The following is a 57,671-nucleotide window of genomic DNA, read 5'->3' as shown; positions in this document are numbered from 1 at the left end:
AATACTAAATGATTCAATGGAGTCGTATTTTTTCGATATCTGGGGAACCTCTTTTATTGAGAATGCACAGTCCTGGTTAAAGGATTATATTTCAAATGGATTAAGCGAATTAAAACTAAAAAGAACACATGTCTGGAATCCAGGTCAACATCAATTCGAACTGAATAATCAACGCTCCATTTTTAAACTATTGAATCCGGAAGATATCGGCATCCAACTTTCACCAAGCATGAAAATGACACCGATCAAGTCAATCTCAGGGATCATGGGAGTCATCAAGCACGATGAAATAAATGATTTAAATCCCTGTGACTTTTGCTCACTTCATAAAACCTGTCGGGTCTCAAAATCCACCTGTTCATAACCCATTTTTTAGCATCATCCTCAATACTTCAAAAAAATATAAAGCCCCACTGTCGATGGATCTAATCTCCATCAACGGTGGGGCTTTGATTATTAATAGCTAATTTTTGCTAAAGCCGGTAGCCGTGAATTTGGCAACCAGCACCGCATTGTCTTCATCAAAAATATCCACAGTGTAGTTGCAAAGACTTCGGCCGGAAGAGGTTTCGGTGGCTTTGGCCAGCAGCGTTTTTCCCTTAGCCGGTTTGAAATAGTTAATATTGGCATTAATGCCGACCGTTACTTTTCCGCCAGCGTTGGCTGCCGCCGCAAAGGCAAAATCAGCCAGAGTAAAGATGGCCCCGCCCTGGACAATCCCAACCCCATTGAGGTGCTTTTCCTGGATCGCCATTCTTACTTCGGCATAGCCCAGATCTACCTTGACCAGTTCCAGCCCGACCAGTTTGGCAAACTGGTCGTTTTCGATGATCACAATTTTCTCTTTATCCATCGTTTTCCCTTTCTGATGTCTTAACTGTCTGGTAATTGCATAACTGCCGTGAGTATTGTGTTCATTTCACAATTACCTGGTCTTAACTGTTTTTCACCATAACCAGGCCATAGAAATTTTCAGTGAAAGCCTGAGTTTTCTGGCAATAAAAACCAATTTCTTCCAGTATCGCAATGACGTCATCTTTTGCAATGCGGTGATCAATCGGTGGTCCCATTTCGGTTTGGGCTTTTTCCCAATCAACAATCGCCAGTTTACCTCCGGGTTTTAAAATCCGGCTGGTTTCTTCCAGAAACTGGTTCTTATCAACAATTTCGTGGATCACATTGACCAGTAGTGCAAAAGAAACCGCTTCATCAGGAATCAGCAGATCCAGTTCTTCGGTTTTTACGGTTTTTATATTGTTCAAACCCGCTGCCTCGCTACGCTGTACAACCTCTGCCAGCATTTCTGGGGAGGTATCCAGGGCATAGGCGCTGTTATCACCAATCATCTTGGCGGCCGGAATCGTAAAATAGCCAATCCCACAGCCGATGTCTGCAAAAACATCAGCGGCCTGCAAGCCCAGTTTTTCCAGGGTTTCAACTGGCGGCAGATTTTCCCTGCGCCACTCATTATCCAGTTTGTTTTTATTGATCGGATTGAATTTATGTGCCATGATTTTCTCCTGCATTTTAATTTTGAGACAACTATTGTAATTCGAGCCATTATATCATAAAATTCAGTAGAGTTCACTGAAAATAAGTCCGTTAATTTCGTAAAAAACCGATCATCCTTCAGGACAATCGGTTTTTAAAATCTTCATAGCCAAATTGTTTCACCATCTGAATGGTTTTTTCCTGGCTTAAGATGGCAATGGCCGGGAGATTCATGCCGTTAAAGGTATTGTTTTTAACCATCGAATAAATGGCCATATCACAGAACACCAGGCGGTCGCCAATTTTTAGCGGTTGCTCAAAGCTGTAATCACCGATAATATCCCCGGCCAGGCAGGTCGGTCCGCCCAGCCGATAGGTAAATGGTTTTTGATCTGGTTGGGCGGCCCCGATAATGTTGGGCCGGTAGGGCATTTCCAGTACATCCGGCATGTGACAGGCGGCCGAGGTATCGAGGATGGCATTGTGAAGGCTGTTATCAACGAGATCCAATACCGTCGCCACCAGAAACCCGGTGTTCAGGGCCACTGCTTCGCCGGGCTCCAGATAAACTTTCAATCCATATCTTTCCTGAATCCGCTTGATACAAGCAATCAGTTTTTCGAGATCATAATCATCCCGGGTGATGTGATGACCGCCCCCGAAGTTGAGCCATCTCAGCTGCGGCAAAAATTCACCAAAGTTTTCTTCCACCGCTTTCAGAGTCTCCTCCAGTGCATCGGCGTTCTGCTCACAGAGGGTATGAAAATGCAGACCGCTGATGCCTTCCAGCAATTCTGGTTTAAACTGATCCCGGGTGACCCCCATCCGGGATCCTGGTGAACAGGGATCATAGATGGCGTGATCCTGGGTGGAGCATTCCGGATTAATCCGGATCCCACATTCTCGGCCGGCAGCAAGGGCTTTCGCCTTAAATTTCTGCCACTGATTGAAGGAATTAAAAACGATATGGTCGCTGTATTTGATAATTTCGTCAAACTCATCGTCACGATAGGCGGTGGCAAAGACATGGGTTTCCCCCCCCATTTCCTGATGGCCCAGCCGGGCTTCAAAGAGCCCGCTGGCGGTGGTGCCAGCCAGATAGCGGCCGATCAGGGGGTAGAGCGCAAACATCGAAAAAGCCTTTTGGGCCAGCAGAATCCGACACCCGGTGGCTTGCTGGACCCGATCCAGAATTTTTAAGTTTTTAATCAGCAGGCTTTCATCGACCAGATAACAGGGCGTCGGCAGTTCCTTGAAAGCATCCGTCAATTCCATTTCTGCCATGCTTAATCAACCAACTCCGGTTCAAAACTTTCCTGCCAGGGCAGGCCCCATTTGTTCAGGGCTTCCATAAAGGGATCGGGATCGAACTCTTCAATGTTGTAAACCCCGGGTTTTTGCCACTGGCCGGTCATTACCAGCATTGCGCCGATCATCGCCGGTACGCCGGTAGTATAGGAGATCGCCTGGGAACCGACTTCTTTGTAGCATTCTTCGTGATCACAGACGTTGTAGAGGTAGTAGGTTTTATCCTGGCCGTCTTTTTTGCCCTGGAAGATGCAACCGATATTTGTTTTTCCTTTGGTGCGGGGGCCGAGGGTTGACGGATCGGGTAAGACAGCAGCTAAAAACTGTAGCGGAACGATCATTTTGCCCTCATATTCAATCGGCTCAATCGACGTCATGCCGACGTTTTCCAGACATTTCAGGTGGGTCAGATAGCTTTGTCCAAAGGTCATAAAGAAACGAATCCGTTTGATCCCCTTGATATTTTGACCCAGTGATTCCAGTTCTTCATGATGGAGCAGATACATATCTTTAGGGCCAATTTCCGGGAAATTATAAACCCGCTTGATTTCCATCGGCTCGGTTTCAATCCACTGTCCGTCTTCCCAGTAGCTACCGTTAGCGGTAACTTCGCGAATATTGATTTCGGGATTGAAGTTGGTGGCAAAGGGATAGCCGTGATCACCGGCGTTGGCATCGAGAATATCGATATAATTGATCTCATCAAACTGGTGCTTCATGGCATAGGCTGAAAAAACACCGGTCACACCGGGGTCAAAGCCACTGCCCAGCAGGGCGGTAATCCCGGCTTTTTCAAACCGTTCCCGATATTCCCACTGCCATTTGTATTCAAATTTAGCAGTATCTTCCGGCTCATAATTGGCCGTATCAACATAATGGGTTTTCGTGGCCAGACAGGCATCCATAATGGTCAGATCCTGATACGGCAGGGCCAGGTTCAAAACCACATCCGGCTTTTCCTTTTCAATCAGCGCAATCAGCTCATCAACATTGTCGGCGTCAACCTGGGCGGTGGTGATTTTGGTGGCTCCGCCATCCAGTTTCTCTTTTAAGGCATCGCACTTGCTTTTGGTTCGGCTGGCAATGCAGATTTCGGTAAACACGTCGCTGTTTTGACAGCATTTATGAATGGCCACACTGGCAACACCGCCGCAACCGATAATTAATGCTTTTCCCATAATTTGTTCCTCCTTAATATTTTCTCTAATACTTTAGGTTATCTCTCAACTACCGTACCGACTCTATTTTTAAAATTTCTAACTCTATTATGCCATCGCCAATAAGAGTTCCCGCAGCACCTTGCAGGCGACAGCGGTGGAAGCGCCGCTCTGGTCATAGACTGGCGAAAGTTCGTTGATGTCACAGCCGACCAGATTCAGCTGGCTGACTTTCCGGATCGCTTCAAGCAGCTCCATAAAGCTGACGCCGCCGGATTCCGGAGTCCCGGTACCGGGGAAGACGGATGGGTCTAATACATCCAGATCCAGGGTGAAATAGACCGGCTGGCCCTGGAGTTTTTCGACCACTTCAGCCAGGCCCTCAAAATTAAATTTCTGAGTGCTGACGTGCTCTTTCGCCCACTGAAACTCACTGCGTTCGCCGGAGCGGATCCCGAATTGATAGATCCGGCCATCCCCTATGATATCCCAAACCCGGTGCAGCACCGTGGCATGGGACAAGGGGGCCCCCAGATAGTCATCCCGCAAATCGGCATGGGCGTCAAAATGGATCACCTTGAGTTCCGGATATTTCCGGGCCACCGCCCGGACTGCCCCCAGGGTCACCAGATGCTCGCCGCCAATCATCACCGGCCGCTTATTATCTCTTAATACCCGGGTGGTATAGCTTTCAATCGCTGCCAGCGCCTTTTCGGTATCGCCAAAACAAAGTTCCAGATCACCGCCATCAAAAATGGAATACTCTTCCAGGTCTTTATCCTGGTAGGGGCTGTAGGTTTCCAGTCCGTAGGATTCGCCCCGCATCGTGCGGCTGGCAAAGCGGGTGCCGGGACGAAAGGAGGTGGTGGAGTCAAAGGGTGCGCCAAAGACGACGATGTCCGATTCCCCATATTCGTTATCACAGCCTAAAAAGGTCTCAATATTTTTATTCAACATCTTTTAACAGTTCCTCCACATAGTTTGGCAGCGCAAAGGCGCCAACATGCAATTGGGTATTATAGTAGCGGGTTTTAAAACCCATGGCATTCCACTTCACCGCCTTTAAATCCTCAAGCGGATGGTATTTCTTCGAGGCAAAGCCAAACAACCAGTGTCCCGAGGGATAGGTGGGGATATGGGCCTGATAGACCCGACTGATTGGGAAGGACTCGACAATCCGCTTATGGGCCCGTTGCATCGCCACGGCATCATCCAGATAAAAAGCACTTTCATGCTGATTGACCATGATCCCGTCTTCTTTTAAGGCCTTATAGCAATTGCCATAGAACTCTTTGGTAAACAGGCCTTCGCCAGGGCCAAAGGGATCGGTGGAATCAACAATGATCAGATCGTATTCATTTTCGCAACGGCGAATAAATTTCAGACCATCCTGATAGTGGACGGTGACCCGCTCATCGGCAAAACAGCAGGCCGTTTGGGGCAGATGCTTTTTACAGACTTCCACCACCAACTCATCAATTTCGACCAGATCAATCTGTTCAACCAGCGGATAGCGCACCAGCTCACGGATGGCACCGCCATCACCACCGCCGATAATCAGCACTTTTTTGGCGGCTGGATGAACGGCCATGGGAATATGGACCATCATCTCATGATAGATGAACTCGTCTTTTTCAGTCAGCATCATGTAACCATCCAGAGTTAAAAAACGGCCAAATTCTTTGGAATCAAAGATATCGATCCGCTGAAATTCACTTTGTCCGCAGTAAAGCTGACGATCCACCTGAATGGAAAATTTGACGCTGGGGGTATGTTTTTCGGAAAACCATAATTCCATTTAATCAATCCTCCTTCAGCACGTTAAGCTTTTTGATTTCCATGTCTTCGGGGCCAGTTAAAAAACAGCCCTTGTCTTTGACATATTCAATCGAATCAAGAATTTCTTTGGTAATCATTTCACCGGGAGCCAGAATCGGAATCCCCGGCGGATAGCACATCACAAATTCGCTGCAGATCCGGCCGCCGCTTTTTTCCAGGGGCAGGGCTTCCTTCTCAGCATAAAAAGCTTCCTGCGGGGCCACCGCCACTGCCGGGTTGATATATTCATATTGCAGCATCCCGGCCTTGTCTTTTTTATAGATCCGGCGGATTTCGGCCAGTGCTGAAACCAGCCGCTCCAGATTACGCTGGCTGTCGCCCACTGAAATGTAGGCCAGAATATTACCCACATCGCCGAACTCCACCTGAATGTCGTATTCGTCCCGGAGAATATTGTAAACTTCAATCCCCGCCAACCCGACGTTTAAGGTATTAATCGACAGCTTGGTGGCATCAAAATCGTAAATCGTATCGCCGTTGATCAGTTCTTTGGAATAAGCGTAATAGTCCCCGATCTGATTGATTTCATCCCGAGCATACTGGGCCATGGCGGTTACCTTGGCAAAGATTTCCTTGCCATTGACGGCCAGATTTTTGCGGGAAATATCGAGACTGGAAAGCAGCAGATAAGAGCCGCTGGTGGTCTGGGTCAGATTGATAATCTGGCGGACATAGCCGGGGTTCATCCCGGCCCCCACCAATAAAAAAGAGCTTTGCGTCAACGATCCGCCAGATTTATGCATACTGACCGAAGACATATCGGCACCGGCAGCCATGCCGCTGATCGGCATGTTTTCACCAAAATAGAAATGGGTGCCATGGGCCTCATCGGCCAGCACCAGCATCCCTGCCGCATGGGCCATTTCGGTAATCGCCTTGAGATTGGAACAAACCCCATAATAGGTCGGGTTATTGACCAGAATCGCTTTGGCATCCGGGTTTTCCCGGATCGCTTCGGCGACAGCAGACAGCGTCATTCCCAAGGAAATACCAATCTCATGGTTGGTTTCGGGATTGACATAAACCGGGATGGCCCCGCCCAGGATCATCGCATTGATGACACTACGGTGGACATTCCGGGGCAGAATAATCTTCTCCCCTTTTTTACAGGCTGACAATACCATGGTTTGAACCGCCGAAGTCGTGCCGTTGACCATAAAAAAGGCCTGTTTGGCACCAAAGGCATCCGCCGCCAGTTCCTCGGCTTCTTTGATCACTGAAACCGGATGGCAAAGATTATCCAACGGCTTCATCGAATTGACGTCCAGGGTCATACATCGTTCCCCTAAAAATTCCGTTAATTCCGGATTCCCCTTGCCCCGTTTATGGCCGGGCACATCAAAGGGTACCAGCCGATTCCGCTTAAATTCGTTGAGTGCCTCCATAATCGGCATTCGTTGTTGATTTAATTTTGGCACGTTTTTTTCCTTCCCAAATTAATACACGTCATTAATAGACATTACTGCCGCTGAAAATTTCGATCATTTCGCGGCGCAGGTTTTCAGTGATCTGCAGCCGGGTTCGTGGTGGCAACTCATAGGCATCGGTATTAAACAGATAATTCTGGAGGGTAATTTCTTTTAACAACATCTTGGTATGAAAAAGATTGGATTGATAAACATTAATATCAATGGCATCATATTCCTTGAGGGTTTTGTCATCGATATAATCCTGAATCGAGGTGATTTTATGATCCATAAACAGTTTTTTGCCACTGACATCCCGGGTAAAGCCCCGAACCCGATAATCCATGGTTATAATGTCCGAGTCAAAGCTGCCAATCAGAAAATCCAGGGTGCTCAGCGGCGTAATTTCGCCGCAGGTGGCCACATCGATGTCGACCCGAAAGGTGGCAATGGAGGTGTCCGGGTGGTATTCCGGGTAGGTGTGCACCGTCACATGGCTCTTATCCAGATGAGCCACCACCGTATCGCCCTGAAAATTATTTTTTTCAATATTTTCTTCCCGGTATTCCCGCAAAAACGTTTCTTCGGCAATTAAAAAGGTGACACTGGCCCCCTGAGGATCGTAATCCTGCTTGGACACATTGAGTACCCGGGCGCCGATCATCTCGGTGACATGATATAAGATGTTGGTTAAGCGATCCGAGTTATACTGCTCATCAATATAGGCAATATAGTCCCGCTGCTCCCGTTCACTCTTGGCATAGCATACATCATAAATGTTAAAACTTAACGATTTTGTTAGATTGTTAAAGCCATTCAACTTTAATTTATTATCCATAATCCACCCCGTTTCCAATTTTATCGTGATTGTGCTCTACTTCTAAAAAACAAAAAACTCAAGTGATCCTTCAGCATCTGCTGTTCATCCACTTGAGTTTATTTCTACTGATTCGCTATTGACACGGGCAGCATACGTGCACCGTCTATCCATGATCCCAAACGTAGAAATTAGAGTCTATATAGCAAGAACTTACTTTTACTACTCTTATTGATTGTTTCACAAGTGTGATGTGCAAAACTGCACACGGTTTTAAGTAACCAACTTATAAAATTTGAGCTGCTGCTCAATCAATAAGGCAACGAAAGTTGCCAATCGGCATTTGACCTAGCTGTCCGTATGGCATTCAATTTCTTTTCCCGGGTTAAACCGATCAAGAAATGGTCAAAAGAATTCTTTGCTGCATCCATAAATCCTGCTTATGAACGCACTAAATAGACATCAATCTATTTCTATCATTCGTTTCGAATTGTACTATAAATGATTCTGAAAATCAAGAAATATTTGTAAATATAAACAGTTTCCAGCATAATCACCAGAACCTTTAAGAAGTTTACCAGAAAGCTCGATTGTAGTTGGCAGTATCTTATAGAATCGGGGTTTTTAATCCCATGATCATATTGATAAAAGCCAGGATTAAAATCCCAATACCACAGAGCACAAATGCCCCCGCCAATTTTTTACCGTCCAGACCGGCCACCTCTTTTAAAAACACCACATAAAGAATTGTTTTCCAGATTAGAATTCCCACCAACACGATGTTAAGCATAAATCCCCAAATCGAATTGTTCCAGAATAGTGTGAAATATACTTCCACCAACACCACTGTTATTCCACATATTATCGTTGGAATGTAGGTCAATCCCCATGTTCTGAGATAAACCTCAATCCCGGTCTGACTGCCCAGTAGTTTGCAAACTCCCCATAGTATCCCGCAGATACCCAGATATGTCAATACGCCCAGACCAGCCAGCAATGCGAGCTTAAGTAAGTTGATCTCCACCGGGTAATCATTTCCGTTGACCAGATAACGCATCAATACATCAAAAACGGTCACCACTGCAATGGAAATCCCCACCAGACTCCAGGCCAGCTTTTGATCGCCTCGATTGAATGCATCTGCCGGTCGATTAAGCATTTCTAAAAACATCTCCATTTTTACCTCCCCAGCAATTGTAATACAAAATTGGTATAGTTTGAGCCGAACATCAGGGTAAACAAAACCGCCTGGATCGCCGAGATCCCAAACCCGAACCGCCAGGGATAAACCGTGACCATATTTCCAAAACGGCTCAATCCAGACCTTTCTTTGCCAGACCCTTCCCCGGTTTGCATCTGGGACAGCAGATTTCCCAGCATAATCTGCTTTTGTTTTGGATTGGGTTTTGCTTCTTCCTCGAGCGATTTTAGGGCCTTTTTGATAAAATCATCGCCATTACTTTTCATTGCATCTCCTCCGCTTGCTGGGTTTGATAGGCTTTAATAAATCCAGCCTTGGCCCGCAATAAAATATTTTCAATGGCCTTTGGAGATTTATCAGTGATCGTTGCAATCTCCTTGACACTTCGGGCATCGATGTATTTTAACAACAGAACCAATTTATAGTGTTCCGGTAGCTGATTCAGACAATCGATAATACACGCACTCTCAAATGTTTTTTCCACTAAATCATCCAGATCCTGTTTCGGGTCACCTATTTCCGCCGTTCGATCATCCTCAAGGTGGGTCGACTCCAGACATTGGCGATAGTGTTTCCGATAAAAATCATTAACCTTGTTTCTGGTGATTTTGTAAACCCAGGTTCGCTCTGAAGACAAACCTTTAAACCGACTCAGTCCTTTAAACACGTCCAAAAAGATATCCTGAGTAAGATCCTCAGCAATTCCAGCGTTTAAGCCAGTTCGCAAAAATACATATTGATAAATTTCATCAACGTATTGGGTATATATTCTTTTGAATTGCTTTTCGCTGTTTTCTTTACTCACTTAGCCACCTCAATGCCCACCAAACTTAATAATCAAACCTACTCAACCAGAACTTCTTTTTCGGCCAACACCTCATCCTTATACAGGATTTGCAGCTTTAACATCCCAACTGCCACTTTGTCTGCTTCCAACGGAAAGATGAGCACACCTCTTTGATCGGTTTCCATAGCTTTTTCATCAACCATAATTTCTTTGCTGTCCAACAGCCATTTGGCCTGGTATTTCATTCCCTTTGGTGATTCAATCAAACTGATGCTGCCATAAATCGTGTCGCCCACACTTAGTTTTGCTGGCTGCTCAACACTCCCGATTTCGGTAGCACTTTCATAGAAATCATCAGAAATAACCAAGGCTTCCACAGGGGTTGATTCACCGCAAGCTGTCAGCATAAAAAGCATGCTTATACTTAAAACCAAACCCATCAATGACTGTATTACTTTTTTTGACTTGCTATTAATCATATTGTTCAACTTATGTTCCCCTTTCATCACTTATCAATTTGATGGCAAATTTAAAATGATGCTCCCCGTTAACCGGTTTTCGAAGGATTCATCTTTTCTTAATTCTAACAAAACATTCACGTTATTGCCATCTTGTTGATCTAATAAGGTAGTCGTAAAAAAATAGAAAATCCCTCGCAGACCATCTTTTTTTCTGCGAGGGTATTCCCTTTATTTAAAAACGCCATTCGAACTGATTGCCTAAACTTTCTCTTGCTTTGTAAAACTCACCCTTAACGTCTCCAGGGCTTCCCGATAATCAAATTCATGAATCTGTCGTTCCAGTTCAAAGCCAGCATTTCCCAGAGCAGGAATCAGTTGGTCTTTGTGTTCTTCAAATAAGTCATAGGCCTCTGTATCGTTATTTTCAAGCAAAACCGCCAACTGGCTCAGAATCCCATTGACCTGATCCCTATTATCAACACCTTCTTTAATCCTTTCAGGCGCATAACCTGCTTTTGGCAGAGCCTCGACAAAACTGCTTAACGCATTAACAAAGTTATCAATTTGTTTTTCGAACTGCGCTTTTCCTGATCCAATCCGGACTGCCTGCTCCAGATCAGCGGCCAGCTCCTGAATTTTGATGGCGCCCAGATTTCCGGCCACCCCCTTGATTGAGTGAACCGTCTGCAAAATACTCGGGTAGTTTTCGGCGGCATTCTGACTTACAATATAATCGGTATCGGCCTGACACTTCTGCGCAAACTGTTGGATCAGTCGCAAATAAACGGAGGCATCACCGCCAAGAATTCGCAATCCGGTTTCCACATTCAATCCATCTACCTGCCGCAGAATTTTTAACTGATTTTGTATATCCGGCGACACAATTGCTTGCCTGACCAGGTCTTTTTCCGTATGACTTCGGGGTTTATCTTTATGCTCCGATTGAACGCTTCGAACTGGTAACCACTTGATCAGACTCTTGTATAAAATCTCCGGTTCCACTGGTTTGACCAGGTGATCATTCATCCCTGCTTTGATGCATTTTTTCCGGTCTTCTTCAAAGGCATTGGCGGTCATCGCCAAAATGGGGACCGCTTCCCAACCCGGCAAACTTCTGATCTTTGTTGTTGCCGACAAACCATCCATAACCGGCATCTGAACATCCATCAGGATTAAATCAAACTTTTTCTGAGTAATCCGATCAATTGCCTCCTGGCCATTTTCAGCCAGTTCGATTTTGAAGTTAAAGGGCTCAAAAAGCTGCCTGACAATTTCCTGATTAATCTGGTTGTCTTCAACAATCAGGATATGTGCGGGTTGATAGTGCTTTAAACGCGTCTCCAGATCATTGAGGGATGAAGGTATTTGAGCATCCAGATTGTCATCCAGCAATTCCATTAATGCGTCATTGAGCGTTGAGGGTGTCATTGGTTTGACAAGAATCCGGCTGATTCCGGCCCGCCGAGCTTCTTCAGCAGAAATCTGGTTGCCATATCCGGTGATCAGATAGACCTCTGGGCGGGTCTTCAGTTCCAGTGATTGCAGCATCAGCGCCGTGTCAATCCCATCCATCTCCGGCATTTTCAAATCCATCAATACCAGACGATAGGGCACCGTCATCTGGTCAGCTTTCTTCACCGCTGCCAGCCCTTCATTTCCCGAATTAACCGCATCACACTGAATTCCAAAATCAGCAAGCATACTAATCACCAACTCCCGGGCCTCCTGCATATCATCAATTACCAGAACCCGCATTGTTTCTGAAGACGCGATATTGATTCTATTTTTAGGAAGTGCCGTTGTTTTTTCAAATGGCAACTCAAACCAAAACCGGCTTCCCAACCCCAGTTCACTATGAACCCCAATGTCACCACCTAAAAAGTTCACCAACCGGGAACTGATTGCCAGTCCCAGGCCAGTTCCCCCATAGAGACGGGTCATCGATTCATCTGCCTGGACAAAATCCTGAAAAAGTTTATTGATCTGATTTTTTGACATCCCGATTCCGGTATCACAAACCTCAAAGCGCAAGCGAATTTGTTTGTGATCCTGATTAATGATTCGAGCCACAATTTTGATGCTTCCTTTTTCGGTAAACTTCACGGCATTGCTCATTAAATTAAGTAGTATTTGGCCAAAACGAACTGAATCGCCTTGTAAAACCGTCGGAATATGATCCACATCCACCAGTATATTCAGATTTTTTTTTGCCGCTTCATCCGCTAAAAGATTACAAACCCGGTCAATTTCCCGGGTGGGTTCAAAATCATGGGCGTCCAGCTGCATCTTTCCGGCTTCTATTTTCGAAAGATCCAGCACATCATTTATGATATGAAGCAAGTGATTCGCCGCTTCTGTCAGCTTATCAAGCTGTTCCTCCTGGCGCATGGTCAGTGGATCCCGTCGGATCAGATGGGAAAGACCAATGATCGCATTCATGGGGGTTCGAATTTCATGGCTCATATTGGACAAGAATGCGCTTTTGGCCTGGTTAGCGGCTTCTGCATCGAGCTTTGCTTTTTCCAAATCAGTGGTTCTGGAAATAACCATTTCCTCAAGATGCTTTTGGTAATTCTCAAGTTCTTTTAGGTAGTTCATCTTTTCAGTCACATCTGCAACGGTACCCCAACTGGCAACCGGATTTCCCTGCTGATCATGCTCAAATTCCGATCGTTCTTCCACCCAACGAATTTGATCACCAGCAACAATCCGATGAAGCACAGTAAATGGTTGACCCTCCACCGATTTTTTCGTCCAGTTCTCAATAATATTTTTGCGATCATCCGGATAAACAAACCCCATATATGATTCGAACGTTTGTGGTGTTCCTATTTCGACACCAAAAATTCGATAGGTTTCATCAGACCAGGTCAGACAATTTGTTTCAATATCAAAATGCCAATGACCTGTTTTTGAAACCTGCTGAGCCCGATTTAAAAACGCTTCATTTTTCCGCAATGCTTGGGTTATCGCCATTCGCTCCCGGTTTAAAAAGGCCGTTCCGATTTGATCGGCGATATGACAGCCGAATGTGATTTCATCACTTCCCCACTCGTGTTTTCGATTGACATACATAAATCCAATGGAGCCAATCGCCTTTCCATTACATAAAATACTGCAAACCAGTAGTGTCGTTCCCCCCAAGGGTTTCATATACGCCTGCCAATAATCCTTCTCCTGGGGTTCAACCGACTTGTTATCAATAATCATGTATCTGTTTTTAATCAGATACTCAAAGGTCAGGGGTTGATCGGCTCGATTCATGGTCATTTTTTTGCTGTGGGTTTGCTCTTTTTTTACATAAAGATCGAGACATTCCATCATTGTCATTTCATTATTATATTGCCAGATTGACACCCGATCCGCTTCCAGTCGATTGCCCAAAAGTTCCGTTATTTCTTCTGAAAAACCTTCAATATCGCCATTGATCCCTGACTCCATCTGGCTGATTTCCCTAATCAGTTCCGTATGGAGATACAATTGATCAATAATTTTCTCTCGTTGATCCAACCCGGTATTTGCTTGATCTGCCATCTGACTCCCCCCTTCTGGTTCCGCCGTACTTCTATTATTCTCTCGGCTGTCCCTGGCTCATAACCTGTATAAAAGACCCAACTTCGGCTTCAAAAGCTTCTACCACATCCGGATCAAACTGCAACCCTTTCTGTTCCAGAATATAGTCAACCACCGCATCCACACGCCAGGCTTTTTTGTATGGCCGTACCGTGGTAAGGGCATCAAAAACATCAGCCAAAGCCATAATCCGGGCAGACAGCGGGATTTCATCACCATACAATTCTTCCGGATAACCTTTGCCATCCCATCGTTCATGATGATAATTCATAATTTTTTCAGCCTCTTCCAAAAATGATAAGGCGGTTACTTCACCCATTTTGTTTTCTGCCTGGTTACCCGACAGGGTTTTATTGATTGCCAGTCGAATGGCATTGCCGCCGATTTTACAGTGATTTTTCATCACCTCATATTCCTCATTGTTAAGCTTCCCCGGCTTTAATAAAATGGCGTCAGGAATCCCGATCTTGCCAATATCGTGGAGGGGTGCTGCCTTAACAATCCGTTCGATGACTTCTGCATTTAAGTGATTTTCAAACCGCTTATGCTTCTGCAAACGCTCAGCGATAATCCTAACGTAATTCTGGGTTCGCATAACATGATTGGCTGTATCATTGTCCCGGGTTTCAACCAATTCCGCAAAGACATTCAAGGTCGTATCCTGGATCAGCTGATTTTCCACCATCCGTCGCTTAACCTCGGCCTCCAGCCATTCATTCTGGTTTTTTAGCCGATCTCTGGCATGTTTGAGTTCCAGATGCGCATTGACTCTGGCTAACACAATCCCCGGACGAAAGGGCTTGGTGATGTAATCAACCGCACCCAAATAAAACCCCTTTTCTTCGTCAATCAGACTATCCAGGGCAGTAATATAAATGACCGGAATTCCCTGATTATCTGGGTCTTTGCGTAATTCCGAAAGGGTCTCGTAGCCGTCCATTCCTGGCATAATGATATCCATCAGAATTAAATCTGGCTGAATTCCCTTTTTAACCGAATCAAGCAACTCCGCTCCAGATTTATAAGCCCGAATCAAAAAAGAGGGACTCAGTAGTTTTTTTAAGATCATTAAATTGATGGGTTCATCATCGACAATTGCGATTTCATCCTTTTTCATACTTCCCTCTCAAAATTTATCATTAACCAATCGGTTTTTGTATGTTTGTACCCCCAATGATCAAAATAAATCAAAAAAACCTGATACAACACCCGAATAAATCACCCAACCTCAATGTGCTACCAAAAGGACGTCACCGTTTTAGTGGTCTGGTCCTAAAATTTTGGCCAGATCCTGAAGATCCGCCGCATGAATGATTGCCAACACCTCATCAGCAGGCAATAGCCGGGTATCCCCATGAGGAATCAGCAACTGACCGTTTCTGATAATGGCCACCAACACCGATTCGGTGGGCAAACCAAGCTCCCTAACCATCTTTCCCACTGCCCGGGATGACGGATGAACCTTTTCTTCAACCAACGAAAACTGTCCCTGGTTGAGTTTAAGTAAGGTCATCATATCCCCCACTGACATTTCTTCAGCCACCAGCGTCGCCATCAACTCAGCCTGGTTCAACGCCACATCCACGCCCATTTCCGGAGTGAACAGCCAGGCATTTTTGGGATTTTTGATCCGGGCCAGAATCCTTGGCACCTGATATTCCAGTCGGGCAATTGTGGCCGCCACCAGATTGATCTCATCGGCACCGGTTACCACTGCCAGCACATCCGCCGAACGAATTCCAGCGGCTTCCAGCACCTCGGGGTCGGTGCCACTTCCTGATATCAGCACTTCTTTGGGCAGATCACATGCCAGCCGTTCCAATTGATGGGTTCTGATTTCGATCAGCTTAACCTGATGACCGCCGCCTTGCAACAGTGAAGTCAGATAAGCCCCCACCTTTCCACCACCTACGATTATTACGTTCATGATCGGCTCCTCTTTTCTATCCTAATCCCAACAGCGATTTTAGCCGTTCGCCGGATGCCGTAGCCACTGCCAGATGGACCAGATCCCGGTCTTCAAACACCGTACTAATCACCGGAATAATCGAGCGATTGCCGCGACTGATTGAAACCACGCTGACTTCGCCAGGAATTGTCAGCTCACCAACCCGACGTCCGACCAACAAGGCCGGGATCTCGATTTCCATTATATCCACATCTCCATTGCCGATGCTCATCGCCACATTAACCGGGGCGAAGCTCAGCAGATCCGCCACCCGATTGACGCCCCAGGACATCGGATCGAAGACCTGCAGTCCCAAACGCCGATAAATTTCGGCTTTCCGGGGTTCATGAAGCGCTGAAACCACTCGCGGAACCCCAAAAATCTGACTGGCGATTCGGGCGGTGAGCGCATTAGCCTCGTCGTTGGAAGTGACAGCAGCCAGCGAGTCCGTCCGCTTTATCCCGGCGGTAAGCAGCACCTCCCGATCAAACCCCACGCCAGCGATAGTTTTTCCTTTGAATCCGGTGCTCAGATGTTTAAACGTCAGCGGCTCCTGATCGATCACAATGATCTCATTGTCACCTTGACTTAACTTCATGGCTAAACCGGAACCGATTCGGCCGCAGCCGACGATAATGATTTTCATTTAGCTCTCCCCTTTCATAACTTCTGTTTTTTTCTGTAACCGGCGCCGATCCCAATATCTCAGGAATGCTTTGCGAAGTTCATCAATCAGAATCACTATCGGTACCCACATAAACAAATATGCCCACTCAATCAGACCGATTGGAGCGGTATTAAAGATCGCATGCAAAAATGGGGTATAGACCAGAATCGAAAAGACCGTCAGTTCACAAACAATCCCAATTAAAATCATATGGTTACTGAACAGCCCTACCTTAAAGACCGAAGCCCGTTCGGTTCGGCAATTAAAGACAATTCCGATTTGCGTTACCACAATGGCTCCCAAGGTCATGGTGGTGGCCATCCGGTAAATCTCCCCTGAATCTGCCATTGGTACCCCCGGCCAACCATTTTGCCAATACAGAAAGAAAAAGGCTGACATCGCAATGGCTCCTTCCATAATTCCATAGAATAAAAATGCCCGAATCAGTAGGGGGCGATTGAGCAAATGTTCTTTTCGGGAGCGTGGTGGCCGCTGCATGATGCCTTCCTCGGGGAGTTCAACCCCCAGAGCGATCGCCGGAATCATATCGGTACCCAGATCCACCGCCAGAATCTGCATCACCGTCAGTGGCAGCGGGATCTGACCTTTGGCGAATAAAAATACAATAAACGGTACCGCCTCGGGCACATTACTGTTTAAAATATAGGTCGCAAATTTGCGGATATTGTTATAGACCCCCCGGCCTTCTTCCACTGCATTGACAATCGAGGCGAAATTATCGTCGGTGAGAATCATATCAGCGGCTTCCTTGGCTACATCGGTTCCGGAAATCCCCATGGCAATACCAATGTCGGCTTTTTTAAGGGCTGGTGAATCATTGACCCCATCCCCGGTGACTGCCACCACATTGCCCATTTCCTGAAGGGCGGAAACAACCCGCAGTTTTTGTTCCGGGGCCACCCGGGCAAAAATAATTTCCTCGGACAAGGCCTTTTTAAGATCGGCGTCATTGATTTCATCCAACTCGACGCCGGTGACAATCCGGGGCTGTGTGCCATGAATAATGCCAATCCGCCGGGCAATGCTTTCGGCCGTCAAGCCATAATCCCCGGTAATCATAATAATTTTTATCCCGGCCTGATGACATTTTTTTACTGCTGCTGCCACTTCCACCCGAGGTGGATCAGCCATCACAGTCAGGCCTAAAAAAGTCATATTATTTTCAATCAGCTCCGGAGTATAATCACTAAGGCGCTCCGGCAAACCCATGTCCATGGTTAACCTTCGCATTGCCACCGCCAAGACCCGGAGTCCTTTGCGGGCATAGTCGTCATTGGCTGCCATGATTTTTTTGCGGATCTCCCCATCCATTGCCACCGCTTCGCCATCGTTAAGATAGTGGCTGCACAAATCCAGCACTTCTTTGGGTGCCCCCTTGATATAGGCCAGCTTTTCCAGACCTGAACGATCTCCAGCAACCTTGTGGATCGTCGTCATCCGCTTGCGCTGGGATTCAAAGGGCAGCTCCCGGAGCCGAGGGCTAAATTTCAGTTCCTGATCCAGATCAATTTTCCCCTTCCGGGCGGCCACCACCAGTGCCGCCTCGGTGGGATCCCCCAGAATATTCCAATGATTGATTTCCGGGGATGGCGGTAATAAGCGGGAATTATTACAAAAACTGGCCGCTACCAATAAGGTGCGCATGTCGCTGTTTTCGGCCAGCGAAATCGGAACATCGCCTGAGAGCATTTCACCTTCCGGGGCATAGCCAACCCCGGTTACCTTCATCTGTTGATTGATCATCCAGCAGTCGCTGACCGTCATTTCATTCTGGGTCAGGGTTCCGGTTTTATCGGTGCAGATCACTGTGGTGCAGCCCAGCGTTTCAACAGCCGATAGGCGCTTGATCAGGGCATTGCGTTTGGCCATCCGTTTGACGCCCATGGCCAGGGATAAGGTCACGGTTGGCAGCAGTCCCTCGGGGATAAAGGCGACAATCATCCCCATGGCAAAAATAAAGCTTTCGGTCACATTGACATGGGCCAACAACACTGCCAGCACAAAAAAGATGACCCCCATACTGATCGCCATGGCTGAAACCAGTCGGGTAATCCGTCCCATTTCAATCTGTAGCGGACTGGGTACCTCAACCATGTTCTGGGTCAAATCGGCAATTTTACCAAACTCGGTAGTCATACCAGTAGCAAAAACCACTGCCTTACAAGCCCCTGAAGCGGCATTGGTTCCGGCAAAAATCAGGTTGGGCTGCTCCGCACGCCCCAGATCGGTACGATGTCCAACATCCCTGGTTTTGTGGGCCGGATGCGATTCCCCGGTCAGAATCGATTGATCGGCTCTAAAGTCATTGTCCTCCACCAGACGACTGTCGGCTGAAATCCGGTCACCCTCAGCCAGAATAATCAGATCCCCGGGAACCAGCTCCTCCGCCAGAATTTTGACTTCTTTGCCGTCCCGGATTACCCGGGCATAGGTCGGCAACAGTTGACCCAGCGCTTCCACCGCTTTTTCGGCCTGAAACTCCTGCCAGAAGCTGAACAGTCCATTAATCAGATTGACCAGCCAAATCGCAATGGCCAATTGGGGCAACTGGGCAACCAGAGCAACCACGCCGCCAATCCATAAAAGAATGGCCATCAGGTGCGTAAAATTGGCCAGAAATTTCCAGATCAGCGGCTTGCCCTTCTTTTTTTGAATGCTGTTCTCACCATAATGGGCCAGTCGTGCGGCCGCTTCGTCAGAGCTCAAGCCTTGTCCACTTGTTTTTAGTGCAACGTACACATCCGCAACGGATAAGCTCTCAATGGGTTTTTCTGGAACCGCTCCCATCGATTCGTAATCAGTCTGCTGCATCGTCAATCACCCTCTTTTTAATTATATTCGACAATTTCTCTCGGGAAAAATCGGTCTTTATTTTTGTATACCCATGCCTCCGGCTATCCAATCAATTTTTCGCATTTTCATGCTGGCTCTATCCTAATTATATTTTTGGTACTTTCTATCCCATCAGTTATATATTGCAATGAGATTACCGACGTGAAAGCCATAAAAAGTAAATGAGAAGATAAAACAGAATGAACAATCGTAATTAATAATAACCAGAAAAATTTTTAATCTTAACACCTTGACGAAATTGTGCTGATCTCATATACTGATACTAATTGATACTAATTTGTATCAGTAGAAAGGTGGCTAACCGATGGACGCAACCATTTTTACTACAATGCTTACGGATCGCAGCATGACCGATTTAAAAAAAATGCAACACAAATATTCCCCAGAACAGGTTGCCGAATTTATTTCGATCGTAAAGACGTTTTTTTATAAAAAAATTCCCCTTTCGGATTTTAACCAAAATCCACTGGTTTATCTTGAAAGCCACACCCAGATCAGCCTCAATACGCCCAAAACGCTGCTGGCGAAACGACCAGAAGGTGAGCCTTACAGTTATCAGGCGATGGCCGATGAAATTCAGTCATCCCTAATGATAGAAAACATTCAAACTTCCCGGGAAAGCATCCGTCATATTTTAAACGGCTATGCTCCCCAGACTAAAACCGACAGCCAGCTCTTTGGGATGAAGAAAGGCCTGGATTTTATCAGCGATCCGACCAATCGGATTTCCGAAGTGTCCATTCACCAGCTTTATCAGATGGCGATCGGCGATTATCTGGAAGATGAAGATAAACTACTGCCCGGCTCTTACTATCGTCATGACGCTGTCTATCTGGTTGGCGATAAGATCGAACATCAAGGCCTTTCTGCCGAGCAGCTGCCGAAATACATGACAGAACTGGTCAAATTTATTAACAGCGATCCCATGAATGATCTGCTCAAAGCCATTGTCATCCATTTTTATCTGGCCTATTTACACCCTTATTTCGATGGAAACGGCCGAATGGCCAGACTGATGCAGTTGTGGTATCTCGTTAGCTGCGGGTATGCTGCGACAATGTTTACTCCCTTTTCGAACCATATTGAAGCCAGTAAAAATAAGTATTATCGGGCTTTTTCTCTGGTCGAGGCGAATGCCAAAATCAGTGGACTACTCGATATCACACCGTTTTTTGACTATTTTATTGAGAATGTTTATGCCCACCTGTCCTCTAATGAACCAGTGCAAGGGCGGTATCTGGAAACCTATGAAAAATTATTGTCGGAAGGCCGCATCACGGAAAAGGAAAACGATCTGTTTCGCTTTGTGCTGACTGCCTATGGACAAGATGAATTTTCAACCAAACAGCTGGAAAAAGATTTCCGGAAGGCCGCCTATGCGACCATCCGCAGTTTTGTTCTGAAATTCAGCGCTCTGGGGCTCTTAAAAAGCCAAAAATATGGCAACCGCAACCGCTACCGTTTACCATGAGCAAGCCTAAAGGCTCATTTGGGACACATATGATTTTTTCCAATCTGCCCACAGGTATTTTTTCGCAAGCTTTCCGCACATCATCTTACTGATTTCGCAACTCAAACAGCCCAATGCTCTGTTTCAGCAGCTCGGCCTGACCGGACAATTCCTCACTAGCTGCCGCACTTTCCTCGGCGGTGGCGGAGTTCTGCGAAACAACCTGGGCGACCTGACCGATACCCTGGTTGATCTGGGCAATCCCGGTTGCCTGTTCATTGGTGGCCAGCGCAATATTGCCTGTCAAATCGGTGACTTTTTCAATACCGGCGACAATCTCATTCAGGGCTTCGGCGGTAGCGTTGGCAATCTTTGTCCCTTCCCGGACTTTGGTAATGGAACCTTCAATCAGCCCCGTTGTCTGTTTGGCCGCTTCGGCACTGCGGGCCGCCAGGGTGCGCACTTCTTCGGCCACCACGGCAAAGCCTTTCACATGCTGCAACCACTTCGTTGGGCTTACGGCGCATATCCAACGAAAGTCCTTTAAACCCCCGTAGATAATCAAAGATATAATCAAGTGGGGGATAAGCAAAACCACCGACCATAATCGGCATTTGAAATTCGGTTTTGAGTTTTTCAGTCAATTGACCCTGAACCATTCCTTTTACCTTCCAGTGATCGACCAGCGATTTAATGGCGGCATATTTCTCTTCAGTTGTTCCGGCCAGTTTTTTCGCTTTTCTGGGCAGCATTTTGTTAAAAATATAGCCTTCCGGATCGGCAATCAATTCCGGATATTCATCCGCCTCCATAGGGCTGATCTCTTTGTGCTGAATGGTTACCCCATCTTCCGAAATAAAATGACTTTCACTGCCAATGCACTTCGCACTTTTGGCATCAAAAGCATTGCCAGCAGTAAAAATGATATCCGAATAAAGATCTTTGTGAATGCTGCTGTAATATTCAATTTCTTTTTCAGGTTGATCTTCCATCTCCTGAATAGTTCCTCCGGCGTAATGTACTGCATAGGTTCCAATCATTGAGAGAATTGGCACCTTATCCGGCTCCTGATGATTGACCGTCGTTCTGACCCGATCAATTCTTTCCTGATAGCTATCGCCCATTTGTTTCCTCCATTTAGTTAGATTTCATTTGTCTGATTCTTTTCTTGAATCGAAATGATGACGCTGTAAACTTCCAACAATTCCTCATGAATGCTCGTCGTTTTCATTTATATCGGTATATTAACAAATTTCGAGGAAATCAAACTACCTTTTAAAACGTGTTCACTGTATTTTTTTGTAAATACTAATTAATTTATGATTAGACATGTGATCAACTAAAAAACGGCCGCTAATGAGATCACCACTCACCAGCAGCCGTTTTATTTATGCTAAAACATTATCAAATTATTCGAGTTTAACTCAAAATGACCGCACATCTACCGCTTTATTCTTCTTTAGCTTCCCCATCCATTCTGGCAGCAGCAACGACAGCACCAGAAAAAGCAGGGTTCCAATGACCGATAGGCTTATCGATCGTCAAGCAGGGGGCTCGGTTGACCTTCCCACAGCAGATACAACCGATGCAGGGCCCGGGTACAGCTGATATAAAGCAGCCGCTGGTCTGCCTCACTCTGATAATTGGCCTGGTTGACATCACAAATAAACACCGCATCAAACTCCAACCCTTTGGACAGATACACCGGCATGATCGAGACCCCCTCAATCTCCGCCACCGTTTCATGGCGAATCAGATTGACTTGCATTTTTTTTGATAAGGCATCAAAAAGCACAGTGGTGTTTTTCTGGGTTTTTAAAATCAGCCCGATTGATTGGTAGCCTTCTTGTTTGCACTGATCGATCGCTTCCGTAAGCCGGTCAACCAGCTCCACAAAATTGGGCACCCCCAGCAACACCGGTTCTGCGCCACTACGGTTAAAACTCTCCACCGGAATCTCATCATCAATAAATTTCTTACTAAAACGCAAAATTTCGCTGGTACAGCGATAACTTTTGTTCATTGTCACCAGGGCATTTTTCTTGCGGTTTAAACGCTTTGTGATCTGCTGATAAAAGCTGAGATCTTCACTTTTTTGCAGAGTCTGGTTGATATCTCCCAAAATAGTGAGCTTGGATTTTAAAAACAAGCGGTTAATAATTTCATAATGAAGGGGATAATAATCCTGGCCTTCATCGATGATCACCTGTTTGATGGTGCTGTATTCTTTGGCCCCAAATAACCGTAAGCTTAAGTAACCCAAGGCTAAGGCATCATCATAGTTCAGGTTTTTATGAGCCAGATTGCGTTTGGTTCCTGCCAGAATTTTATTGATGCCGTCCGGCAGCTTAATCCCGGTAGCCAGTTTAAAAAAGTTGCGCTCGCTTTCATAAAGCTGTTGATACAGATAAAATGTGTCAATTTCGGTAAAGCGCATCATTTCACTGCGCAGCGAACTTTTAAGGGGACGGCGCCATTTTTGATAGACTTTTTCATTAATGGCTTCTTCCAGATAACCCAGTTTGATTTTTAAGGGCGTATCCGGATTGATTTGCAGGCGGCTGATTATTTCAGTTCGGGTAAAAATCGTTTCACCTTTATAGCTTATATCCCGGATGTTCATAAAACGCTCGGGGATTTCGGCAATAAATCGATCAAAAATTGTGATAAAATCGGCTGAGCCTTTAAAGGTCATCGCATCCCTTTTTAACGCACTCTGCGAACCATTTGATAAGACCCGTTCCAGAAAGATGTTTTTGGTCTCAAATTTTCTGTCGATCAAATCTTTAAGAACTTCGTCAAAGATAACCGTTCGAACATTTTCTTCACCCAGCTCGGGAATCACGTTCGCGATGTACTGCTCAAAGAGTTTATGGGGCGAAATGATCAAAATTTCCCGACCCTCCAGCCGGTTTGATAAGCCCTGATACATCAGATAGGCCGCCCGATGCAGGGCAATCGACGTTTTACCACTGCCCGCCACGCCTTGAACAATCAACAGGTCATTTTCCATATCCCGAATAACCAGATCCTGATCCCGCTGGATCGATTCCACAATGGTTTTCATTTTGGGCGAGGTATTGTGCGACAACAGTTTTCGGAGAAAATCATCAAAAACCTGCAGATCCGCATCAAAAAAGTACTCCAGTTGGCCATCCTTTATTTCAAATTGTCGTTTTAACAGCAGTTTGCCCTCAATCCGGCCAACCGGTGCATCATAATAGGCATTCCCCGGCGCAAAACGGTAAAAAACGCTGGCAACCGGTGACCGCCAATCATGAATAAGCAGTTTATAGACATTTTCTTTTTTAAGCGAATGGTGGCCAATATAGATTTGCTCGGTATGATCCCCCTCACTGAAGCAAAAGTCAATGCGGGCAAAATAGGGTGATTCCAGAATATTTTGGAGTTTTTTAATCTTGACTTCAGTAAATTCATAAATGGCCGTTCGTTCGGTCACCGGATTCATCGCCTGACTTAGCTCAACCAGTGCTTCAAAGCCATCAGAGCCCCAGAGATTACCAATACTATGGGAGGTGTTTTCACGTATTTCTTTTTTTGCCGCCTGAATCATTTCCCGGTTTTTATCATTCGCATTGATCGCATCATCCAACTGAAGTCTGGCCTCTGCCATGGTTTCCTCCAGTTTTTCTTCTTCAATAGACCAATCTTTTTGTTTTTCGTTCATCTCAATACCCCTTTTTATGAATCGGCAATGCTCATGCAGCAGCTTCGATTGGTAGTTTACCATAATTGGGCTATTTAGAACAGTCTTGTAGTTTTTGGGGTTCCATGCTATCATATAAGTGAAGAAAAGTTGTCTACTGAGAAAGTGCCGTAAACTTTTCTCGATCACAGTCCCAAGCGATGGTGGCAAGCCTGTTGGTTTTGCCAAGCCAACGTTGAGTGAAAAAATTAACCCCTGGATCGCCAATCTAAATACGATCCAGGGGTTTTTATACGCTTATTTAAAACTCTTCCTTGCTCATTTCATCGATGCATTCATCGATGTAAGCAATCACGCCTTCAAAGTTTTCAATTGGCAGACCGGATGTCTGGCAGGGAATGAAATATTTATGGCCGTTGGCTTTACAGGTTTCTTCCACCTGTTTTTTAACCACTTCTTTTTCCCAGCCGGGATAATCAACGGTACCGCTATGAAGACCGCCCATAAAGGTGATCTTTTCGCCGTATTTTTCAATCAGTTCAGGAATATTATTGGTGTTCATGACCCCCTGCCAGATATCAATACCTACTTCGATCATATAAGGCACTAAATTAGCTGCGTAAGAGTCACTGTGGTGGATAATCAGTTCCACCCCATTGTCTTTATAGAACTGATAGATTTTTTTGTACGATGGTACAAAGAATTCTTCAAACATTTCTGGTGAGATGAATGATGAAATCTGGCTACCCCAGTCATCATGATGAAGGATGGCTTCTGGCTTTAATTTTTCCATCATGACGGCAGCAAATTCCAGTTCATATTCAGTCAGATAGTCAATCAGTTCCTGCATCGCTTCAGGCTCTTCGTAAAGCGCCATCAGGGCATTTTCCATACCCATTAAATGATGGGTCATTTCAAAAATTCCTGGTGCAAAGAATGCTGTGGCAAATTTTTCTTTACGGTCAACGGCATTGGCATGGGCAATGGCTGGCGCCCAGGCTTCGTCGGAGGTGGCAATTGCTGGTTTTTTAACCACACTTTTCCATTCGGTAATATCCTGAATGACTGCTAGGCCATCATGGTGAACTGGGAACATTCCCAATTGTCCTTCTGGCCATTGCCAGGTAATCCCCCAATGATCCTTCCATGTCTGACCATAGTTAAATTCCAGACCCAGTGGTACTTCCATGATCAGATCAATGAATTCGTATTGCTTGACAAAACGATCCGGGTTACCACCCTTCATTGTTTCTAGTAAATTTTCTCTGATTGTTAACATTATTTCTCCTTTATATGCTATATTCAGCAAATCCTAAATAAATGTGTGTTTTAATTAAGCGCCAATCAGTTCTTTGGCTTTAGCTGCGGAGCTACCAGCATCTGGCGCATAACCGTCAGCCCCGATTTCATTGGCATATTCCTGAGTAACTGGAGCACCACCAACGATAACCTTCATGTCCGGGTAGGCCTCTTTAATGGTTTGAACTGCCTCTTTTAAAGCTGGCATAGTCGTTGTTAACAGACCGGAACAGGCAACCAAAACCACGTTATTGTTTTCTTTTACGGCTTCAACAAACTTGTCTGCTGGTACGTCGACGCCCAAGTCAACCATATCAAATCCGGCACTTTCAAGCATCATCACAACCAGGTTTTTGCCGATATCGTGAAGGTCTCCAGCAACAGTTCCCATAATGCAGGTACCCAGTGAGCTGGAGCCATCGCCGGCCATGACTGGTTTTAATACTTCTACACCTTTAGACATCGCTTTGGCAGCAATTAACATTTCCGGAACAAAGATTTCGCCAGATGAGAATTTATCGCCAACTACACCCATGGAAGCGATCATCGCATCCAGAATATCCTGTGCTTTATCACCAGCATCCAGGGCTTCCTGAACGGCTGCAGCAACTTTTTTTGATTTACCAGTTTCGACCAATACTTTTACATCTTCAATTTTTGACATCTTCAATTTCTCCTTTGATTTTTGATTTAATTTATTTACTTTTATTTAAACCACCCGGAACCTGTGTGAGTGCCGGATTTTTTGTTAACTTATCTAAATAACCGCTTATTGCTTTGCTATCGGTTTACGAAATTGTTTGGCGTAAACCGGAGCAAGTCAACGGCTGTTTTTATTTTACGAAAATACCTTCCCGGAAGGCACCAATATATTCCATGCAATATTCATCTTCGCCCATCATCGCTTCAGTGGCAAAGAGCATTCCCATCATGTCCTTGTTCAGGGGATCGAGAATAAAGCTGTCCATGCCAGCACTCATAGCCAGAACAGCAAAGGCCTGATTGGCAATCCGACGGGCTGGTAAATTGAAGGAAATATTGCTGACAGCGCCGGTGACATGAATGGTTGGATATTGCTTTTTAATTTCCCGGATGACTTCAGTAACCATGGTAATACCATCTTCCGAAGTACACAGCATTTCAATCAAGGGATCAATATGCATGCGAGAAGGGTCAATGTTATATTCCTTGCATTTTGCCATTAAGTCGGTGAACACTTCCAGCCGATCCTTGGCGGTTTTCGGGATACCCTTGTCACTGTTTAAAAGCGCAACGCATTCCCACTTGGTATCGGCCAACACCTTAAAGGCCACATCGACTTTGTCACCTTCTAATGATACTGAGTTGAACAGTCCTGGCTTATTGCAGTATTTCATCGATTCAATGCAAGTATAGACATTGGGGCTGTCCACCGCAATCGGTGTATCCACAGCATCCTGCACGATGTCGATTAACCATTTCATCGTTTCCAGTTCGATGTCATCATCCACCGAAGCACAGACATCGATAAAATCAGCTCCGGCTTCCGCCTGCTTGATGGCCAGATTCCGGATGAACTCAGCATCTTTTTCCGCAATTGCCTTCCCGGTTGAGGGAATGGCGCCGTTAATTTTTTCGCCAATAATAATCATTTTTTACTCCTTCTTTAACGTGCTGGTTTTTCGTAATCCGAAACCGATTTCACACGTTCTTAAAATTTCCCGGGTGATCAACGTTTACAACCCTATTATGATGCTTACCCTCTGCACGCTCACTGTCTGCTTTATTTTGCACCATTTCTTTTTTGATCCGTTTGAATTTAACCGGTAAAGTAATTGCAGTATAGTCTTATTTTTACGAATTGTCAATCATTATTTTACCGGTAAAGTTTTTTTCTTCACTTCTTAGTTTTGCCTTGATCTCCCCATGATTAAAGGCTACAATAAACGCATCAAGAAAAGAGAGACGCCGATGAAAAATCAAAAAGAAAACATCCTCCAGACTGCCACCAAACTTTTCTATGAGCAAGGCTATACGGCAACCTATCTGGATCAAATTGCAGATATCTGCAAAATTACCAAACCCTTAATTACTTATTATTTTAAATCAAAATCGAATTTAGCCCGGGAAGTGACTGAGAAATTTCTGATTGAGCATAAAAACAATGTGGCATTAAAACTTTATTTGGAATATTTTCGAGAAAGAGAAACCGATTTACAGGTGAGTACCGCAGTGGAAATTCGCTTATATGATCGGCTCCACCTATGTGACCCTAATGTCATGCGCTTTGTTAAGGAGCACGCCGATGAAAAGCATGACGATACCTTTTCCCGAAGTGCTGTTCATCTTTATAAAATCCACGACCGCCACTATGGCTTGAAACTAAAACGCTGTCCCGATGAAATATCAATGATTGCCCGATCGGCCATGGCTTCCTCCTTAGCGGTTAAATTAGCTTATGCCAACGGTGAGTTTAACTGCTCCCTGGAAGAATGCCTGGATTACCTGACCAGCCTTCATTTTGTGCTAATGCACATTGAGGAAAACCGCATTGATGAAATCATTGCTGAAAGCAAACACATTTTACAATTAATCCCTTTTGAGATTAAACCTTATTTTCGGGTTGTCTAATTGGTTATTTATATCTCCCGCAAATAAAAAAAACTTAGCCATGGCTGCTAGTAGCAGAACGGCTAAGTTTTTTGTGCAATTTAATAACATTTATCCGGTAACTTTAATGCAAATGCCGATGATGCACATCCGGCAGATGGCAATGGCTGTGAACCGTATTATTGTGGGTATGCTCATGACAATGCTCACCCTTAACCGGCGGATGATCGGCATGAAGATGGTGTTCATCATCATGGTTATGGCTGTGATCATGGGTCTCTTCAAGATGAGTGTGGGCATGTTCGTGATCTTCTGACAAAGCCAGCCAGGTTCCCAGAAGCATGATGGCCAGGGCCATTAAAAACGAAACCGTGATCGGTTCCTTAAGTACCAGCCAGGATATCAGAACCCCCATAAACGGAGCCGCCGCATAATAAGCACTGGTTCGGGAAGCTCCCAGCCCCCGCTGGGCTTTGACATAGAAAAAAATACTCAAACCATAAGCAACAAAGCCTAAGGACATGGCCAGAATGATATAAAGCAGGGAGCCTGACAGGTCTCCCCAGATTGCGGCAATCAGCAGCGCTCCCAGCCCTGAACCGAAACCTTTAAGGACAACCACCTGAACCGGATCTTTGATTGATAAATTCCGGGTACAGTTATTCTCAAAGCCCCAACAGATACACGCAAGAATTACAAAAACAGCCCCAATCGATAAGTTAATCGTCATCGCATCACTAATCGTCAGGATGATACTGGCCAGTGAAATAAAGCCAATGGCCATCCACATCCGTTTACCAATGGCTTCTTTAAAGAAAATCATGGCTATCACTGAGGTTGCGACAATCTCAAAATTGCCTAGCAAAGCAGCGGTGCTGGAATTGGTCAGATTGATTCCCAGTAATAGAAAAATCGGCGCTGCGATATCCAGTAAAATCATCAGCACCACTGAAGGCATTTCTTTTTTGGTAAGTCTGGCTTCTGCAGTTGCCGTACGTCGGGTTTTATTTAGCAGAGTCAACACGGTCATTCCCAGCCCAGCCCCTAGATATAAAAGCGCTGCCAGAAACAAAGGATCAATTTCATTGAGCAGCAGCTTGGAAAAGGGCGCATTCATCCCAAACAGCAGCGCTGCCAAGATTGCATACACCACTGCAGTATTTTTCTTCATAAATGACCAAACCTCCGCTTCTGAGTTTTAGTGTTGTTTACCTTATTTTACCATAAAAATTTTACCCACTTCTAATTAATTTTCTAATCCTCAGATAAGCTTAATTCAAAACGGTTTCCTGCCCCCGCTCTGCTTTTATCTCAATCTGATCCAACCGCAGAACAATGGTTTCAAGTTCATTGTTATCCAGTTTCTCAACTTTTCCCGTCACCCGAATCCAGTCGTTTGGTACCGGTTTATCGCCTTCAAATAGAATCTCAAAACCGACTATCCCATCGTTAGCGCAGCACCCTGGACCATTGCGAATGACATAGGTGTGAACCTGATTGGTTTTCGGATCAGTATACTCGTAGTACATCCCTTCCAGAACAATGGTCTTGTTCATATATTCATCTGTGTTGATATACACATCGTTGCATTGCGTAATAAACATCCGCTCACTGATCTCAACCACTTCAGTAGCCTTGTCAGTAGCGCACCCGGTCAACAGGCTTGCAAGGATTATCAGCATTAATAACCATCCGCTTTTTTTCAACCGCTGAACCTCCTAATACTTTTTCTTTAATAAACCAATGGCTGAAAAAATGCCAAACATCAGCAAATTGATCACGACCACGCTGGCCCCGGTGGGAAAAGAGAAAATAAAGGACAGGACAATTCCCGCCACAAAACAGATCACCGATAAAATAGCCGAGCTGATTACCACCTGCTTAAAGGTTTTGAACAAGCGCATTGACGTCAGGGCCGGAAAAATTATCAGACTGGAAATCAACAACGCACCCATCATCCGCATTCCCACCACAATGGTCATCGCCGTTAACAGAGCTATCAGGGTGTTGTAGCGGCTGGCATTGGTCCCGGTCGCCCGGGTAAAATTCTCATCGAAGGTAACGGCAAAAATTTTGTTATAAAACAACACATACAACACGATCACCACAATCGAAACCGCTACACTGAGAATAACATCGCTTTTGCTCATCGCCAGGATACTTCCAAACATATAATTGCAGGTATCGGTGTTCATTCCCGATGTATAGGAGATGATAATCACGCCAATGGCCAGCGAACTGCTGGAAATCAGGGCAATCGCCGCATCGCCTTTGATCCGGCTGTTTTCACTGATCCGTAACAGCACAAAGGCGGCCACCGCCACCACCGGAATGGCCACTTCCAGCGGCGACAGGTTTAACGCCATCGCCAGGGCCAGGGCCCCAAAACCGACATGAGACAAGCCATCTCCGATCATCGAATAGCGTTTTAAGACCAGACTGACACCCAGCAGGGCAGCACACAGAGAGACTAGAACCCCAACGATCAGGGCTCTGACCACAAAGGTGTACGATAGTAATTCAGTCAGCAATTCAATCATATCTTAGCCCCCATCATCCGCTGACACATCTCTGTTTTCAGGTAATCGGCGGTTGAACCAAAGAAGGCCGTTTCGGTTTTCATGTGCAGAATTTTGTTGCCATATTTGATGGCACTTTCCAGATCATGTGAAACCATCAAGACCGTAATCCCCTGGGTTTGATTAAGCCTTGCTACCAATTGATACAAATCGGCGGTCATCACCGGATCCAGACCGGAAACCGGCTCATCCAGCAGCAACAGTTTTTCGGTGGCACAGAGGGCCCGGGCCAGCAACACCCGCTGCTGCTGGCCTCCCGACAAGTCCCGATAGGATTTCTTTTGAATATCAGTGATATTAAGCTGCTTCATCTTATCAGCGGCCCGATCTTTTTCTGCCCGGGAATAAAACGGCAACAGCCCGCGCCGATTAAGGCAGCCGGAGATCACCACCTCGCCAACGCTGGCTGGAAAGTCCCGCTGAATCACTGTCTGTTGCGGTAGATAGCCGATTTCATTTGGCGCAATGCCGTTAAAGGTGATGCTGCCCTCCTGAGGTTTAATCAGTCCCAACAGACCTTTGACCAGGGTACTTTTTCCTGAACCGTTTTCGCCCACAATACAAAGATAGTCACCCTGCTCCAGATCAAAGCTGACCTTGTTCACGGCCCGTTGTCCATCATATCCGATGGTGACCCCTTCACAGGAAATTAGTTTCATTGGTTGGCCAACCCCTTTCGCAGGTTTTCGACATTTTGCTGCATAATTGAAACATAGGTTGCGCCAGCATCAAAATCGTCCTTTGTCACATTATGAACCGAATGAAGTTGCAGCAGCCCGGCTCCGGTTTGTTCGCTGATGGCTTTGGCAATATTTTGATTGCTGAGTTCGATATAATAAACATACTTAATATTATTCTCTTTGATGGTGTTCATCAGATAAGCCAAAGTGCCCGCACTGGCCTCGGTATCGGTGCTACAGCCCGGAAATGCGGCTTTATAGTCAAGCCCGAATTCGTCAACAAAGTACCGAAACGGAAAGCGATCACCAAAGACCAGCAGCTTATTGGGAGCGGCTGCCACAATCCCGGCAATTTCATCATCCACGGCCTGAATCTGAGCCGTATAGTCAGCGGCATTCTGGGTATAGACAGCAGCATTTTGGGGATCAATTTCAGCCAATGCCGCAGCGATTTCATTGACCATTAAGATGGCATTTTTAGGTGAGGTCCAGATATGTTCGTCATACTCGATTTCTTCCTCAGCCGGTTCGGTTTTATTTTGAGTCGTTTCAGGGGCCACTTCCTCTTCTTCAGCCTCCATCCCTTCCACCGTTTCCTCTTCAACCGGTTTAACCGCATCCATCAGCCGAATAATTTTCTTATTGCTGGTATCCATGGATTCCAGAATGGTGCTGACCCAGGCATCATTCTCGCCGCCAATGTAGATAAATACATCCGCTTCCTGAATTTTTATTATATCTGCCGGTGAAGGATCATAGGAATGAACTTCAGCAGCTGGTTTTACCAGCATCGTCAACTCAGCCTGACCCCCGGCAATCGCTCTGGCAAAATCATAGACGGGAAAAATAGTCGTGACAATGCTGATCTTTCCTGCACTCTCGGCGTTTTTTGCCGCTGTATTCTGGGCACAGCCGGTTACACCCACTGCCAAAACCAGTAGAACCATAAAAACAACAATCTTTTTTCGCATCATAATGCCTCCGTATGGTTTTTTTTATCTGAACAGCCTTTACATAAACCATAAAAAACTGTTTTGAATGAATTAATATCAAAGGCGTGGTGTTTCAACACATGGGTGTAGAGATCATTCATGTAGCCACATTCCAGATGAATCAGGGTTCCGCAATTTTCGCACTTCAGATGAAAATGCTCATGGCAATGGGCTTCATCGCCGATATACTGAAAACAGGCACTGGTTACTCCATCGATGATATATTTTTGCAGTTCGCCCTGTTCCACCAACTTGTCAAGATGTCGATAAATGGTTGTTACGCCCACCGGTGTGCCCTGCTTTTCTAAAAATTCGGCAATCATAGTGACAGTAATGTGCTGATTTTTTTTGGAAATCAAATACTTCAGGATTGTATCCTGTTGCTTTGTTTTGTAGTAAGACGGTTTTCCCATTTTTTCCCCCGCTTAAAATGAATTTGAAAATCATTTTCATATTACATCAAAATCCCACCGCTGTCAAAGCAATTTGAAAATCATTTTCATATTAGTATTTTTTAACGATCGCTGTTTCTTTTTATCAAATCGGGATATAATAATCATAAATAATCCTTTTTTAAAATGCGGGCATCTGTTGTTACACGTTATCCGTCTTCATCCGATGAGAGGCAACTATGAATATCGATCTGGCTACCATTGCCCTGATTTTAGTAATTTCCAGCGTCTTTCAGGCAATCTTTATCTTTTTTTTGTCGTCCAAATATCCCGGCGTTGATCACTTTGGAGCCAGCTGCTCCTTTTTTGCCCTGGGGTTTCTTTTTGTGATGCTTCAGGGCAGTAGCGATAACGGCCTGGTCACGGTTGTGATTGGAAACGCTTTGCTCCTACTGGCACTGATTTTTCAGTATCTGGGCTTGGTGAATTATTTAGATCTGCCGGAAAATAAATGGCTTCCATCCATTGTTTTCGGATTTTGTCTGGTCCTGCTTATCTATTTCGAGTTTGTATTTAACAGCATTTCGCTGCGCATCTTTTTTGTCTATTTATCCTTTGCTACGATTGCTCTGCTGATTGCCACCACCCTTTTTAATATCCGAAAGCCCCCCTTCCCCCGCCAAATTCCGCTGCTCTTTATGATGTATGCTGTCATGAGTGTTTTTTCCGGTTTTAGAGCCATTTTTGCTTTGTTTTCCGCTCCGATAAGTAATGCCCTGACGCCAACTATTTTTCAAATTTTTTCTTTTTCCGGCGCCTTTATCTTCAACATCATTGTGACCTTCACTTTTATTGTCATGAACAATGAACGGATGAGTGCCGATATTCGCACTGCCAAGGAGCAGTTTGAGCAAATCTTTAACCTCAGTCCCGATGCCAGTCTGATCACCAATCTGCCCAACAGCAAAATTATCAATTTCAATCTTGGCTTTTTAAATTTTACTGGCTTCTCCCGGGAAGAAGTTGAAAACAAGAGTTTATTGGAGCTGAATCTTTACGAACAGCCCGCCGATCGGGAAAAGCTGCTCAAAGCCATCACCGACAATCAGTCTGTTGATGACTACGAATTGAATTTTCGCACCAAAAATAATGATATCCGCATCTGTTCCGTTTCTGCTAAAATTATCATCATGAACAACACCCCTCACATCATCAGCATTATTAACGATATCACTGAACGGAAGAAAGCTGAACTGGCCCTGATTAAAAGCGAAGAAAAATACCGTTTCCTGACTGAATTTGCCTCTGATGTTATTTGGCTTTTCAATCTTACCCATAACACATTTACCTACATGAGCCCCTCAATTTTTCAGTTGCGGGGTCTCACGCCCGAAGAAGCGATGGCCGAAAATCTGGCCGACTCGATGACGGCCGATTCCCTACAGCGGGTTCGGGCAAACCTCAAAAAAAATGTCCAAACCTTTATTGCCAACCCCAAAGCTCCCAATACCTACCTGATTGAAATCCAGCAGCCCTGCAAAGATGGCCGCCTGATCTGGGTTGAGGTTTCCACCAAATACCGCTACCATGCCAGTGGTGATATTGAGTTGGTGGGAGTCAGCCGCAATATTGACAAACGCAAAAAAGCCGAAGAAAAAGTGCTTTATTTAAGCTATCATGATCAGTTAACCGGACTCTACAATCGTCGTTTTTATGAAGAAGAGCTCCTCCGTCTGGATACCCTGCGAAACCTGCCAATTGCCCTGATTATGGCAGATGTCAACGGGCTCAAGCTGATTAATGATGCCTATGGCCACCAAATGGGGGACAAGATTTTAAAAGAATTTGCCCAGATCTTAAAAAGTGAATGCCGCCACGATGAAATTGCCTCACGGGTGGGCGGCGATGAGTTTGTGATCCTCTTTTCAAAAACTGACCGCAACAGTGTCGAAACTATTGTTAAGCGACTCAATGCTGCGATCAGCAAGGTCCGAATTGACAACATCATCCTATCTGTTTCGATGGGCTTTGCCATTAAAACCGATCCTCATGACGACCTGACCGATGTTTTTAAACACGCCGAAGATGCCATGTATCAACATAAACTGACTATCAGTCCCAGTATTAAAAAAGCCACCATCGAATTAATTGTCAATTCCATTTACGAACGGAACCACCAGGAAGTGATTCATTCCCAATTAGTCTGTGATTACTGCCAGGCCATTGGCCGAGAACTGGGCTTGGAAACAGAAGCGCTCAATCAGCTCGGCCTGGCTGGATTGCGTCATGATATTGGCGAAATTGCCATCGACGCTGCCATTTTAAACAAGTCTGAAAAACTCAGCGATGCCGAATGGGCTGAAATCAAGCGCCACCCTGAAATCGGCTACCACATTCTCCGTTCCGTCACTGAATTGGCTGAAATTGCCAAATTTGTGCTGGAGCACCATGAGCGCTGGGATGGTAAGGGCTATCCCAAAGGTCTGAAAGCCAATGAAATAACCTTACAGGGTCGGATCATTGCCATTGCCGATGCCTACTGCACAATGACCACCGAGCGGCCTTATTGCCGGGCCTTGACTGATGAAGAGGCGATCATCGAAATTAAAAAATGCGCCGGTCAGCAATTTGACGAACAGCTGGCCCGGACTTTTGTCGAAAAAGTGCTTAAGAAAGAATGGCCAAAAGCATAAAAAGCCAATAACTTACCATCAAACAACGCATCAAGATGGCTAAGTAATCGGCTTTTATTTATTTGCAGATGGTTTTGAAAAAAAGCGCCGGGATTTTTTTACGGCTCCCAAATCATCCAAAAACCATGATCCAGAGGGCCGCTGCCTGCTCCCAAATCGAGGTTGGCCGCCAGTGCTCCGGAGACATAGTCTTTGGCTTTTTTTACGGCCTCTTCTAAGTCCTCGCCAGCGGCCAGATTACAGGCAATTGCCGTGGAAAGGGTGCAACCGGTGCCGTGAGAATTGGGATTCTTTATTCTTTCCCCAGGCAACCAGATTTCAGCTCGTTGATCACCATTCTGAAGCAACAAAAAATCATCAGCGGACTCAACCAGATGACCACCCTTGATCAGAATGTTACCAGCGTAGATTGTGGCAATTTTTTTTGCGGCGCTAACCATCTCGGCTTTTGAGCGAATGTCAAAGCCACATAAGCATTGGGCCTCGGGAATATTCGGCGTGATGAGATCCGCCAGCGGCATCAGCTCGGCTTTTAATGCTTCAATGGCATCATTACTCAACAGTTTTCCCCCACTGGTGGCCACCATCACCGGATCAAGAACAACATTTCTGGCCTGATGTTGCGTTAGTTTTCTGGCAATGCTTCTGATGATTTCGGCACGATAAACCATTCCAATTTTAACGGCATCCGGAAAAATATCAGTAAAGATACAATCCAGTTGTTGTTCGACAAATTCACTGGCCACTTCGGCGATCCCATAGACTCCAGTGGTATTTTGGGCGGTCAACACAGTGATTGCGGTCATGGCATAGCTACCATGAGCCATGATCGTTTTGATATCGGCCTGGATGCCAGCACCACCACTGCAATCCGACCCGGCGATGGATAAGACTTTTTTTCTCACAGCAACTCCTTAAAACTCATAATACTCAAATCCGAAAGCTTCTGAATCTCATCCCAATCATTTTTGGAGGCTTCATCATAAACCCCCACCAGCTGACAGCCGGTCGCTCGGGCAGCCCGGATGCAATACAGGGCATCTTCAAAAATGGTAATCTGCTGGGCCGGTATTTGTAGCTGGGACACCGCCCGATGGTAAATCTCCGGCTGACTTTTGGGTAAACCAGTCATCCCGGACGTCAGAATAAAATCAAAATGATCCAGCAGACCAAAGCGCTCCAAAATCAGTTCTGTCAAGGACTTGTGAGTAGCGGTTAGAATTCCCATTTTGATGCCTTGATTAGAATACTGATTAAGCACTTCCCGGACAAAGGGTTTTAGTTCGATGTGTCTGGCATAATTATCCCGGATCATCCCATTAATTTCATCCCCCACCTGTTCTTCGGTCATGGCGATCCCATAAACTTCAATAAAATACCGGGCCGATTCGGCAAAACTCATGATTTTGATGGTCTCATTTAAATCATCCGGGGGAGCAATCCCGTGTTTTCTTAAAAAATCACTGCCAATGTTTTCCCAGGCCGACATCGAGTCAATCAAGGTGCCGTCCAGATCAAAGATGATCCCCTCCGTGTTTATACTCACCTGATTCATGCCCTGGTCATCGCCTCAGATAATTGTCGAAGTTCCCGGGTCGCTTTCCGGATATCCGCTTTTGAAAAAATCGCCGATATCAGGGCAACCCCGTCCACCCCCGTACCAGCTAAGCGATGAATATTGGTTTCGTTGAGACCCCCGATGGCCACCACCGGAATCGATACTGCCTGACAGATCGCCGCAATCGTTTCAAAGGCCACCACCGTGGCATCGGTTTTGGTATCCGTGGCATAGATGGCCCCAACCCCGATATAGTCGGCACCATCGGCTTCGGCTTTTAATGCCAGCTCCACCGTATCCGCCGAAACACCGATGATTTTATCCCCGATCCGTTTTCGAAGCTCTCTGGCATCCATATCGTCCTGACCAACATGTACCCCATCGGCATCCACTGACAGAGCCACCTCAACGGCATCATTAATAACAAAGGGAACTTTGTAGGCATCGGTCAGTTTTTTAATGGCCCGGGCTTCCCGGATAAAGTCCTCAGATTCCAGCTCTTTTTCCCGCAACTGAATAAAAGTAGCCCCACCTTTTAAGGTTTCTTCCACCTGCTCCACCAGGGTTTGATCACCCAGCCAACTGCGGTCAGTAACCGCATAAAGTAACATTGCCTGCTTATCGAGTTTCAATCTTGATTCCTCCCGCTAATGTTTGGGCATCCATTCGGCTCATGGCGTCAATCAGGTAGGTACGGAAGGATGCCGTTCCGGCCTGCTCAACCGCAACCTTGGCAAAGGCCAGCTCGCCACACAGGCCCATGCAACTGACGGCAGCGGCGGTAGCCAGCAGCAGATCATCGGGATTGGCACCACAATAACTGCCAATCACCGTGGTCAGCATACAGCCGGTGCCGGTAATCCGGGACATCATCGGGTGACCGTTGCGAATCACCAGGGCTTTCTGGCTGTCGGCGACAATGTCGATGGCGCCGGTGATGGCAATAACCGCCCCGTTTTTTTGGCTGAGGGCTTTGGCAAAAGCGACCATCCCGTCCAGATTATCTTCAGTGATGGCATCGCTGATATCGGCATCGACCCCTTTGGTTCTGCCACAGCCTGAAGCGATGGTTTTGATTTCCGAGACATTGCCCCGGATCACGCTAAACTGCACTTCCTTTAACAGCTTAAAGACGGTCTCTGTTCGCAGTGTCGAAGCCCCGGCACCGACCGGATCGAGAATTACCGGCCGACCGAGACGGTTGGCTTCTTTCCCAGCCTTAATCATTGATGCCACCGTCCGTTCGTTAAGGGTGCCGATATTAATGACCAGGGCATTGCAAATGGCAATAATTTCTTCGACCTCATTGATATCGTCAGCCATAATCGGAGCCCCTCCGCAGGCCAACACGATGTTGGCGCAGTCGTTCACTGTCACATAGTTGGTGATAGAATGAACCAGCGGCGGCTGATTCCTGACATTTTTTAGGATTTTTTCAAACATAAGCTTACCTCTTTCTATTTAAAAGTACTGTTTCGAGATATCATTCCTGATCGTGGCGATTCTTATTTAAACAAAAAAAACTGTACACGAATGCACAGCAGTTTGACATAAATTCCCTACGCCGGCATTATCCGTATCAGGTACATGGGTCGAAGCAGCGATTTACTTCCTCTCAGCCTAAATGCATAAGCTCCCCAACTCTTTAATTGTGATAAAGGTTATCATATCACCGGATTTTTGTCAACGGGGTTCCCATCTGATTCGACTGTTTGAATCGGCCATTCAATTCTTAATTTAACTTAAACTTAACCTCTTTCAAAGTTTGGCTAAAGGTTCAAGGCCTAAGATAAACACAAGAGATAAACATCTCCTCTTTTTCTTTTCATTCCTAATATAAAAAAACAGCACGGTCATTCGGACCGGCTGTTTTTTTTTGCAGTTTTTACTGTCTCAAATCATAAATTGCTCCGGTTGGACATTTTTCCAGACAAGTTGGATTGCTGCATTTTTCCAGACAAATTTTCGGATTAACCACCGCCAGATTATTTTCAACTGTGATGGCATCGTACCGACAGCTTTTTGTGCACAGTCCACAGCCCAGACAATCCACCGAACACAGTTTGCGGGCAATTACGCCCTTGTCCCGGGAATTACAGAGCACCGCCACCGGAGCACCGATGGCCGTCATATGAATAATCGCCTTGGGACAAACCGTGGCACACTTGCCACAACCGGTACACTTCTTTTCATCCACCAAGGGCAGATGATCCGTACCCATGGTCATCGCCCCAAAAGGACAACTATGCACACAGGTGCCAAAACCGACGCAGCCATATTCGCAGCCCTTGGGTCCGCCCTGAATCAGGCTGGCGGCAATGCAATCTTCCACGCCAGCGTAATTATATTTCTTAATCGCATGGGTAATGGTATTTTTACAGCGCACCTGGGCAATCTGCGGTTCAATTTCCGGCGCCGACTTTCCGGTTAATTCCGCCACCAAATCAGCCACTGGCTTTTTCCCGGGGATACATAAATTGGGGGTCACCTCCGGGTTTAACACCACGGCCTCGGCATAAGCCAGACAGCCAGCATAACCGCAGCTACCACACTGACCTTTGGGCAAAATGTCATCGACAATGTGAATCAGCGGATTCACCTCAATTGAGAATTTTTTGTCGGCAAATGCCAGAATCAGACCGAAAATCAATCCGATTGCAGACATCACAATGACAACTAATAATGCTGTTTCCATCTCTGTCACTCCTCTACAATGTGATCATCCCGGAAAAACCGGTAAACGCCAGGGCCAGCATCCCCGCCAGAATAAAGGCAATGCCCAGTCCTTCCAATGGTTTGGGGACATCGGCCAGCCGCAGTTTTTCTCTTAAGCTGGCCATTAAAATAATCGCCAGCGCAAAACCCAGGCCCGAACCGACTGCATAAACGACACTTTTTAAGAACGAAAAACTGGATTCGGCATTAAGCAGCGGCACCGCCAAAACAACGCAGTTGGTGGCAATCAGGAGCAGATAAATGCCCCACATATTATAAAGGGCTGGCGCCTGTTTTTTAATAACCATTTCCAGCAACTGAACAAAGCTGGCAATCAGCAAGACAAACACCGCTGTTGTCATAAAGGTCAGATTCAGTGGTACCAGCACAAAATTGTATACCACCCAGGCCAGCATTGAACTCAGCGTCATCACCGAAGTGACCGCCATCCCCATCCCAATCGACGCACTTAAGTTTTTTGAGACGCCAAAAAAGATACATAATCCCAGAAATTTTGTTAAGACAAAATTATTAACAATTACTGCACTAATAAATAAAGTTACGTATTCCATTATCGGTCACCCTTTTTTGCTTCTGCTTTTTCCATATATTCAGTCAGCATTTTAAAACCACCCACCAGATAACCAATTAAGATAAAACCACCAGCTGGTAAAATCATAATTAAGGCCGGATCATACCAATCACCAATCACCGGGATCCCAAAAATCGACCCGGCCCCCAACAGTTCCCGGACGCAGCCAATCAGCAGCAGCGCCAGGGTAAAACCGGCCCCCATTCCCAGGCCATCAAAAAACGACGGGATCACCGAGTTCTTCGATGCAAACACTTCGGCCCGGGCTAGAATAATGGCAAACACCACAATAAGCGCCAAATAAATCCCCAGGGCCTTGTAAAGCTCCGGCGCAAAGGCCTGGAGCAACAGCTGCACCAGCGTAACGATGGTGGCAATCGAGGTAATATACACCGGTACCCGAACTTTGGGGTTGACCAGCTTGCGAGTCAGTGAGACTACCACATTATTGGCGGTAATTACAAACATCACTGACAGCCCCATGGTTAAGGCGGTGATCGCCGAGGCAGTTACTGCCAACGCCGGACACAGACTAAGTGCCAGCACAAAAATTGGATTTTCGACAATCAGACCTTTTTTAAAAATATCCCATAAATTTTTCATCTCAGTTCTGTGCCTCCAAGTATTCCATAACCTCTGTCTCGGCGGTCTTCACCCCTGCGGTCACAGCCCGGGACGAAATGGTAGCCCCGGTGATGGCCTGGATATTCTCGGTATTGGCCGGATCTTTGGTCACAACCATGGCCGCCGCTGTTTTCCCGCGGAATTGCTTCTTAAACTCATCTTTTGCAACGCCATCGCCCAGTCCCGGAGTTTCGTTGGCCGACAAGATTTGATAGTCAATTTCTTTACCTTCCGGCGAAACTGCCACCAGCATTTTTATGGTACCACCATACCCCTTGGTATCGGTCGGGATAACATAGGCGATCGCCGCACCGTTTTTGTTGGCAATAAACCAATCGGTTTTTCCTTCCACCGGGATGAATTTATCCGAATCGGCCACCAGCTGCTGCATCATTTCGGTTTTAGTATTTTCGGTATTCTGCCGTGTGATCGGGGCCGTGAAATAATACGTTATTGCAATAATTGATCCCGAAATAAAGCAAGCAATGGCCAGATTGATAGCGATCTTAAAAATAGAATCGTGTTTGCTTCCATGTTCTACTGTCATTTTGCTTCCCCCCTCAGTCCAAATCGGACTGGCTGAACAAATCGATCTATCAGCGGTGTGATGCTGTTCATTAATAAAATCGAATAGCAAACGCCTTCCGGATAGCCACCCTTTAAGCGAATCAGGACGGTGAGAATCCCGGCCCCTAAGGCAAAAATCACCTGACCTTTAATGGTAATCGGGATGGTTACCATATCGGTGGCCATAAAAAAGGCACCGATGATCAGTCCCCCGGCCATCATATGAAAAAGCGGATCGCCGGTAAAGAGTCCGGCCGGACCAAAGACCCAGGTCAGAATTCCCACCGTTCCCACCATCACCACCGGCACTTGCCAGTTAATGTATTTTTTATAGATTAAAAAGCCTCCGCCCAGTAGCAGCAATACCGTTGACGTTTCGCCAATGCTGCCGTTTCTGGTGCCCAGGAATAAGGCCTGATACATGTCCGGGGCGGAACCAAAGGTCTCAATCAGTTTCTGATAGCCCTGCTGTTTTAAAATATTAAGGGGCGTCGCCGTCGACACCACATCCACCCCGGTGGTCATCTTACTCCACGTTGTCATCGCCACCGGCCAGGAGATCATTAAGGCCGCCCGCCCGATATGGGCCGGATTAAAGATATTAAAACCCAGGCCGCCCATGGCGTGTTTGGCGATGACAATAGCAATAAATGAACCCACAGCTGGCATATAAAAGGGAATCGTCGGCGGCAGACACATGGCCAGCAGCAGTCCGGTTAAACAGGCACTGCCGTCACCGATGGTGATGGTCTTTTTTCTGATTTTCTGGGTCAGATATTCAAATAAAACCGCTGATCCCATCCCAATTAACAGCACAATCAGAACCCGATATCCGAAATTAAAGGCGCTAAACAGGGCTGCCGGCGTCAATGCAATGATCACCGTCCACATTATTTTAGCAATGGACTGATTATCCCGAATATGGGGGGACATCGAAACATTAAATATTTTATCATTCATTGTTGTATCGACCATGATGCTTAACCTCGATTTTCTTTCAATTTTGCAGCTGCATTCTGCGCTTTGCTGTATTTAACATACTGGACAATATTCCGTTTGGCTGGACAGGCAAAAACACAGCTGCCACATTCGGCACAATCAAAAAGTCCGTAGTCTGCTTTGGCCTCTTCATAAAGTCCCCGCTCACTTAAAATACTGAGCATACTGGGATTAAGTCCCATCGGACAGGCATTGACGCAGCGGCCACAACGGATGCATGAGGCCTCTTTACCGGTATTGGCTTCTCCTTTGGCAATCGCCAGAATTCCGGATACACCTTTAATAATGGGAATATCAATACTGGGTTCGGCCATCCCCATCATCGGTCCGCCCATGATTATTTTTTCCGGACGGGTTAAGAATCCATCACAAAATTCAATTGCTTCCCGAAACGGAGTGCCGATCCGAACCCTGATGTTTTTCGGATCTTTGATACTGCCGCCGCTGACTGTGGTGACCCGCTCAATCAGCGGAATTCCCTGGGTTACGGCATCACAGATGGCTGCCACCGTACCGACATTCTGAACCACCACACCGACATCCATCGGCAATCCCCCGGAAGGAATAATTCTTCCCGAAACGGCATTGATCAGCATTTTTTCAGCTCCCTGGGGATATTTCGTCGGCAGCGCCACTACTTCCACCGGTAAACCGGAAAAGGCATCAGTCATTTTTTTAATGGCATCTTTTTTATTATCCTCAATTCCCACCAGACATCTTTCCACCCCCAGAACTTTCATGGCGATTTTTACGCCAGTGACAATCCGGGGCCCTTCTTCCAGCATCATCCGATGATCGGCGGTTAAATAGGGTTCGCATTCGGCCGCATTCAAAATCAGTAGATCGACATGCTTGTCTTTTTGTAGGGTTGATTTTACGTGGGTTGGAAAGGTTGCGCCTCCCATCCCGACAATTCCGGCATCACTGATTATTTTTAATAATTGGGCAGCATCCAATTCTTCCCAATTGCGTGTCAGCGGGAGCCCTTCTTGCCACTCATCTTTGCCATCACTGCTGATGACAACCGCCTCGCATTTTCCAAAGATGGGATGGGGATGACTGCCCACATCGATGACCTGTCCCGATATGGAGGCATGGACATTGCTTGAGACAAAGCCATCGGCTTCGCCAATCACCTGTCCTTTTTTAACCAGATCGCCCTTTTTTACAATCGGCACACTGGCGGCACCAATATGCTGCCGCATCGGAATCACCGCTACCTCCGGTAACGGCGCCGTTTCAATTGGTTTTCTCGCCGTAGCGGATTTGTTGTCTTTGGGATGAACCCCGCCGCGAAATGATTTAATCATTTTTCCACCTCTTTTTTCCTTTGCTACTTTTATTTATGCTACTTTTGGTTTGTCAGACCCGGTTCAACTAATACAGGATTTTGGTGATCACTGGCAGCAGCTTGTCATTCTTTTTTACTGCCTGATCGTAGCGTTTCAGATAGATCACTGCGACAGTGAAGAACACACTTCCGCCGACGATCTGAAACGCCAGCACTGGCTGTCCCAAATTCGTCCCGAGAATGCCACCACCAAGAGCTCCGACAAAAAGTGCCAGCAGTGGTAGCAAATAAACCACAAACGCTGCCCATAACATGTTTGCTTCCTGGATTTCGAAAGCCACCCGTTGACCAACTTTGGCACCAATCAAGTTTTGAACCTCGACAACCATGGCATTATCGCCGGGGCAAACCCCACAGTTTTCACAATCACCATGGCGACTGGCCTTAACCTTAGCCTTATTTTCACTGGTTTCGATGACAATTCCGGTCTCTTCTCTGCGCATTTCGGTTCACTCCAACATTCTACTCGATTTATTATGAATCTTCGCCAGTTCATTGTATTTAATTCCCTTAATAAGCAATTAATAAAACTATTCATTCAAACTTCGGTAAGTGATTCTGCTTTTTTGATCAACTTTCTTCTTATTAAATAAGGCATTATGATTTTGCCTTTTTCGGGGTCTCAAATCGAACTTAATTATACATTTAAAAAATTGAATTACAAGGGAAAATATGGAATTTATCCGAGGTTGTCTTTTCCTGTTCACTCCCGGGATCATCGAGTAATAATTAACCATTTTTCACTGCTTTACGAAAATTCATTAAAACGTTTTCTTTAAATCCCGCAATTAAACCATTCATTTCAAATCTGTTCATTTCGGCTTTTTTCTGCGATAGTATAAATATTAACAATCGACTTTTTCGTAATCATCACCCAGCTGGCTATGAGCGAATTTTTACCCTCAATATTTCACCTGGTTAATCGAAGAGAAAAAAAGTTTGCGGTTCTTTGGGAAATTTTCGATTTAATTTCGTCATTTATTTAACAAATCATTACTTTTATTAAGTCATTCGATCCTATTTTTACTAAAATAGCTTTTATTCTTAAGACTTAATTGTCATAATATCGCTAATGTGATCTGGTTACGGAGAAAAAAATAAGCTTTTGTTACAATAAAAAAATGTTAATTGTTCTATTTTAATTAAGGTTCACTGATCCTAATCCTTAATAAGGAGGTTATATGGATTATTTTATTGCCTTTCTGGAAGGCATCATCACCTTTATCTCTCCCTGTCTTTTGCCGATGCTGCCCATTTATATCTCCTATTTTGCTGGCCAAACCCCGGGTGATAATAATCGTACCGTTATCATTAATGCCCTGGGCTTTGTGCTCGGCTTTACAGTAATCTTTGTTTTGCTTGGTGCTTTTGCCGGCAAGCTTGGCAGTGTTCTGATTGAATACAGCACCGTTATTAATGTGGCTGGCGGTATTATCATCATCCTGTTTGGCCTGAATTTTATGGATCTGCTGAACATACCGTTTCTGAACACCAACCGTCAGATGAACCTCAATCATTCGCATCCCGGGTTCTTTTCGGCCCTGCTTTTTGGGATCGTCTTTTCCATCGGCTGGACGCCCTGTGTTGGTGCGTTTCTGGGTTCAGCTCTAATGATGGCCGCCTCCAGTGGTGATACATTTAAGGGTATTTTGATGTTGTTTTCGTTTTCCCTTGGCCTGGGGATTCCCTTTGTGGTCTCAGCTATTTTGATTGATCGGATGAAATCAACCTTTGATTTTATCAAACGACATTATCCGGTCATCAATCGGATTTCCGGCGGGCTGCTGGTTGTCATCGGACTACTGATGGCCACCGGACTGTTGGGAACTTTTCTGTCACTCTTAACCTTTTAAGGAGCTTATTATGACTAAACAAACTAAAACGCTTATCGCCATCGTCGTTTTTGGGGCCTTTCTGGCCATCGTTTATTGGGGTTACACGGCCTTATCACAAAACTTTAAGCCGCAAACACCGGCCGCTAACAACAACGGTCAAACCGAAGAACTTCAGACAGCTCCGGATTTTACCGTCTTTGATCAGGATGGCAATCCGGTCAAGCTGTCCGATTTTTCCGGAAAGCCGGTGGTGCTCAACTTCTGGGCCTCCTGGTGCCCACCCTGTAAAAGCGAAATGCCTCATTTCAACACCGTCTATCAGGATCAAAAAGATGCAGTTATCTTTCTGATGATTGATCAGACTGATGGGCAGCGGGAAACAAAAGAAAAGGGGCTTCAATACGTCGCAGACCAGGGTTTCGTCTTCCCCGTTTATTTTGATACCAAACTGGAAGCCAGTACCGCCTATGGCATCTCATCGATTCCCACTACCCTGTTTATTAACCCCGAAGGCAAAATTGTCACTGGATATCGTGGTGCCATCGATGAAGCGACCCTGCGCTCCAGCATTGAAGCAATCAAAAAAAACGATTGATGCTCACATCAACCGTTTTTTTTGATTTAAATATAATCGGAGAAATAAATTTTCTCATTGGCGATGACACTCTCCAGGATCGCCACTGTTTTTTTACTGGCCTCAATCCGTTCAATCTGCTGCAGGTAGGTGGGTCGCTTATAACCCAGCAGCATGCAGGTTAAAATCCCGATTTCTAACTTGACCCGGTTATCTGACGGTTCATCAACTAAAACCGGAGCCTGACCGGGGCTGAACTTGACGGTAAAACTGCGATTATTCCATTCCAATACGGTGTCAATAACCTCAAAGGTCACCGCTTCATTGATATCGGTATTGGAAAAGTGATACTGCCTGAAAAACCCTTCGAAATCCACAATCCGAGCCATAATATAAGGGCGAATGGTTTCTTTCATATCGCTGTCACCAAACAGAAACGAAATGGTATGGTTGTTGTAATTGCTGCCAACCACCTCGTTGATCATCGATTCATGAGCCGCAATATAACCCCACAGCCCTTTGCGGGCCTCCTGATTTAAATAAACCATTTCTTTGACATGGAAGACATCATTTTCGATCAGGTAGACCAGATAGCCCAACGGACGATCATCTTCGCCATAATAAATCGCTACCGTAACATCTTCCACATCCCAGCGCCAGTATTCCTCCCAGACCAGTTCATTGCGAACCAGACAACCATGGGTCTGCCGGGCAAAGGTGTCATGAAGGGCAATCAGATCGGGGCTGTTTTCCCTGACCCGCTTCACCCGTCCCGGCACATCAATATCCCGAGGCAACTGGTGGTCACGGATCTGATAAGTCATCTTATCAGAGACCACCTCCCAGCCTTTATGCCGATAGAGAGGATGGGAATAGGGATATAAAAAGGATATGCACTGGTTGCGTTCATACATCGTTTCCAGACTTTTTTTCATCAGCCCGGACATTAACCCCAGGCCCATGTATTCCGGATAGGTGGCCACGCCGGTAATATAGCCCATCTCATAAATGCTGCCACTGATATTGACCTGCAACGGGTAAACAGCGATCTGGGCCGCCAACCGCTCATCCTCAAACCAGCCGATGACCTCGGCTTTTTCCAGAATCGGAAATTTTGACCGCTTAATCTCATCGTGCTTCCAACCGACTTTTAGCAGCTGTTCATCCGTCACCTGAAAGGCATACCTCAAAATATCATTAAACTGCGTTAAATCCTTGGCTTCCAGCCGCTTTAGATGCAAATCTCTTTTTATCGCTTTATTCATTTGACGCTCCTTAGTGTTATTATTTTATTTTATACCCGAAATATTAAATTAGACTCAATGTCAACTTATGGTATACTAGAAAATATTCGATTAAGCGAGGTATCAATATGCTAAAAGAAAACGATCAGACATTTCTTCAATCCGTTCTGACTTTTTGGGATCATTTAACGCCACAGCAACAGTCACAACTGACTGATAATGCCATCCCCATAAAATACCGCCGGGGTGAAAACATCCATCGTGGCGAAAACGATTGTGTCGGCGTGCTCCTGATTAAAAGCGGTGAATTGCGCACCTATATTTTATCCGAAGACGGCCGGGATATTACCCTTTACCGTCTGGGCCCGGATGAGGTCTGTATCTTATCGGCTTCCTGTGTCCTTGAAAATATCACCTTTGATGTGCATATTGATGCCGAAACGGATTGTGAAGTCCTCCTGATTAAATCCTCGATCTTCCAGCGTATTTGTAATGAAAACATCCATGCCGAGAATTTTTCCTATAAATCGATGATTGACCGTTTTTCGGACGTGATGTGGGCGATGCAGCAGATTCTCTTTATGAGTTTCGACAAGCGGCTGACCATTTTCCTGCTGGATGAGGTGGCCCGTACCGGTTCTACCACCATTGTGATGACCCACGAGCAAATTGCCAAATATGTGGGGTCTGCCCGGGAAGTGGTCTCCCGGATGCTTAAATATTTTGAGAATGAGGGGTATGTACACCTGTCCCGGGGTAAAATTGAAGTGATTGACAAGGTACAATTAAAAGAAATTATTTAACGTCCAAAAAATTAAAAGAGCAACCAATTTCTCGGTTGCTCTTTTTGGGGCTATTGAGCCACTAAATCTAAAATATCCGCTTTGGATTTTGCTCCCACAGATTTCTTCACTACTACCCCGCCCTTGACCACTGCCAGGGTCGGGATGCTCATAACCTTAAATTCGGCGGCCAGTTCCTGTTGTTCATCGACGTTTATTTTTCCGACCTTTAAGGTAAAGACCTCATCGGCGATTTCGTCGATGATCGGCGAAACCATCTTGCAGGGGCCACACCAGGGTGCCCAAAAATCGAGTAACACCGGTTTATCGGAATTGATGACTTCCTGTTGAAAATTATCTTTAGTGATTATTACTGCGCTCATATCTTTAATCTCCTTAATCGTTAATTGGTATACCTTTATTATAACCATTTTAGATTAATACTCCGTAACTTGATCACAGAGTAACAAACTTCTTAAAGTTACTTACGCAAACCACTGATTAATGCCCCCGATGTTTCTGCTTTTTCTTTTCCTGCCGCAGATCAAATTGGCGTTGCTTTTCTTCCTCGGTTTTCTGGCGGTTAAACGCTTTTCGGATGATCTTTTTGTTTTCCTGTTCTGCTTTTAGAGCCTGCTGGGCCTTGGTGCCCAGGGCTTGGTGTTCCAGTTGCCGGTGAACCTCCCGCTGCGTCCGTTTGGGATTAATCCGCTTCTCGGGCACTTTTTCATCAGCAATCGGCTGACTAAATTGGAGTTGATTATAATGCTTAAGCAGAAAATCATAGATTTCCCCGTCTTTGGGTTCCGCTCCGAACGTCACCTTGGCCACTTTCAGAGTTTCGCCATCTGCGCTTTCAAAGACGCCCACCCAGAAGGGGTCGTCAAAAAAAACCGTCAACTTGCCAGTTACTTTGTCCATATTCAATTCCTCCTAGAAAATAGTGACAAAGAACGGACAACCTTAGGAGGCAGGTTACTGACAGGATGATCCTGCGTCTGGACTACCAACCAGAACTGTGTTTTTATCTTTGCTTTTATTATAACACGATGACTGAATTGATCAAGTTATCTCATCTGTTAATTTAAGATCAAATTCCATCCACAATGTTTCTATCACTCAAACTGCGCCTGATACATCTGCCAATAATGCCCCTGCCGTTTCATCAGTTCTTCATGGGTGCCCTGTTCCACCACATCGCCTTGATCCACCACCAGAATCAGATCAGCGTTCTGGATGGTGGAGAGCCGGTGGGCGATGACAAAACAGGTTTTATCTTTCATCAGCTGACGCATGGCTTCCTGGATCTTTTTCTCGGTACGGGTATCGACGTTGGAAGTGGCTTCATCGAGGATCAGCATTTTGGCGTCCAGCAGCATTGCCCGGGCGATGGTTAAAAGCTGCTTCTGGCCCTTGGAAATATTGGTGCCGTCATCACTTAAAATCGTATCGTAACCCTGAGGCAGATGTGCAATGAACGAATGAATACGGGCCGCTTTGGCCGCCTGGATTACCTCTGCCATGGTGGCATTTTCTTTGCCATAGGTCAGGTTTTCAAAGATGGTGCCATGAAAAATCCAGGTGTCCTGAAGCACCATGGCAAAGGATTTGCGCAGGCTGTCCCGGGTCAGCTCCTGAACCGCATTGCCATCCACATAGATATTACCAGCTTCGGTATCATAAAAGCGCATCAGCAGATTGATAATCGTGGTTTTACCGGCCCCGGTGGGGCCGACAATGGCAATCAGCTTACCCGCTTCGGCCTCCAGACTTAAGTTTTTGATAATCACCTGATTGGCATCATAGCTGAAGCGGACATTTTCCAGCACGATATCACCCTTCACACTGGTCAGATCGGTCATCTGATCGGTGTCCCTGGCCTCTGACAGTTCATTTTGCAAAGCAAAAACCCGCTCGGCCGCCGCCAACGATGACTGCAGGTCATTCATGATATTGGCCATTTCATTTATCGGTCCGGAAAACTTGCGAGAGTACAACACAAAGGACGAAATCTGCCCAATCGACATCGATCCCACCAGATATAACAGCGCCCCAAAGACACTGATACAGGCCAGCGAGATATTGTTGATAAAATTAATGGTCGGAAAAATCATGCTGCCGTAATATTCGGCGTTATAATAGGCATCCACCGCCTGCTTGTTTTTCACATTAAATTTCTCAATGGTATGCTCTTCCTGATCATAAATTTTTAAAGTCTTCTGACCCGATACCATTTCTTCCACAAAGCCATTAAGCTCCCCCAGCTTGCGGGAACGTCGACTAAACAGTGGCCGGGTCTTTTTAACCAGGTAACGGGACATCAAGATTGACGCCGGTACCGTGAACGCAAAAATCAGCACCAGTTGGGGAGAAATCGCCAGCATCATCAAAAAGGATCCCAGCACAGTAATCACCGCAGAGGATACCTGGATCAGGTCACTGGAAATGGAGCTGTTGACCGTATCAATATCATAGGTAATCCGGCTGATGACATCCCCGGTCTGATGGACATCAAAATAACCCACCGGCAGATCCATCAGCTTATTAAAGACATCCCGGCGCATGGCGAAAGTAACCTGGCGACTGATCCGGATCATCAGCACTTCCAGCACATAGGTCAGTCCGGCTGAGCCGATATAAAAAATCACCATCCAGCCGGCGTAGTAAAATACCTGACTAAAATCAACCCGACCCGTACCCAGCTCAATGGCATCAATGGCGTAACCAGAAAGTAGCGGCCCCACCAACGCCAGTAGATTACTGCCGATGGTCAGTGTGATCGCCGCCAGCAGTTGCCATTTATAGCGCATCAGATAGCCCCCCAACTGGATCAGGGTACCCTTACGGTTTTGCGGTTTTTCAAATTTTTGTGATCGTCGCATCTCAGGACACCCCCATCTGGGAATGGCTGATTTCCCGATAAATTTCGCAGCTCTTCATTAAATGCTTATGCTTACCATAGCCAATGGCCACACCATCTTCCAGCACCAAAATGTGATCGGCGTGTTTAATGGAGCTGATCCGCTGGGCGACAATAATAATGGTGGTGTCGTCAAAATTTTCTTTAATCGCCTTGCGAAAAGCGGCATCGGTTTGATAATCCAGGGCGCTTGATGCGTCATCCAGCACCAGTATTTCCGGGCTGGCTGCCAGCGCCCGGGCAATCAGAATCCGCTGTTTCTGACCGCCGCTGAGATTGGCCCCTTTAATGGTTAACTGCTCGCCGGATTTATCCGCTTTTTCATCCACAAATGCTTTGGCACCGGCGCAGACGATTGCCTTTTTTATGGCTTCTTTTGAGAGATTGCGGCCCAGATCGATGTTCTCCTCAATGGTGGCTTCAAAAATCATATCATTCTGAAAGACCACTCCGAATTTTTGATGCAGTTCCCGGGGATCGATTGATCGGATGTCCCGACCAGCAATGGTAATGCTCCCCGCATCTGCATCGTAAAGGCGCATCAGCAGATTTAACAGGGTCGTTTTTCCGGCCCCGGTTTCACCAATAATTCCCAGAGTTTCCCCTTTTGCCAAAGCAAAAGATATATTATCCAGATTGGGTTCTTCTTTATTATATGAAAAGGTGACATTTTGAAATGCCACAAAGGCATCATCTTTTACAGTTTCCCCATCTTCGGTCACTTCCTGAACTGCCAAAATATCCACACTATCCAGGGCCTGGATAATCCGCTCCGCTGAAGCCGTGGCCTTTGGCCACATCTCAAACAATTTGGAAAGCGCCAAAACAGCATGCAGAATGATCGTAAAATAGGTCATAAAGGCCAGGATGATACCCACTTCCGAGGTACCGTTATTGACGCCATAGGCTCCCACCACCACCACCGATACCAAACCCAAATTGAGACAGATATTCATGGCCGGAGAAATCACCGCCACCGTCATCCGGGCTTTTTTCTCCCGGTTCACCACATCGGTATTAATGGTATCAAAGCGGTTTTTCTCATAGTCGGTTTTAGACAGTGCTTTGATGACCCGGATCCCGTTGATGTCTTCTCTGACCACTCGGACAAAGCCATCCAAGGCCTGTTGCAGTCCGGCAAAAAGCGGCATGCTTTTTCGGGAAACCAGGATGATAATCAGCATCATGACCGGCATAATCCCGATTAGTACCATTGCCAGCCCCGGATCCAGGGTCATTGTGATGATGATGCCGCCGACTAGCATAATCGGTGCCCGCACCCCCAACCGCTGAATCCGGATGATCATCTGATGAACAATGTAGGTATCGGCGGTTAACCGGGAGATCACCGACGGCTTCGTCAGGGTATCCATCTGATGATTGGAAAAATAGATCACCCGGGCAAACAGGTCGTGACGGATTATTTCGGTGGCATCACTGGCCACCCGGGCGGCCATCCGATTGGCAATAATGTTAAAGACCATTCCAATGATGGCACAGACCACCATTACCCCACCCCAATAAAAAATCGGTGCGGGTTGATTTAACGGAATAACCTGGTCAATAATCAAGGCCAGAATTGAGGGAATAATCAGATCCATGATCGATCCGGTAAATTTAAAAAATATACCAATCGCCATCCGGCCATAGAAAGGTTTTAAATATTCGGTGATAATTTTTTTCACACGGTACCTCCTTCCGTTGTCATCATTTGTCTGCTATGGTTTAAAAAAATTAACTATCTTTAATTTTACCGTTTTTTAGTGATTAATCCAGTCCTTTTTATCTTTATCAACGACCGCCCTCATAAAAAAAGCAACCTCCACTTAAGAGATTGCTTCCTGTTTTGCTATTTCATCTGATTTTCCAGCGTCAACAATTTTTGTTTGATATCCAGTCCGCCGCCATAACCAACCAGACTACCATTGGCCCCAATTACCCGGTGACAGGGGATGATAATGGATATGGGGTTCTTGTTGTTGGCCCCCCCCACCGCCCGGCAGGCTTTTTCATTGCCGATGGCCCGGGCGATATCCTGGTAGCTGCAGACTTCGCCGTAGGGAATCTCCTGAAGGGCTTTCCAGACCTTTTGCTGAAAGTCGGTGCCCTGCGGACAAAGCGGCAAATCAAAGCTGCGGCGTTTCCCCTGCAGATATTGCGCCACTTGCTGGCCGGCTTCTTTTAGCAATGGTGTCTCACGATGATTGACCTGATCCGGCAACGCTTTTTCAAAACTTAATCCGGTAATGGCTTCGCCGTTTTCAATGATTACGATTTTCCCCAAGGGGGTTTGATAACAAAAACCATTTTTCATCATATTCACCTTTTGCCTCAATCATCCTATTCGTTTAATTCAATTGCCGGTATTGCTGTTCTTGCATCATTTCCCAGACCTTTGGTTCCTTGGCATCAAGATCTTCATTAAACAGGCAGGCCCGGCCAATCTGGTTATTGTCGTAGGTTTTGAAATAATAGGTGCCGGTATTACAGACCATGCAGGCCGTATATTGGGTAAAATCGATGCCCTCATCGGTGATCACACTACCCTTGGGAATATCGACCGATGCCAAAATGTGAAAAGCGGCGTTAATACACTCTTCCTCTGTTTCCATGGGATTAATGGCCTCCCGACCAAACAGTGCCCGTAAAAACCGCGATGGCGGGGTGTAATCTCCCGGCAGACCAACGCTTCCGGAACCACCGCCAAAGGGACTAAAGGTCAGGCCATTTAATTGAATCGAACCGGTTTTATTCGGCGAAACCCCGATATAATTGCGGATATTGGTTAAATGCCAATTGAAGTCCGGACTGTTGGTCATCACCCCCAGGGGGTTGTCATGGATCACAATGCCCTCTTTCATCGGTTCAATCACCAGGGTTCGGCCGGTTTTATCGGTAATGATCCAGTGTAACGGGGTAATGACGTTCATCATCTTAAGGGGTGTACTGACAATATTGAGCTGCAAAATCCCCGCCTTGACTTCTTCAAGAGTTGCGAAGTTGGTCAGCAGCCAGCCGACAATTTCGTGAGGCGCCAGATTAATGCGACCGGGGATGACCGCATCGCTATACTCGGCATAGCCCGGGAAATATAAACTGGCACAGGCCAGTCCGGCTTCGTTGAGACCATCGGCAAAAAGGTAGGTGCCCAAATTTCGACCGCTGCCCATCATCGCATACTTGACCGCTCTTGGGGTTTGATCCACCTCCGACTCAAGCAAAAACTTCCTCGGCACACAGATCAGCTCCGGATCCAATAAAAAAGCAAAATCCATGGTTCTGGCCAACGTATTAATCTGGTTTGTTGTCATCAAAGTAAGGCTTGTACACATTAAGAATTACCTTCTTTCTACTACTTTTTTAACCATTATATCTGTTTTTTTAGAAATAGTAAATCATTAAGAACGCTTAATTCGTAACGGTTGCCGCATCGCCTAAAACCGTTGTTGTGGCTGTGCTGGTTGTTAGTATTTAATCACGCCCATGGCCTCTAAAATTGAGCTGATCAGAATTGCAACAATACAAAGCGGGGCGATATATTTAACCATAACAATAAACAACTTTTCCCGTTTAAAGGGTGATGACAGCTTGACCTCGTCGGTGATGATCTTTGTTTCCAGCACATGACCCACTAGGATACAGGTAAAGAAGGCTCCAACCGGCATCAATACGGAGTTGGTAATGAAATCGAAAAAGTCCAGAAAGTTAAAACCAAAAATGAGCACCTCGCTCCAGACGCCCTGTCCCAAAGAAGAAGGTATCCCAATCAGGATTGCCAGCACCGTAACAATCAGTACCCCTTTTTTGCGTTCCCACTTAAACTGATCACAGACTGTTGCCACCACGGCTTCCATTAAAGAAATCGAAGAAGTCAGCGCCGCAAACAATACCAGCAAAAAGAAAACGCCGCCCATCACATTGCCAAAGCCCATCGTTTCAAATACTTTGGGCAGGGTGACAAACATTAAACCGGGGCCCTTATTAAGCGCTGTCGGATCACCACCGGAGAAAGCAAAGACCGCCGGTATAATCATAAAGCCCGCCAGAATGGCAATCCCGGCATCAAACAGCTCAATTTGCTTAACCGATGTTTCCAGATCATCTTTTTTACTGAGATAGGAACCATAGGTGACCATAATCCCCATGGCCAGCGACAGCGAGTAAAACATTTGTCCCATGGCGGCCAAGACTGCCTGAAAACTGAAATTAACCAAGTCCGGATACAGAAAATACCAGACCCCGGCCATGGCCCCAGGCTGCATGATTGAATAAATTGATAAAAAAACCGATAAGACAATCAATATTGGCATTAAGATCTTACTGGCTTTCTCGATGCCATCCTTAACCCCGCGGATCACCACAAAGGTGGTGGCCAGAACAAAAATAGCCTGCCAGATAATCGGCTCAAATGGCCTGGCGATATAGCTTGAAAAATAATCGGCTCCGGTGGTAGCCACTCCGCCACCGGAGACAAAAACTAAAAAATATTTGATTACCCAGCCCCCGATTACACTGTAGTAAGGCAAAATCAGAAATGCCACCAGGGAGGCGATCACCCCCACAAAACCAAACCGTTTATCCAGGGCCCGATATGCACCCATGGGACTCAGCTGGGCTTTACGGCCAATTGCCAACTCAGCCGTCATAATTGTAAAACCCAGGGTCAAGACAAAAATCAGGTAGATGACCAGAAAAAGACCACCCCCATATTTGGCAGCCAAATATGGAAACCGCCAGATATTCCCCAGCCCCACTGCCGATCCGGCAGCTGCCAGCACAAAACCTATTTTACTTGAAAACTCACTTCGTTTATCCACACAATTCCTCCAACCGTTTCTATCGCAAATTTATTTTTGCTTTTTTACGTTATTTTGTCCGTGTATCTCGAACAAATTCGCACCTTTACTATTTTAACCGTTTTGATATTTTTTGCCACTACTTTTTTGAAAATTGCATCATCCATTTAGGTAACTAATCATTTAAATCAAAAAGCAACCGTTAAAAAAACGATTGCTTTTGATTGATTTTTAGCTGATCTCGCTAAGTACCAGCTGGTTTTTCTGCTGTGATTTTTTTACATCAATAATCCGCTGATTATGTGAGCCCCGGAATTTCAGCAGCAAGCTTTTTTGTTCCACTTCAAATCTTCCATCCACCAGCAGATCGGTGTGTTCCAATAGCTGCTGCCACGATTGATCCGGTTGCGCCAGCAGCGTTTCATAGGTATAGCCGGTATAGGTCATCACATGATAGCCGGCTGCTTTGGCCTGGCTGGCCAGTTCAGAAAAGCCCGCAGACTGTAAAAAGGGTTCGCCGCCGCTTAAGGTGAGGCCATCCAACAGTGGGTTCTTTTTCATTTCGGAGATAATGGTGCCAATCGCCACCAGGTGTCCGCCACTTAAATCATGGGTGGCCGGGTTGTGACAGCCCTCACAATGATGGGAACAGCCCTGGGCAAACACCACAAAGCGAATGCCCGGCCCATCCACAATCGATTCCTTAACCACCCCGGCGATTCTTATTTGGGGGTTCACTGCAATTGCTCCAACCGTTCCCCACCAGCCATTTGACCAGCCGCATTAAAATGATTGATCCGATCTCTGACTTCCGCTTTTTTGGCATCATTGAAACGATCCAGGGTCCCTACCAGATAACCGGTGATCCGGCGTATCCGTTCAAAGGGAACATCGTCTTCGCTTCGTCCACAATTGGGGCACGCGTCGCCGATGATGCCGGTATAGCCGCAAACCGGGTCGCGATCCACCGGATGATTGATGGAACCATAGCCGATGCCAGCTTCCTTCATCGCCCGAACCACCTTCTCAAAGGCTTCCAGATTGTCGAGGGGATCGCCGTCCATTTCCACATAGGTGATGTGTCCAGCGTTGGTCAACTCATGGTAGGGTGCTTCCAGGGTAATTTTTTCATAGGCACTGGTGGGGTAGTAAACCGGAATATGGAACGAATTGGTATAATATTCCCGATCGGTTACCCCGGGAATTTCACCAAATACCTGTTTATCCAGCTTAACAAAGCGTCC

General features: G+C 45.9%; 56 protein-coding genes, 1 pseudogene and 1 riboswitch (2 of these 58 cut by a window edge). Of the genes and pseudogenes, 7 read left to right on the top strand and 50 right to left on the bottom strand.

The window, feature by feature from the left end; all coding sequences use genetic code 11:
• A protein-coding gene (locus ACWI_RS08175) for a vitamin B12 dependent-methionine synthase activation domain-containing protein (RefSeq protein WP_070370934.1) crosses the window boundary here: on the top strand, window positions 1-364 show its 3' portion. The gene continues 326 nt to the left of window position 1, outside the view; the window shows 364 of its 690 coding nt (coding positions 327-690); its start codon lies beyond the left edge, outside the window; the stop codon is at window positions 362-364.
• A 99-nt stretch (window positions 365-463) separates the two neighbouring features.
• Here ACWI_RS08175 and ACWI_RS08170 read toward each other — a convergent pair whose 3' ends face one another.
• The 17 genes from ACWI_RS08170 to ACWI_RS08090 form a co-directional block, all read right to left on the bottom strand.
• Window positions 464-853, bottom strand: a complete 390-nt coding sequence (locus ACWI_RS08170; RefSeq protein ID WP_070370933.1) for a PaaI family thioesterase — start codon at window positions 851-853, stop codon at window positions 464-466.
• Window positions 854-935: 82 nt separating this feature from the next.
• Entirely contained in the window at window positions 936-1,511 is a 576-nt protein-coding gene (locus ACWI_RS08165; protein WP_070370932.1) for a class I SAM-dependent methyltransferase, read from the bottom strand.
• 118 nt (window positions 1,512-1,629) lie between these two features.
• Complete coding sequence (gene nspC, locus ACWI_RS08160) at window positions 1,630-2,766, bottom strand: carboxynorspermidine decarboxylase (protein ID WP_070371041.1); 1,137 nt, start codon at window positions 2,764-2,766, stop codon at window positions 1,630-1,632.
• Window positions 2,767-2,777: 11 nt separating this feature from the next.
• Entirely contained in the window at window positions 2,778-3,977 is a 1,200-nt protein-coding gene (locus ACWI_RS08155; protein WP_070370931.1) for a saccharopine dehydrogenase family protein, read from the bottom strand.
• A gap of 87 nt (window positions 3,978-4,064) precedes the next feature.
• Complete coding sequence (gene speB / locus ACWI_RS08150; protein WP_242871596.1) at window positions 4,065-4,913, bottom strand: agmatinase; 849 nt, start codon at window positions 4,911-4,913, stop codon at window positions 4,065-4,067.
• Window positions 4,903-5,754, bottom strand: coding sequence for a polyamine aminopropyltransferase (speE, locus tag ACWI_RS08145; RefSeq protein WP_070370930.1), 852 nt, complete (start codon window positions 5,752-5,754; stop codon window positions 4,903-4,905). Before speE ends, speB begins: the two co-directional genes overlap by 11 nt.
• 4 nt (window positions 5,755-5,758) lie before the next feature.
• The gene (locus ACWI_RS08140; RefSeq protein ID WP_070371039.1) at window positions 5,759-7,189 is read right to left on the bottom strand and encodes an aminotransferase class I/II-fold pyridoxal phosphate-dependent enzyme; all 1,431 of its coding nucleotides are present in this window, start codon (window positions 7,187-7,189) and stop codon (window positions 5,759-5,761) included.
• A gap of 55 nt (window positions 7,190-7,244) precedes the next feature.
• Window positions 7,245-8,039, bottom strand: a complete 795-nt coding sequence (gene speD / locus ACWI_RS08135) for an adenosylmethionine decarboxylase (RefSeq protein WP_070370929.1) — start codon at window positions 8,037-8,039, stop codon at window positions 7,245-7,247.
• Between the two features lie 586 nt (window positions 8,040-8,625).
• Complete coding sequence (locus tag ACWI_RS08130) at window positions 8,626-9,195, bottom strand: YIP1 family protein (protein ID WP_070370928.1); 570 nt, start codon at window positions 9,193-9,195, stop codon at window positions 8,626-8,628.
• A gap of 2 nt (window positions 9,196-9,197) precedes the next feature.
• Complete coding sequence (locus tag ACWI_RS08125) at window positions 9,198-9,485, bottom strand: hypothetical protein (RefSeq protein WP_070370927.1); 288 nt, start codon at window positions 9,483-9,485, stop codon at window positions 9,198-9,200.
• Window positions 9,482-10,024, bottom strand: coding sequence for an RNA polymerase sigma factor (locus ACWI_RS08120; protein WP_070370926.1), 543 nt, complete (start codon window positions 10,022-10,024; stop codon window positions 9,482-9,484). Before ACWI_RS08120 ends, ACWI_RS08125 begins: the two co-directional genes overlap by 4 nt.
• Window positions 10,025-10,062: 38 nt before the next feature.
• On the bottom strand, window positions 10,063-10,494 hold the full coding sequence (locus tag ACWI_RS08115; RefSeq protein WP_084633574.1) for a hypothetical protein: 432 nt from the start codon (window positions 10,492-10,494) through the stop codon (window positions 10,063-10,065).
• Between the two features lie 231 nt (window positions 10,495-10,725).
• Window positions 10,726-14,001 (bottom strand): response regulator, encoded by a 3,276-nt coding sequence (locus ACWI_RS08110; RefSeq protein ID WP_070370925.1) that lies wholly within the window; start codon window positions 13,999-14,001, stop codon window positions 10,726-10,728.
• 34 nt (window positions 14,002-14,035) lie between these two features.
• A complete protein-coding gene (locus ACWI_RS08105) occupies window positions 14,036-15,157 on the bottom strand; it encodes an HD-GYP domain-containing protein (protein ID WP_070370924.1) in 1,122 nt (373 codons plus the stop codon).
• Window positions 15,158-15,298: 141 nt separating this feature from the next.
• Window positions 15,299-15,967 (bottom strand): potassium channel family protein, encoded by a 669-nt coding sequence (locus tag ACWI_RS08100; protein WP_070370923.1) that lies wholly within the window; start codon window positions 15,965-15,967, stop codon window positions 15,299-15,301.
• A 16-nt stretch (window positions 15,968-15,983) separates the two neighbouring features.
• Window positions 15,984-16,634, bottom strand: coding sequence for a potassium channel family protein (locus ACWI_RS08095; protein ID WP_070370922.1), 651 nt, complete (start codon window positions 16,632-16,634; stop codon window positions 15,984-15,986).
• Complete coding sequence (locus ACWI_RS08090) at window positions 16,635-19,487, bottom strand: cation-translocating P-type ATPase (RefSeq protein WP_070370921.1); 2,853 nt, start codon at window positions 19,485-19,487, stop codon at window positions 16,635-16,637.
• Window positions 19,488-19,833: 346 nt separating this feature from the next.
• Here ACWI_RS08090 and ACWI_RS08085 point away from each other — a divergent pair, with 346 nt between their 5' ends.
• Window positions 19,834-21,000 carry a Fic family protein gene (locus ACWI_RS08085; RefSeq protein ID WP_070370920.1) on the top strand — a complete coding sequence of 389 codons (1,167 nt, stop codon included), beginning with the start codon at window positions 19,834-19,836 and terminating at the stop codon, window positions 20,998-21,000.
• 85 nt (window positions 21,001-21,085) lie between these two features.
• Here the strand turns inward: ACWI_RS08085 and ACWI_RS08080 are convergent.
• From ACWI_RS08080 to ACWI_RS08055, 6 genes and pseudogenes are all read right to left on the bottom strand, one after another.
• Window positions 21,086-21,478 (bottom strand): annotated as a pseudogene (locus ACWI_RS08080) (methyl-accepting chemotaxis protein); the annotation flags it as partial.
• Entirely contained in the window at window positions 21,384-22,103 is a 720-nt protein-coding gene (locus ACWI_RS19355; protein ID WP_070370918.1) for a uroporphyrinogen decarboxylase/cobalamine-independent methonine synthase family protein, read from the bottom strand. The gene ACWI_RS19355 and the pseudogene ACWI_RS08080, both read right to left, overlap by 95 nt.
• 407 nt (window positions 22,104-22,510) lie before the next feature.
• On the bottom strand, window positions 22,511-24,667 hold the full coding sequence (locus ACWI_RS08070) for a HelD family protein (RefSeq protein WP_070370917.1): 2,157 nt from the start codon (window positions 24,665-24,667) through the stop codon (window positions 22,511-22,513).
• 280 nt (window positions 24,668-24,947) lie between these two features.
• Complete coding sequence (locus ACWI_RS08065) at window positions 24,948-25,925, bottom strand: uroporphyrinogen decarboxylase family protein (protein ID WP_070370916.1); 978 nt, start codon at window positions 25,923-25,925, stop codon at window positions 24,948-24,950.
• Between the two features lie 54 nt (window positions 25,926-25,979).
• Window positions 25,980-26,609 carry a corrinoid protein gene (locus tag ACWI_RS08060; protein WP_070370915.1) on the bottom strand — a complete coding sequence of 210 codons (630 nt, stop codon included), beginning with the start codon at window positions 26,607-26,609 and terminating at the stop codon, window positions 25,980-25,982.
• 169 nt (window positions 26,610-26,778) lie between these two features.
• On the bottom strand, window positions 26,779-27,576 hold the full coding sequence (locus ACWI_RS08055) for a methyltetrahydrofolate cobalamin methyltransferase (RefSeq protein ID WP_070370914.1): 798 nt from the start codon (window positions 27,574-27,576) through the stop codon (window positions 26,779-26,781).
• A gap of 319 nt (window positions 27,577-27,895) precedes the next feature.
• Between ACWI_RS08055 and ACWI_RS08050 the strand changes: the two genes are divergently transcribed.
• Window positions 27,896-28,555 carry a TetR/AcrR family transcriptional regulator gene (locus tag ACWI_RS08050; protein ID WP_070370913.1) on the top strand — a complete coding sequence of 220 codons (660 nt, stop codon included), beginning with the start codon at window positions 27,896-27,898 and terminating at the stop codon, window positions 28,553-28,555.
• A 103-nt stretch (window positions 28,556-28,658) separates the two neighbouring features.
• On the opposite strand, the gene ACWI_RS08045 is transcribed toward ACWI_RS08050, so the two are convergent.
• From ACWI_RS08045 to ACWI_RS08020, 6 genes are all read right to left on the bottom strand, one after another.
• Entirely contained in the window at window positions 28,659-29,705 is a 1,047-nt protein-coding gene (locus ACWI_RS08045; protein ID WP_070370912.1) for a DMT family transporter, read from the bottom strand.
• A gap of 100 nt (window positions 29,706-29,805) precedes the next feature.
• On the bottom strand, window positions 29,806-30,240 hold the full coding sequence (locus ACWI_RS08040) for a TIGR03943 family putative permease subunit (protein WP_070370911.1): 435 nt from the start codon (window positions 30,238-30,240) through the stop codon (window positions 29,806-29,808).
• Between the two features lie 12 nt (window positions 30,241-30,252).
• On the bottom strand, window positions 30,253-31,074 hold the full coding sequence (locus ACWI_RS08035) for a metal ABC transporter permease (protein WP_070370910.1): 822 nt from the start codon (window positions 31,072-31,074) through the stop codon (window positions 30,253-30,255).
• The gene (locus tag ACWI_RS08030; protein ID WP_070370909.1) at window positions 31,071-31,772 is read right to left on the bottom strand and encodes a metal ABC transporter ATP-binding protein; all 702 of its coding nucleotides are present in this window, start codon (window positions 31,770-31,772) and stop codon (window positions 31,071-31,073) included. Before ACWI_RS08030 ends, ACWI_RS08035 begins: the two co-directional genes overlap by 4 nt.
• Window positions 31,769-32,767 (bottom strand): metal ABC transporter substrate-binding protein, encoded by a 999-nt coding sequence (locus ACWI_RS08025; protein WP_242871595.1) that lies wholly within the window; start codon window positions 32,765-32,767, stop codon window positions 31,769-31,771. The genes ACWI_RS08030 and ACWI_RS08025 overlap by 4 nt, the downstream gene beginning before the upstream one ends.
• Window positions 32,764-33,198, bottom strand: coding sequence for a Fur family transcriptional regulator (locus ACWI_RS08020; protein WP_070370907.1), 435 nt, complete (start codon window positions 33,196-33,198; stop codon window positions 32,764-32,766). The genes ACWI_RS08025 and ACWI_RS08020 overlap by 4 nt, the downstream gene beginning before the upstream one ends.
• A 218-nt stretch (window positions 33,199-33,416) precedes the next feature.
• Between ACWI_RS08020 and ACWI_RS08015 the strand changes: the two genes are divergently transcribed.
• The gene (locus tag ACWI_RS08015) at window positions 33,417-35,870 is read left to right on the top strand and encodes a diguanylate cyclase (protein WP_070370906.1); all 2,454 of its coding nucleotides are present in this window, start codon (window positions 33,417-33,419) and stop codon (window positions 35,868-35,870) included.
• A 98-nt stretch (window positions 35,871-35,968) separates the two neighbouring features.
• On the opposite strand, the gene thiD is transcribed toward ACWI_RS08015, so the two are convergent.
• The 11 genes from thiD to ACWI_RS07960 all read right to left on the bottom strand — a co-directional run bounded on the left by thiD (window position 35,969) and on the right by ACWI_RS07960 (window position 44,719).
• A complete protein-coding gene (gene thiD / locus ACWI_RS08010) occupies window positions 35,969-36,775 on the bottom strand; it encodes a bifunctional hydroxymethylpyrimidine kinase/phosphomethylpyrimidine kinase (RefSeq protein ID WP_070370905.1) in 807 nt (268 codons plus the stop codon).
• A complete protein-coding gene (locus tag ACWI_RS08005) occupies window positions 36,772-37,416 on the bottom strand; it encodes an HAD family hydrolase (RefSeq protein ID WP_175440919.1) in 645 nt (214 codons plus the stop codon). The genes thiD and ACWI_RS08005 overlap by 4 nt, the downstream gene beginning before the upstream one ends.
• Window positions 37,417-37,421: 5 nt before the next feature.
• Window positions 37,422-38,060: a thiamine phosphate synthase gene (thiE, locus tag ACWI_RS08000; RefSeq protein ID WP_070370903.1), complete on the bottom strand. Its 639-nt coding sequence runs from the start codon at window positions 38,058-38,060 to the stop codon at window positions 37,422-37,424.
• On the bottom strand, window positions 38,047-38,871 hold the full coding sequence (gene thiM / locus ACWI_RS07995) for a hydroxyethylthiazole kinase (protein WP_070370902.1): 825 nt from the start codon (window positions 38,869-38,871) through the stop codon (window positions 38,047-38,049). The genes thiE and thiM overlap by 14 nt, the downstream gene beginning before the upstream one ends.
• 96 nt (window positions 38,872-38,967) lie before the next feature.
• A riboswitch (TPP riboswitch) is annotated at window positions 38,968-39,078 on the bottom strand.
• A gap of 235 nt (window positions 39,079-39,313) precedes the next feature.
• Window positions 39,314-40,123 (bottom strand): RnfABCDGE type electron transport complex subunit B, encoded by an 810-nt coding sequence (gene rnfB / locus ACWI_RS07990; protein WP_070370901.1) that lies wholly within the window; start codon window positions 40,121-40,123, stop codon window positions 39,314-39,316.
• Between the two features lie 13 nt (window positions 40,124-40,136).
• On the bottom strand, window positions 40,137-40,715 hold the full coding sequence (locus tag ACWI_RS07985; protein WP_070370900.1) for an electron transport complex protein RnfA: 579 nt from the start codon (window positions 40,713-40,715) through the stop codon (window positions 40,137-40,139).
• Window positions 40,715-41,338 carry an electron transport complex subunit RsxE gene (gene rsxE, locus ACWI_RS07980; RefSeq protein WP_070370899.1) on the bottom strand — a complete coding sequence of 208 codons (624 nt, stop codon included), beginning with the start codon at window positions 41,336-41,338 and terminating at the stop codon, window positions 40,715-40,717. Before rsxE ends, ACWI_RS07985 begins: the two co-directional genes overlap by 1 nt.
• A 1-nt stretch (window position 41,339) precedes the next feature.
• The gene (locus ACWI_RS07975; protein ID WP_070370898.1) at window positions 41,340-41,906 is read right to left on the bottom strand and encodes an RnfABCDGE type electron transport complex subunit G; all 567 of its coding nucleotides are present in this window, start codon (window positions 41,904-41,906) and stop codon (window positions 41,340-41,342) included.
• Entirely contained in the window at window positions 41,903-42,901 is a 999-nt protein-coding gene (locus ACWI_RS07970; protein ID WP_070370897.1) for an RnfABCDGE type electron transport complex subunit D, read from the bottom strand. Before ACWI_RS07970 ends, ACWI_RS07975 begins: the two co-directional genes overlap by 4 nt.
• 5 nt (window positions 42,902-42,906) lie before the next feature.
• A complete protein-coding gene (gene rsxC, locus ACWI_RS07965; protein WP_070370896.1) occupies window positions 42,907-44,235 on the bottom strand; it encodes an electron transport complex subunit RsxC in 1,329 nt (442 codons plus the stop codon).
• A gap of 67 nt (window positions 44,236-44,302) precedes the next feature.
• The gene (locus tag ACWI_RS07960; RefSeq protein WP_070370895.1) at window positions 44,303-44,719 is read right to left on the bottom strand and encodes a SoxR reducing system RseC family protein; all 417 of its coding nucleotides are present in this window, start codon (window positions 44,717-44,719) and stop codon (window positions 44,303-44,305) included.
• Between the two features lie 738 nt (window positions 44,720-45,457).
• Between ACWI_RS07960 and ACWI_RS07955 the strand changes: the two genes are divergently transcribed.
• Entirely contained in the window at window positions 45,458-46,129 is a 672-nt protein-coding gene (locus ACWI_RS07955; protein ID WP_070370894.1) for a cytochrome c biogenesis CcdA family protein, read from the top strand.
• 10 nt (window positions 46,130-46,139) lie between these two features.
• Complete coding sequence (locus ACWI_RS07950; RefSeq protein WP_070370893.1) at window positions 46,140-46,706, top strand: TlpA family protein disulfide reductase; 567 nt, start codon at window positions 46,140-46,142, stop codon at window positions 46,704-46,706.
• Between the two features lie 26 nt (window positions 46,707-46,732).
• Here ACWI_RS07950 and ACWI_RS07945 read toward each other — a convergent pair whose 3' ends face one another.
• Window positions 46,733-47,950: a GNAT family N-acetyltransferase gene (locus ACWI_RS07945; RefSeq protein WP_070370892.1), complete on the bottom strand. Its 1,218-nt coding sequence runs from the start codon at window positions 47,948-47,950 to the stop codon at window positions 46,733-46,735.
• 107 nt (window positions 47,951-48,057) lie between these two features.
• Here ACWI_RS07945 and ACWI_RS07940 point away from each other — a divergent pair, with 107 nt between their 5' ends.
• A complete protein-coding gene (locus ACWI_RS07940; RefSeq protein ID WP_070370891.1) occupies window positions 48,058-48,732 on the top strand; it encodes a Crp/Fnr family transcriptional regulator in 675 nt (224 codons plus the stop codon).
• 50 nt (window positions 48,733-48,782) lie between these two features.
• Here the strand turns inward: ACWI_RS07940 and trxA are convergent, their stop codons facing one another.
• From trxA to ACWI_RS07895, 9 genes are all read right to left on the bottom strand, one after another.
• Complete coding sequence (trxA, locus tag ACWI_RS07935; RefSeq protein WP_070370890.1) at window positions 48,783-49,094, bottom strand: thioredoxin; 312 nt, start codon at window positions 49,092-49,094, stop codon at window positions 48,783-48,785.
• Window positions 49,095-49,212: 118 nt separating this feature from the next.
• Window positions 49,213-49,632: a YjdF family protein gene (locus ACWI_RS07930; protein WP_070370889.1), complete on the bottom strand. Its 420-nt coding sequence runs from the start codon at window positions 49,630-49,632 to the stop codon at window positions 49,213-49,215.
• A gap of 194 nt (window positions 49,633-49,826) precedes the next feature.
• Window positions 49,827-51,593 (bottom strand): ABC transporter ATP-binding protein, encoded by a 1,767-nt coding sequence (locus ACWI_RS07925; RefSeq protein ID WP_070370888.1) that lies wholly within the window; start codon window positions 51,591-51,593, stop codon window positions 49,827-49,829.
• Between the two features lies 1 nt (window position 51,594).
• Window positions 51,595-53,316, bottom strand: a complete 1,722-nt coding sequence (locus tag ACWI_RS07920) for an ABC transporter ATP-binding protein (protein WP_139142338.1) — start codon at window positions 53,314-53,316, stop codon at window positions 51,595-51,597.
• Between the two features lie 164 nt (window positions 53,317-53,480).
• Window positions 53,481-53,945: a methylated-DNA--[protein]-cysteine S-methyltransferase gene (locus tag ACWI_RS07915; protein WP_070370887.1), complete on the bottom strand. Its 465-nt coding sequence runs from the start codon at window positions 53,943-53,945 to the stop codon at window positions 53,481-53,483.
• A gap of 34 nt (window positions 53,946-53,979) precedes the next feature.
• A complete protein-coding gene (locus tag ACWI_RS07910; protein WP_070370886.1) occupies window positions 53,980-54,963 on the bottom strand; it encodes a linear amide C-N hydrolase in 984 nt (327 codons plus the stop codon).
• A 132-nt stretch (window positions 54,964-55,095) separates the two neighbouring features.
• Window positions 55,096-56,448 carry a sodium-dependent transporter gene (locus tag ACWI_RS07905; protein WP_070370885.1) on the bottom strand — a complete coding sequence of 451 codons (1,353 nt, stop codon included), beginning with the start codon at window positions 56,446-56,448 and terminating at the stop codon, window positions 55,096-55,098.
• A 210-nt stretch (window positions 56,449-56,658) separates the two neighbouring features.
• Window positions 56,659-57,165, bottom strand: coding sequence for an anaerobic ribonucleoside-triphosphate reductase activating protein (nrdG, locus tag ACWI_RS07900; protein ID WP_070370884.1), 507 nt, complete (start codon window positions 57,163-57,165; stop codon window positions 56,659-56,661).
• Window positions 57,162-57,671, bottom strand: the 3' end of a protein-coding gene (locus ACWI_RS07895; protein ID WP_070370883.1) for an anaerobic ribonucleoside triphosphate reductase. The gene runs 1,851 nt beyond the window's last position; only the last 510 of its 2,361 coding nucleotides appear in the window; its start codon lies off the right edge, out of view — the gene reads right to left on this strand; the stop codon is at window positions 57,162-57,164. The genes nrdG and ACWI_RS07895 overlap by 4 nt, the downstream gene beginning before the upstream one ends.

The sequence above is a fragment of the Acetobacterium wieringae genome (assembly GCF_001766835.1).
Classification (GTDB): domain Bacteria; phylum Bacillota; class Clostridia; order Eubacteriales; family Eubacteriaceae; genus Acetobacterium; species Acetobacterium wieringae.
This window is presented reverse-complemented; position numbering and strand designations above follow the sequence as displayed.

Bases quoted from the DNA above. Each gene is read 5' to 3' on its own strand.
- rsxC (WP_070370896.1), bottom strand. From the start codon at position 44,235: ATGATTAAATCATTTCGCGGCGGGGTTCATCCCAAAGACAACAAATCC.
- speE (WP_070370930.1), bottom strand. From the start codon at position 5,754: ATGGAATTATGGTTTTCCGAAAAACATACCCCCAGCGTCAAATTTTCC.
- ACWI_RS08025 (WP_242871595.1), bottom strand. From the start codon at position 32,767: ATGATGCGAAAAAAGATTGTTGTTTTTATGGTTCTACTGGTTTTGGCA.
- ACWI_RS08130 (WP_070370928.1), bottom strand. From the start codon at position 9,195: ATGGAGATGTTTTTAGAAATGCTTAATCGACCGGCAGATGCATTCAAT.
- ACWI_RS08045 (WP_070370912.1), bottom strand. From the start codon at position 29,705: ATGAAGAAAAATACTGCAGTGGTGTATGCAATCTTGGCAGCGCTGCTG.
- ACWI_RS08125 (WP_070370927.1), bottom strand. From the start codon at position 9,485: ATGAAAAGTAATGGCGATGATTTTATCAAAAAGGCCCTAAAATCGCTC.
- ACWI_RS08035 (WP_070370910.1), bottom strand. From the start codon at position 31,074: ATGATTGAATTGCTGACTGAATTACTATCGTACACCTTTGTGGTCAGA.
- ACWI_RS07970 (WP_070370897.1), bottom strand. From the start codon at position 42,901: ATGGTCGATACAACAATGAATGATAAAATATTTAATGTTTCGATGTCC.
- ACWI_RS08050 (WP_070370913.1), top strand. From the start codon at position 27,896: ATGAAAAATCAAAAAGAAAACATCCTCCAGACTGCCACCAAACTTTTC.
- ACWI_RS07975 (WP_070370898.1), bottom strand. From the start codon at position 41,906: ATGACAGTAGAACATGGAAGCAAACACGATTCTATTTTTAAGATCGCT.
- ACWI_RS08055 (WP_070370914.1), bottom strand. From the start codon at position 27,576: ATGATTATTATTGGCGAAAAAATTAACGGCGCCATTCCCTCAACCGGG.
- ACWI_RS08165 (WP_070370932.1), bottom strand. From the start codon at position 1,511: ATGGCACATAAATTCAATCCGATCAATAAAAACAAACTGGATAATGAG.
- ACWI_RS08110 (WP_070370925.1), bottom strand. From the start codon at position 14,001: ATGGCAGATCAAGCAAATACCGGGTTGGATCAACGAGAGAAAATTATT.
- ACWI_RS08105 (WP_070370924.1), bottom strand. From the start codon at position 15,157: ATGAAAAAGGATGAAATCGCAATTGTCGATGATGAACCCATCAATTTA.
- ACWI_RS08140 (WP_070371039.1), bottom strand. From the start codon at position 7,189: ATGCCGATTATGGAGGCACTCAACGAATTTAAGCGGAATCGGCTGGTA.
- ACWI_RS07985 (WP_070370900.1), bottom strand. From the start codon at position 40,715: ATGGAATACGTAACTTTATTTATTAGTGCAGTAATTGTTAATAATTTT.
- ACWI_RS08020 (WP_070370907.1), bottom strand. From the start codon at position 33,198: ATGGGAAAACCGTCTTACTACAAAACAAAGCAACAGGATACAATCCTG.
- ACWI_RS08100 (WP_070370923.1), bottom strand. From the start codon at position 15,967: ATGAACGTAATAATCGTAGGTGGTGGAAAGGTGGGGGCTTATCTGACT.
- thiM (WP_070370902.1), bottom strand. From the start codon at position 38,871: ATGTTTGAAAAAATCCTAAAAAATGTCAGGAATCAGCCGCCGCTGGTT.
- ACWI_RS07930 (WP_070370889.1), bottom strand. From the start codon at position 49,632: ATGGACAAAGTAACTGGCAAGTTGACGGTTTTTTTTGACGACCCCTTC.
- ACWI_RS08070 (WP_070370917.1), bottom strand. From the start codon at position 24,667: ATGAACGAAAAACAAAAAGATTGGTCTATTGAAGAAGAAAAACTGGAG.
- ACWI_RS07945 (WP_070370892.1), bottom strand. From the start codon at position 47,950: ATGAATAAAGCGATAAAAAGAGATTTGCATCTAAAGCGGCTGGAAGCC.
- ACWI_RS07940 (WP_070370891.1), top strand. From the start codon at position 48,058: ATGCTAAAAGAAAACGATCAGACATTTCTTCAATCCGTTCTGACTTTT.
- speD (WP_070370929.1), bottom strand. From the start codon at position 8,039: ATGGATAATAAATTAAAGTTGAATGGCTTTAACAATCTAACAAAATCG.
- ACWI_RS08085 (WP_070370920.1), top strand. From the start codon at position 19,834: ATGGACGCAACCATTTTTACTACAATGCTTACGGATCGCAGCATGACC.
- rnfB (WP_070370901.1), bottom strand. From the start codon at position 40,123: ATGGAAACAGCATTATTAGTTGTCATTGTGATGTCTGCAATCGGATTG.
- ACWI_RS08155 (WP_070370931.1), bottom strand. From the start codon at position 3,977: ATGGGAAAAGCATTAATTATCGGTTGCGGCGGTGTTGCCAGTGTGGCC.
- ACWI_RS19355 (WP_070370918.1), bottom strand. From the start codon at position 22,103: ATGGGCGATAGCTATCAGGAAAGAATTGATCGGGTCAGAACGACGGTC.
- ACWI_RS07955 (WP_070370894.1), top strand. From the start codon at position 45,458: ATGGATTATTTTATTGCCTTTCTGGAAGGCATCATCACCTTTATCTCT.
- ACWI_RS07950 (WP_070370893.1), top strand. From the start codon at position 46,140: ATGACTAAACAAACTAAAACGCTTATCGCCATCGTCGTTTTTGGGGCC.
- ACWI_RS07960 (WP_070370895.1), bottom strand. From the start codon at position 44,719: ATGCGCAGAGAAGAGACCGGAATTGTCATCGAAACCAGTGAAAATAAG.
- ACWI_RS08060 (WP_070370915.1), bottom strand. From the start codon at position 26,609: ATGTCAAAAATTGAAGATGTAAAAGTATTGGTCGAAACTGGTAAATCA.
- trxA (WP_070370890.1), bottom strand. From the start codon at position 49,094: ATGAGCGCAGTAATAATCACTAAAGATAATTTTCAACAGGAAGTCATC.
- ACWI_RS08090 (WP_070370921.1), bottom strand. From the start codon at position 19,487: ATGCAGCAGACTGATTACGAATCGATGGGAGCGGTTCCAGAAAAACCC.
- ACWI_RS08030 (WP_070370909.1), bottom strand. From the start codon at position 31,772: ATGAAACTAATTTCCTGTGAAGGGGTCACCATCGGATATGATGGACAA.
- nspC (WP_070371041.1), bottom strand. From the start codon at position 2,766: ATGGAATTGACGGATGCTTTCAAGGAACTGCCGACGCCCTGTTATCTG.
- ACWI_RS07925 (WP_070370888.1), bottom strand. From the start codon at position 51,593: ATGCGACGATCACAAAAATTTGAAAAACCGCAAAACCGTAAGGGTACC.
- ACWI_RS07910 (WP_070370886.1), bottom strand. From the start codon at position 54,963: ATGTGTACAAGCCTTACTTTGATGACAACAAACCAGATTAATACGTTG.
- ACWI_RS07915 (WP_070370887.1), bottom strand. From the start codon at position 53,945: ATGAAAAATGGTTTTTGTTATCAAACCCCCTTGGGGAAAATCGTAATC.
- rsxE (WP_070370899.1), bottom strand. From the start codon at position 41,338: ATGAAAAATTTATGGGATATTTTTAAAAAAGGTCTGATTGTCGAAAAT.
- ACWI_RS08065 (WP_070370916.1), bottom strand. From the start codon at position 25,925: ATGTTAACAATCAGAGAAAATTTACTAGAAACAATGAAGGGTGGTAAC.
- ACWI_RS08015 (WP_070370906.1), top strand. From the start codon at position 33,417: ATGAATATCGATCTGGCTACCATTGCCCTGATTTTAGTAATTTCCAGC.
- speB (WP_242871596.1), bottom strand. From the start codon at position 4,913: ATGTTGAATAAAAATATTGAGACCTTTTTAGGCTGTGATAACGAATAT.
- ACWI_RS08095 (WP_070370922.1), bottom strand. From the start codon at position 16,634: ATGAAAATCATTATCGTCGGCTGCGGCCGAATCGGTTCCGGTTTAGCC.
- ACWI_RS08170 (WP_070370933.1), bottom strand. From the start codon at position 853: ATGGATAAAGAGAAAATTGTGATCATCGAAAACGACCAGTTTGCCAAA.